Below are 55,228 nucleotides of genomic sequence, written 5' to 3'. Positions count from 1 at the left end.
TTGGCGCGAGCCCGGAATCCGTTCATCTACTCACTCTGCGCACCAATGGATTCCGGGGTTCGCGCTACGCGCGCCCCGGAATGACGAGCTCAGTTATGACGCGCCCGCCTCAATTCTCGCTCGTCGCTTCCTTCAGCACCTTCTGCAAGGTGTCGCCCTGCATCCGCGTGATGTCGTCCTGGTATTTGAGTAGCGCGCCCAGCGTGTCGCCGACCACTTGCGGGGTCAGCGAGCGGGCGTCGAGCTCCGACAGCGCGGTGGCCCAGTCGATGGTCTCGGCGACGCCGGGCGACTTGTAGAAATCCTGATTGCGCAGCGCCTGGACGAAGCGCACGACCTGCTGCGACAATTTTGCGGAGATGCCCGGCACGCGCGATTTGACGATCGCGAGCTCGCGATCGGCGTCGGGATAATCGACCCAGTGATAGAGACAACGCCGCTTCAGCGCGTCGTGGATCTCGCGGGTGCGGTTGGAGGTGATGATGACGATTGGCGGGCTTGGCGCCTTGACGGTGCCGAATTCGGGGATCGTCACCTGGAAGTCGCTGAGGATTTCGAGCAGATACGCCTCGAACGCCTCGTCGGCGCGGTCGAGCTCGTCGATCAGCAGCACCGGCGGCCCGGCCACGTCGGGCTCCAGCGCCTGCAGCAGCGGTCGCTTGATCATGTAGCGATCGGCGAAGATGTCGGACGACAATTGATCGCGATCGGTGTCGCCGGCGGCCTCGGCCATCCGGATCGCGATCATCTGCGCGGCGCTATTCCACTCGTAGACCGCGGAGGAGACGTCGAGGCCTTCGTAACACTGCAGGCGGATCAGCTTCCGCCCCAGCGCCGCCGACAGCACTTTTGCGATCTCGGTCTTACCGACGCCGGCCTCGCCTTCCAGAAAGAGCGGCCGGCCCATGCGCAGCGACAGATAGGTCACCGTGGCCAGCGATCGCTCGGCGAGATAGCCGCGCGACGTCAGGAGTTCGAGCATCGAATCGACCGATGCCGGCAATACAACTGAAGTGTTGGCACCGGGCGTATTGGCCGCTGAGGTCATGAAAAAGCCAGTCTCGCTACGCCCTCACCGGGGACAAGTTTGGGCCGAGGCGTGAGGATCACTCACTCCTTGGCGTTGGCGGCGTCGAGGGCGCGCCGCGTCAGCACGCCGATGAGGTGCGCGCGGTATTCGGCGCTGCCATGGATGTCGCTGTTGAGGCCGTCCGCCGGCACCTCGATGCCGTCAAGCGCCTTCGCGGCGAAGCGCTTCTTCAAGGCTTCCTCGAACGCGGTGACACGAAACACGCCTTCGGAGCCGGCGCCGGTGACCGCGACCCGCACGTCGGAGGGACGCCGCGCCACGAACACGCCGACCAGCGCGTAACGCGAGGCCTGGTTGCGGAACTTGATATAGGCCGCCTTCTTCGGCAGCGGGAACATCACCTTGGTGATGATCTCGTCGGCCTCGAGTGCCGTCGTGAACAGGCCCTGGAAATACTCCTCTGCCTTGAGGCGGCGCTTGTTGGTGACGATGGTCGCGCCGAGCGCAAGCACGGCAGCCGGATAGTCCGCGGTCGGATCGTTGTTGGCGAGCGAGCCGCCGATCGTGCCCTTGTGGCGCACGGCGGGATCGCCGATTCCGCCGGCCAGGTTCGCGAGCGCCGGGATCGCCTCGCCGACGATGGCGGAGCTTGCGACCTCGGCATGCCTGGCGGTGGCACCGATCACGAGCGCGCGGCCCTTCATCTCAATCGTGTTGAGACCATCGATGTGAGAGAGGTCAACCAGATGCGGCGGGCTGGCCAGGCGCTGTTTCATGACGGGAATCAGCGTGTGGCCGCCGGCGATCACCTTGGCGTCTTCGTTCTTCACCAGGAGGTTGGAGGCCTGCCGAACGGTCCCGGGGCGATGGTATTTGAAATCGTACATCTGAATGTCCTGATCGCAGAGTGCGCGCGCGGTTTAAGCGAGATCGGATTTCGCCATCGCCTTGGCGCCGGCGGAGATCGAGGTGACGATGTTCTGGTAGCCGGTGCAGCGGCAGAGATTGCCTTCCAGCTCCTCGCGGATGGTGTGGTCGTCGAGCTCGTTGCCCTTGCGATGGACGATGTCGATCGCGGTCATGATCATGCCGGGCGTGCAGAAGCCGCACTGCAGGCCATGGTGTTCGCGGAAGGCCTCCTGCATCGGATGCAGCGGCGCGCCGTCGGCGGCCAACCCCTCGATCGTCTTGACCTCGTGGCCGTCGGCCATCACGGCGAGCGTGGTGCAGGACTTCACGGCCTTGCCGTCCAGATGCACGACGCAGGCGCCGCACTGCGAAGTGTCGCAGCCGACATGGGTGCCGGTGAGCCGCAGATTCTCGCGCAGGAACTGCACCAGCAGGGTGCGGGGATCGACATTGGCCGTGACAGGATTGCCGTTCACGATGAGGGAGATTTTTGCCATAAGCACTCTCTATCAGCGCCCCGACGGGTCCCGTCGAAGCGGTTCTTATAATTATTCCAACCCATCATATGGGCCATTATGCCCCGGGGCAACATCACCGGGAATGCAAGGTGCCATGACAAAACGCGATATGCCGAAAGTCGCAATGCTTGAGGTATTGGCCTTCAGCCCTGTACCGCCTTGGCGAAGTTCGCGAAAAATTCGTCGGCCAGTTTCTTGGCGGCGCCATTGATCAGGCGCTGGCCGAGCTGCGCCAACTTGCCGCCGATCTGCGCCTCGACCTCGTAGGACAAAAGCGTGCCGCCGTCCTTCTCCGCAAGCTTGACCACGGCGCCACCCTTGGCGAAGCCGGCCACCCCGCCCTCGCCTTCGCCGGAGATCTTGTAGCCGTTCGGCGGGTCGAGATCGGACAGCGTGACCTTGCCCTTGAAGCGCGCCGACACCGGACCGACCTTCATTTTCGCCGTTGCGCGAAAGCCGCCATCGTCGGTCTTCTCCAGCTCCTCGCAGCCGGGGATGCAGGCCTTCAGCACCTCGGCATCGTTGAGCTTGGCCCACACGGCCTCGCGCGGCGCCGCAAGCTGGACTTCGCCGTTCATCGTCATGGCCATTGGGTGCCTCCCGGGATATCGAACTTGGATCGCGCAACTAATAAGGCTGCTCAAGTACCGCAGGGAGGCGGCAAAAGAAAGGGTGGCCCTCGGTCACGTGCAATGCATATTCGCAACTGCAAAAAGCTTGCGCCGCCGGTTTGGGATTGGCACAGGCGGGCCATGGTGGTTAGGTCCCGCACAATATGAGCACATCCCTCTCCCCCCTGCTCGCGCCGATGCTGTCGAGCGTGGCCATGCGCGCGGTCTGCGACGACCGGTCGACCCTCCAGAATATGCTCGATTTCGAGGCAGCCCTGGCCCGAGCCGAGGCGGCAACGGGTGTGATTCCCGCGTCAGCGGTGGGCCCGATCGAAGCCGCGTGCAAGGCCGATACCTTCGACACGGCTGCGCTGGCGGAGGCCGCGACACGATCCGGCAATCTCGCGATCCCCCTGGTCAAGATGCTGACCGCCAATGTCGGCAAGGCCGACGCCGAGGCCGCCCGCTACGTGCATTGGGGCGCGACCAGCCAGGACGTCATCGACACCGCGACCATGCTCACGCTTCGCGCCGGCATCGATGCGTTGGACGCCGATCTCAGCCGCGCCATCAAGGGCTTTGCCGCGCTGGCACGAGCCCACCGCAACACGGCAATGGTGGCGCGAACCTGGCTCCAGCACGCGCTGCCGATGCCGTTCGGGCTGAAGGCCGCCGAATACGCCGCAAGCCTTGCCCGCGCCCGCTGCCGCCTCAGGCGGCTGCGCCGCGAAGGCCTCGCGCTGCAATTCGGCGGTGCGGCCGGCACGCTAGCCGCGCTCGGCGACAAGGGGCTCGCGGTCGCCGAGCGATTGGCGCAGGAGCTCAACCTGCCGCTGCCAGAAGCCCCCTGGCACACCCACCGCGACCGCATCGCGGAAGCCGCGTCGAGCTTTGCGATTCTCGCCGGAAGCTGCGGCAAGATCGCGCGCGACATCTCGCTGCTGATGCAGACCGACGTGGCCGAGGCGTTCGAGCCTGCCGGCGAAGGCCGCGGCGGCTCCTCGACCATGCCGCACAAGCGCAACCCTGTGGCCGCAGCAAGCGCCCTGGGCTGCGCAACCATGGCACCCCAGCTCGCCGCGACGATTTTTGCCGCACAGGTGCAGGACCATGAGCGCAGCGCCGGCCCGTGGCACGCGGAATGGCCGACGCTGCCGCAATTGATGCTGGTCACCTCCGGTGCCCTCGCGGCGATCGTCGATATCGCCGAAGGCCTCGATGTCGATGCGGCGCGCATGCGCAGCAATCTCGATGCGACGCACGGCCTGATCATGGCGGAAGCGGTCACCTTTGCGCTAGCCGAGACGATCGGCAAGAGCGATGCGCATCATCTCGTTGAAGCCGCGAGCAAGCGCGCGGTCGCCGAGAAGAAGCATCTGCGGGAAGTGTTGTTGGTTGATTCGCAGGTCACCGCGCATCTTACGGCACAGAAAATTGCGGCGTTGTTCGAGCCGATGGCCTATCAAGGCGCTTCCCAAGCCCTGATCGACCGCCTGCTCGACAGCCTCGAACGCGAATGAAGCAGTCCTGAGCGCAAATAAAACGGAGACGCCCGCATGCCCATGATCGATGCCGACGGTTGCCTGATCAACGTCTCCGTCGAGGGCCGCGACGGCGGGCCGACGCTGATGCTCTCGAACTCGCTCGGCTGCACGCTGCAGATGTGGGAGCCGCAGATGAAGGCACTGACGCAGATATTCCGCGTCATCCGCTACGACCGCCGCGGACACGGCAAGTCCAACGTTCCGCCAGGCCCCTATACGATGGAGCGCTTCGGCCGCGACGTGCTGGCGATCCTCGACGACCTCAATATCGAGAAAGTGCACTGGTGCGGCCTGTCGATGGGCGGCATGGTCGGACAATGGCTGGGCGCGAATGCGCCGGAGCGCTTCGGCAAGCTCATCCTCGCCAACACCTCCTGCTACTATGCCGAGCCGACCAAATGGCTGGAGCGCATCGACGCCGTGAAGAAGGGCGGCATCGCCGCCGTCGCCGATGCCGTTATTGCCGGCTGGCTCACCCAGGATTTCCGCGAGCGCGCGCCCGACATCACCGCCAGGATGAAGGCGATGCTACTGGCCTCGCCGGTCGAAGGCTATCTCGCCTGCTGCGAGGCGCTGTCGACGCTCGACCAGCGCGCGCTGCTGCCGAAGATCAAGAGCCCGACGCTGGTGATCGCCGGCCGCCACGACATGGCGACGCCGATTTCGGCGGCTGAATTGATCCGCTCAAACATTCGCGGCGCGAGCATGACCATCATCGACGCCGCCCACATTTCCAATGTCGAGCAGCCGCACGCGTTCACCGACGCTGTGGTGGGCTTTTTGACGCAACGTTAGTCGCAACCGTCATTGCAAGCGCAGCGAAGCAATCCAGAAATCCCTCCGCGGTGACAGACTGGATTGCTTCGTCGCTTCGCTCCTCGCAATGACGAAGGAGGAGAACAGCATGGACGACCAGAAGCGCCGCGATGCCGGCATGAACGTGCGCCGAAAAGTGCTGGGCAATGCCTGGGTCGACAAGTCGATCGCGGGTCGCAATGCATTCAACACCGATTTCCAGGACATGATCACCCGCTACGCCTGGGGCGAGATCTGGACGCGGCCGCATTTCGACGAGCGCACGCGGCGGGTGCTGGTGATCGGCACCATGGTTGCGCTTGGCCAATGGGACGAATTTCGCCTGCATGTGCGCGCGGCCCTCGCCGAGGGCGGCTTCACGCCCGACGACATCAAGGAAATCCTGCTGCAGCAGGCGATCTATTGCGGCGTGCCGGCGGCGAACCACGCCGTCAAGGAAGCCTCAGCGATTGTGCAGGAGCTCGGCCTGCTCAAGACCTAGCGGCGGGGTGGCCTCGACGGCCTTCTGAACGATCTTGGGCGCCGCCGCGGGCCGTTCGATCACCACCACGATGGCGGCACCGAGCAGGAGCAGGAGCTCGGTGGCGTGCAGCCGCAGCGCGGCCATCTCGCCGACCTTCGAAGCCATGATCATGCTCGCAAACGAGATCAGGCTGCCGATCGCAAGCGCGATGCCAAGGGCTTCGTCGCTGCCGCCGTTGTTGCGGACGCGGGGGATGCAGAGCAGCGCAAGGTAGATCGCAAAGAACGCCACCACCGTCAGCCGCCCCAGTGCCAGCAGCCAGGCGGCGCGCACGGTGTCCATCCCCGCCATGTGGAGATGGTCGCTGAGGAAAAGAGCCACTGCGACGCTCGGCCGCTCATAAAGGCCGTGAACCGGCGCCACCATGATGTTGAAGGCAACGAGGGTCCAGGCCGGGATGAAATAGGTCGCCAGAAGTGCGCCGTTGACCGAACCGATCCGCCAGTTTCCGAACATGCCGCTTCCCGCTTCGCTTGGCCCGCGCCTTCGATGGAAGGCCTTGCCGGGAGCTAACTCGCATCAGACTGTGGCGGCAATTTAAACCCTTTGTTTACCTTAACTGCTCCCGACAGGCATCCGATTGGGCGCCAGAGGAACCGGTTCCGCCCCTTGCGGGGGAACCGGAGCGCCCAAATGATCTCTGTAAAAGCCTTGATGCGGAGGCGGGGCCGGTTGCAGCCGCCAGTTCCCTCCTGTTACAAAACGAGAATGCTTAAGGGCTGCCGGGGCCCGAGAAGAAACCAGCACACTCTCTCGAAGAGCTCCCTTTGAGCCGCGTCAGATTTGGGTACGGCAGCCTATGGATTATTTCGCCCAGCAGCTCATCAACGGCCTCGTGCTCGGCTCGATCTACGGGCTGATCGCGATCGGCTACACGATGGTCTACGGCATCGTCGGGATGATCAACTTCGCCCATGGCGACGTCTTCATGATCGGCGGCTTCATCGCCCTGATCACCTTCCTTCTCCTGGTCTCGACCGGCCTGACTGCGGTCCCGGTGATCCTTTTGATCGTGATCCTGGTCTCGATGGCGATCACCGCCCTGTATGGCTGGACCATCGAGCGCATTGCCTACCGTCCGCTGCGCCACTCCTTCCGCCTCGCGCCGATGCTGTCGGCGATCGGCATGTCGTTCGTGCTGACCAACTATTCGCAGGTGGCGCAAGGCGCGCGGGTGAAGCCAGTGCCGCCGGTGATCACCGGCGGCTACACGCTGCACGAGAGCGCCGATGGCTTCGTCATCCAGCTCTCCAACATCCAGATCGTGGTGGTCATCACCACCATCGTGCTGCTGGCGATCTTCACCTGGCTGGTGTCGCGCACCCGGCTCGGGCGCGATATGCGCGCTTGCGAGCAGGACCAGACCATGGCGGCGCTGCTCGGCGTCAACGTCGACCGCACCATCTCCATGACCTTCGTGATCGGCGCTGCGCTGGCCGCGGTGGCCGGCCTGATGTACCTGCTCTATTACGGGCTGGTCGATTTCTTCATGGGCTTCGTCGCCGGCATCAAGGCGTTCACCGCGGCCGTACTCGGCGGCATCGGCTCGCTGCCCGGCGCCATGCTCGGGGGGCTCGCGATCGGGCTGATCGAGACGTTCTGGTCGGCCTATTTCTCGGTCGAGTACAAGGACGTCGCCGCGTTCTCGATCCTGATCGTCGTGCTGATCTTCATGCCGACCGGCCTGCTCGGCCGCCCCGAAGTCGAAAAAGTCTGACGGTCGCGCGCGTGAAAACTCCCTCGATCAATACGGCCAAGACTGCATCGGGCATCCCCGCTCTCCTGAAGACCGCCTGCTTCAACGCACTGATCGCGCTGGTGCTGTTCTCGCTGATGGTCGGCGTCCGCACCGAAGCCGGCTCCGACGGCCAGCTCACCTATTGGACGCGCTTCGGCGAGGTCGCCTCCCTCGTCGCCGCGGTATTCGGCGGCTCGATCGTGCTCGAGCTGCTCAAGCAATGGATCGGTCCGACCGGCGCCGAGAAGCTGGTGCCGCCGGCGGTGCGGAGCGGAATGTCGTTCCTCGGCCGCTATCTCGCACCGGCGCTCCTGATCTTCACGCTGCTGGTGCCCGTGATCTTCCATGACCAGCGCTACATCCTCGATCTCGCCATTCTCGTGCTCACCTATGTGATGCTTGGGTGGGGGTTGAACGTCGTGGTCGGCCTCGCCGGCCTGCTCGATCTCGGCTACGTCGCCTTCTATGCGGTCGGCGCCTATTCCTACGCGTTGCTTGCGACCAATTTCGGCTGGTCATTCTGGATCTGCCTGCCGCTAGCGGGCGTCCTCGCCGCATTCTGGGGCGTGCTGCTCGGCTTCCCCGTGCTGCGCCTGCGCGGCGACTACCTCGCGATCGTGACGCTCGCCTTCGGCGAGATCATCCGCCTCGTCATCATCAATTGGCAGGATCTGACCGGCGGGCCCAACGGCGTCTCCAGCATTCCCCGCCCCTCCTTCTTCGGCATCCCGCTCGACAATAGCGACAACGGGCTCGCCGCCAGGCTCGGCATCGAATATTCGCCGACCCACCGCATCGTCTTCCTGTTCTACCTGATCCTGGCGCTCGCGCTGCTCACCAACTGGGTGACGATCCGGCTGCGCCGCCTGCCGATCGGCCGTGCCTGGGAAGCCCTGCGCGAGGATGAGGTCGCCTGCCGCGCGCTCGGCATCAACACCACGACCACCAAGCTCACTGCATTCGCGACCGGTGCGATGTTCGGCGGCTTTGCCGGCGCGTTCTTCGCGACCCGCCAAGGCTTCATCAGCCCGGAATCCTTCACCTTCCAGGAATCGGCGCTGGTGCTCGCCATCGTCGTGCTTGGCGGCATGGGCTCGCAGCTTGGCGTCGCGCTCGCAGCGCTCGCCATGATCGGTGGTTTCGAGCTGTTCCGGAGCCTCGAGAGCTATCGCATGCTGGTGTTCGGCATGGCCATGGTGCTGATCATGATCTGGCGGCCGCGCGGCCTGATCGGCCATCGCGCGCCGACCGTGTATCTGACCAAGGCCCACGCGATCTCATCCGACCTCGTCAAGGAGGGGCACGGATGAGCCGCGACCAGATTCTCGAGGTTGACCGGCTCACCATGCGCTTCGGCGGCATCGTCGCGGTGCAGGACCTGTCGTTTGCTGCCGAGCGGAAGAAGATCACCGCGCTGATCGGACCCAACGGTGCCGGTAAGACGACGGTCTTCAACTGCATCACCGGGTTCTACAAGCCGAGCGGCGGCGTCATCCGCCTCAGCCATGACGACGGCAAGGTGATCGCGCTGGAGCGGCTGAACGATTTCCGCATCGCCAAGCAGGCCAAGGTCGCCCGCACCTTCCAGAACATCCGCCTGTTTCCCGGCATGACCGCACTGGAAAACCTGATGGTGGCGCAGCACAACACGCTGATGCGCGCCTCCGGCTTCACCTTGCTCGGGCTCATTGGCGCGCCCGTCTATCGCGACGCCGAGAAGCGCGCGATCGATCTCGCCACCGACTGGCTCAAGCGGGTCAATTTGCTCGATCGCGCCGACGATGCCGCCGGTAACTTTGCCTATGGCGACCAGCGACGACTCGAGATCGCACGCGCGATGTGCACCGAGCCCGCGCTCTTGTGCCTGGACGAACCCGCCGCCGGCCTCAATGCGCGCGAGAGTGCCGCCCTGAGCGAGCTGCTGCTGTCGATCCGCAACGAACTCGGCACCTCGATCCTGCTGATCGAGCACGACATGTCTGTGGTGATGGAGATCTCCGACCACATCGTGGTGATGGACCACGGTGTGAAGATCTCTGAAGGCTCCCCGCGCGAGGTTCGCGACGATCCGAAGGTGATCGCCGCTTATCTCGGCACCGATGAGGAAGAGGCGGCGGCCGTGATGGAGAGCGGGTCGTGACAGCGCCCACTGCCCTGCTCGCGATCCGCAGCCTTCGCGCCGCCTACGGCAAGATCGAGGCGCTGAAGGGCGTCGACCTCGAGATCAATGCCGGCGAGATCGTGGCGCTGATCGGCGCCAACGGTGCCGGCAAGTCGACGCTGATGATGACGATATTCGGCAAGCCGCGCGCTCGCGCCGGCCAGATCCTGTACGAAGGCCGCGACATCACCGAAGTGCCCACCCACGAGATCGCGCATTTGCGCATCGCGCAATCGCCGGAAGGCCGCCGCATCTTCCCGCGCATGAGCGTGGCGGAAAATCTCCAGATGGGGGCGGACGCCACCGAATGCACTGACGCCGAACGCGAGGCGACGCTACAACGCGTGTTCACGCTGTTTCCGCGGCTGAAGGAACGCTACGCCCAGCGTGGCGGAACCCTGTCCGGCGGCGAGCAGCAGATGCTGGCCATCGGTCGCGCCTTGATGAGCCGTCCTCGCCTGCTCCTGCTCGACGAGCCCTCGCTCGGTCTGGCGCCGCTGATCGCGCGCCAGATTTTCGATGCGATCCGCACTCTGAACCGGCAGGACGGCCTGACCGTGCTGATCGTCGAGCAGAACGCCAACCACGCGCTCAAGCTCGCCCATCGCGGCTATGTCATGGTCAATGGCCTGATCACGCTGGCCGGGACCGGTGCCGAGTTGTTGCAGCGCCCCGAGATTCGCGCCGCCTACCTGGAAGGCGGCCGGCACGGCTGAGGCGGCCCAAGACGAGCCCGTGCGGCCGAATTTGGCGATATCTCTGCCAATGCCCGTATTTTGCCGGTGACTTCTCCTCGAATTCATTCAAGAATGGCGCCGGTTTGAACCGGGCATGCCCGGTAACTTCCACAGGCGACCACCCTCGAGGTATCTCATGAAATCACTGAAGCTCATCGGTCTGGCATTCGGCGCATCGATCGCGCTGTCGAGCGCGGCATTCGCGCAGGATCTCACCGTCGCAGTCGCAGGTCCGATGACCGGCGGCGAGTCCGCCTTTGGCCGCCAGATGAAGAACGGCGCCGAGATGGCCGTAACCGACATCAACGCCGCCGGCGGCGTCAACGGCAAGAAGCTCGCGCTGTCCATCGAGGACGACGCCTGCGATCCGAAGCAGGCACGCTCGGTCGCCGAGAAGATCGCCGGCGCGAAAATCCCGTTCGTGGCCGGGCATTATTGCTCGTCGTCGTCGATCCCCGCGTCGGAAGCCTATGCCGACGGCAACGTGCTCCAGATTACTCCCGCCTCCACCAATCCGAAGTTCACCGATAGCGGACTGTGGAACGTGGCGCGCGTCTGCGGCCGCGACGATCAGCAGGGCCTGGTCGCCGCCCAGTACATCGCCAAGAACTACAAGGGCAAGAATATCGCCATCCTCAACGACAAGACCACCTACGGCAAGGGTCTTGCGGACGAGACCAAGAAGGCGCTCAACAAGGCCGGCGTCACCGAGAAGATGTACGAGTCCTACAACAAGGGCGACAAGGACTTCAACGCGATCGTCTCGCGGCTGAAGCGCGACAACATCGATCTCGTCTATGTCGGGGGCTACCATCAGGAGAGCGGCCTGATCCTGCGCCAGATGCGCGACCAGGGCCTCAAGACGGTGCTGATGGCCGGCGACGCGCTCGCCGACAAGGAATACGCCTCCATCACCGGCCCGGCCGGCGAAGGCACGCTGTTCACCTTCGGCCCCGATCCGCGCAACAAGCCGACCGCGAAGAAGATCGTCGAGGCCTTCAAGGCCAAGAACATCGACCCCGAGGGCTACACGCTCTACACCTACGCGGCGATGCAGGTCTGGTCGCAGGCGGCCAAGAAGGCCGGCACCACCGATGCCAAGAAGGTCATGGCGGCCATCAAGGCCGGCAAGTGGGACACCGTGATCGGTCCGATCGAGTATGACTCCAAGGGCGATATCAAGCAGCTCGACTACGTCGTCTACAAATGGGACGCCAAGGGCGGCTACGCCGCGATCAGCGGCAACGGCACCTAAGCACGCTTGCCGAGGCCTGAAGGCCTCCTCCAATCGTCATCGCGCCCCGGCTTGCCCGGGGCGTTTCTTCCTGCGTCAGGGTCAGACGGCTGCGGGGAGCGCGCCGTCCACCGCGGCTTTGGCCTTCCGCAGTGCCTGAAGAAGATCGTTCGGCCGAAACGGCTTTTGCAGGCAGACCACGTTGGCGAGGTGGGGCGATTGTTCCATGAAGTCCAGCGCCGTCATCCCCGACACGGCAACGACCGGCAGGCCGGGTGCAAGCTCGCGCAGGGTCGAGATGACCTCGACGCCGCTGGTATCGCCGAGGAAAATGTCCACGATTGCCGCGTCGAAGCAGGCTTCGGTGAAGGCTTTCACCCCGGCTGCGCCGCTATCGGCCTCGACGACGTCGTAACGGTTGACGCGCAGCACGATCGCGACCATCGCCCGGACGTCCTTCTGGTCGTCGATGATGAGAACGCGGGGCATAGGGAACAACTCCCGGATCCTGAATTCAAAATGCTTGATTCAAACCTGGAACCCGTAGCGGCGGGAGAGCATTATGGCACCGTCCAGTAAAGCGCATCTTACCCGATCCCCCGTGCGCGCTCCCTATTAAATTAAGTAAGCTGTAACCTTCGGTTGAGTCGCGACCGGTTTTGTCATGATGCGTGCCCAGAACCCGCTACCATGGACGGAAATTCATTGGGCCAAATGAGATTGGCAAAGATGCTCAAAACCGATCTGCGAGAGCTGCACGTGTCCGCGCCGACCGATCGGAACACATTCCTTTCGACGCTGCCGGCCACCCCGAAAGACCGCGCCGCAGCATTGGCGATCGTGGGCGTCTCCTCGATCCTGTTCGCAATGGCCGTGCCCTTCGCAGGTATCTCGCTGCTGCCCGTGCCAGCCTTTGTCGCGAGCTATCAATCCGCCCTCGTGGTCGCGGACATCGTCACCGCGGTCCTGCTGTTGTCGCAGTTTGCGGTGCTCAGGACCCGCGCGCTGCTCGTGCTCGCGACGGGCTATCTGTTCACCGCCGCCGCGGCCGTGGTCCATGCCCTCACCTTCCCCGGACTTTTTTCGCCGACCGGGCTGCTGGGAGCCAACCAGCAGACCACGGTCTGGCTCTACATGATCTGGCACGGCGGCTTCCCGCTCTGCGTGCTGGCCTACGCCTGGCTGAAGGAGGCCGACGGCGGCGCCCAGATGGGCTCGGCAAGCAAGGCGATCTACGCCAGCGTGGTCGGCGTCGTCGCGGTCATGATCGTTTTGACCTCGATCGTCACTGCCCAGCACGACCTGCTTCCGGTCCTGCTGCGCGATGGCCGTTACACGCAGATCATGATCGGCGTGGTGTCCTTTGTCTGGTCCTTGAGCTTCGCCGCGCTGGTCTCGCTGTGGTTCCGCCGTCCGCATTCGGTCATCGACGTCTGGCTCATGGTTGTGATGTGCGCGTGGCTGTTCGACATCGCGCTGTCGGCGATCGTCAACGTCGAGCGCTTCGATCTCGGCTTCTACGGCGGTCGTGTCTACGGCCTCTGCGCGGCGACCTTCGTGCTTGCGGTGCTCCTGATCGAAAATGTCCGCCTCCAGGCGCATACGCTGGGTCTCGTCGGCAGGCTGCGCCAGCAGTCGGCGTTGGATCGCGACTACTACGGCAAGCGCCTTGCCCTGTACGGCGCCGTCGTCGAATCCGCCAATGATGCCATCATCACGAAGACGCTCGACGGTGTCATCACGGGCTGGAACAAGGCCGCCGAACATCTGTTCGGCTATGCCGCCGCGGAGGCCGTCGGCCAGCCGATCGACATCATCGTGCCGGAGGACCGCAAGGCTGAGGTCAGGGGTATCCTGAACCGGGTCGGCGGCAACGAAACGATCGCCCAGCACGAGACGGTCCGCATCCGCAAGGACGGCCGGCGCGTCGACGTTGTCCTCAATGTTTCTCCGCTCAAATCAGCCAGCGGAGAGATCATCGGCGCCTCCAAGATCGCCCACGACATCACGGAAGAGAAGCAGGCACGAGAAAAACTGCGCCGTGAGGTCGAGGAGCGGCAGCGGATATTCGAGACCTCACAGGACCTGATCCTGGTCACCGACGGTTTTGGCAATTTCATCCAGGTCAGCCCGAGCGTGAAGACCATTCTCGGCCTGAGTCCGGAGGACATGATCGGGCACAGCGCCACCGAGTTCATTCATCCCGATGACCTCCAGAAGACGCGCGACGAGATGCGCGCGGCGCGGCGTGGCGCGGTCAAGCGCAGCTTCGAGGCGCGCTACTACCACTACGACGGTCACGAGGTCACCCTGAACTGGATGGGCACATGGTCCGAGCCGGTCAAGCGCCATTTCTTCATCGGCCGCGATCTCACCGAGAAGCAGGCCGCCGAGGCGCAGTTCAGGCACGTCCAGAAGATGGATTCCATCGGTCAATTGACCGGCGGTGTCGCGCACGACTTCAACAATGTGCTGACCGTCATCACCGGCACGATCGGTATTCTGGCGGACGCGGTCGCTGACCGTCCCGAGCTCGCCGCCATCACCAAGCTGATCGACGACGCCGCCGAGCGCGGCGCGCAACTGACCAAGCATCTGCTCGCCTTCGCCCGCAAGCAGCCGCTCCAGCCGCGCGAAATCGACGTCAACGCATTGACGCTCGAGGCCGCAAAGCTCCTGCATCCCACGCTCGGCGAGCAGATCACCATCATGCCGCAACTCACCGAGGATGCGTGGCCGGCACTGATCGACCCGGGCCAGCTTTCCACCGCGATCCTCAATCTCGCGCTGAATGCGCGCGATGCGATGCCCGACGGCGGCACGCTGGTGCTGGAGACGCGCAACATCTTCCTCGACGACGGTTATGCCAGCATGAATCCCGACGTGGTGGCTGGCAATTACGTCATGATCGCCGTCAGCGACACCGGCTCCGGAATCCCGCCGGAGTTGATCGACCGGGTGTTCGATCCCTTCTTCACCACCAAGGAGGTCGGCAAGGGCACCGGCCTCGGGCTCAGCATGGTGTTCGGCTTCGTCAAGCAGTCCGGCGGACACATCAAGATCTACAGCGAGGAAGGCCACGGCACGAGCGTGAAGATCTACCTGCCGCGCTCGAGCGGCGTGCAGGAGACCGAATTCGAGGCGCTCCAGAACGCGCCCGTCACCGGCGGTCACGAAAAAATCCTGATCGTCGAGGACGACGCGCTGGTGCGCCAATATGTCGTGACCCAGATCAAGAGCCTCGGCTATACCGCCCTCGAAGCCGCCAACGCGGCCGAGGCCCTCGTCATCATCGACGCCGACAAGGACATCGACCTGCTGTTCACGGACGTCATCATGCCCGGCAACATGAACGGCCGCCAGCTCGCCGATGAGGCGGCTCGCCGCCGCCCCGACCTGAAGACGCTGTTCACCTCGGGCTACACCGAGAACGCCATCGTCCATCACGGGCGGCTCGATTCCGGCGTGCTGCTGTTGGCAAAGCCCTACCGCAAGTCCGAGCTCGCCAAGATGCTGAGGACCGCGCTCGCGGGTTGAGCCTGCGGCATCCCTGCGATATCGCTGAAGCGGACGCCTTTCAGCCTGCGGAGCCGCCTTGAAAAACCTTCTCACCGATATCGCCGGCGTCCGCGTCGGCCATGCCGAGGACGCGAAAATCGCCACTGGCACGACCGCGATCATCTTCGACGCCCCCGCGGTTGCGGCCATCGATGTTCGCGGCGGCGGACCCGGCACGCGCGAAGACGCGTTGCTCGACCTCGCCAGCACCGTCGATCGCGTTGACGCCATTGCGCTGTCCGGCGGCTCAGCCTTTGGAATCGACGCCGGCGGCGGCATCCAGGCCTGGCTCGCCGAACAAGGCCGTGGCTTGCGGATTCGCGAGGCAGTGATTCCGATCGTCCCGGGCGCAATCGTTTTCGACCTGCTCAACGGTGGCGACAAGGCCTGGGGACGCTTCGCGCCCTATCGCGATCTCGGCTACGCCGCAGCGTTGGCCGCCAGCGACGATTTCGCACTCGGCAGCGTCGGCGCCGGCCTCGGTGCCACCACCGCGACCTTCAAGGGTGGACTGGGGTCGGCCTCCGCGGTCCTGGCCAATGGCATCAAGGTCGCCGCGATCATGGTCGTCAACGCGGTCGGCAGCACAACTGTTGGCGAAGGGCCCTGGTTCTGGGCTGCGCCGTTCGAGGAGAACGGCGAGTTCGGCGGGCGCGGGCTGCCGTCCGTGTTCACGCCGGACATGCTGGCGATGCGCATCAAGGGCGGACCGGCCGCGAGCGCACGTGAGAACACCACGATCGGCCTCGTCGTTACCGATGCCATGCTGACCAAGGCCCAGGCCAAGCGGCTTGCGATGATCGCGCATACCGGGTTCGCCCGCGCGATCTATCCGGTGCATGCCCCGACCGACGGCGACGTGCTGTTCGCCGCCGCAACGGGCGAGAAGCCGATCGAGCCGCTGGTCGGCCTCACCGAGCTCGGAACGATCGCCGCCAACGTGGTCGCACGCGCGATCGCTCGCGGCGTCTACAATGCGACGGCCCTGCCGTTTGCCGGCGCAATGCCGGCGTGGAAGGATCGGTTCGGCTAGAGCATGATCGGAAAAGTGCGAAGCGGTTTTCCGGAAAGATCATGCTCAAACAAGAACCTAAAGCGCGATCACGATTCAGAATCTCATCGCGCTTTAGAAACGAAACGGCGGACAGCGCGTTACCCTGGCGGGCCAAGGTGCACCGCCATGCCGTCTTCCGTGATCCGGTTTTTCCGTTATGCGCCCGAGACGCGCGAACTGAAGGTGACTTTCGTCAGCGGACGGCTCTATGTCTACGAGGACGTCCCGCCCGAGGTCGCCGCGGCGTTCAGGAACGCGCGCTCAAAGGGTACGTTCTTCAACCAGGAAATTCGTGACCGGTATGCCTATCGTGACATCACGCACGAATATGCCGGCTAACCGTGAGCACGGCTACACTGTCATCGACGTCGATGACCCCGATGATCCCGCCGAAGCCTGCGCCTGGCGCTGCATCATCTGCCCGAACCAATCATAGGGCGAATTGCGCCCGCCCGCCCCGTTCGAAGAGCTGGAGGCGCCCGGGACCGTCGTCGACATCTTGAAGCCGTCGGCGTAGGTGACGGTGGTGGTGGTCGAACCGTCGGCGCCGGTCGTCGAAGTCGAGGTCGAGCCGCCGCTGGACGGCGAGGAGGAATCCGAGCCGCTGCCGGAGGCATCGCCGGCACCCTGCGCGTGATGGTGGCCGTGGTGGCCGCTCTTCAGCGCCTTCGACATCTCATCGAGGTTGACGCTGCCGTCGGTATTCGAATCCAGCTTCGAGAAAACGTCGTCGGCCTGCGCGAGGTTGGTGCCACCAGCGCCGAGCGCATTCTCGAATTCCGACTTGGTGATCTTGCCGTCGCCATCGCCATCGATCTGCGAGAACAGATCCTTCAGGGCGGCATCGCGGCGCGTCGAGGACGAGGATGTCGAGGTCGACGAGGTCGAGTTGGCGGCGCTGCCAGTGCCGTCCGTCGACTGGCTCTGCGCTGCGAACAGCGCGTTCATCGTCTCCGGCGAGATCTGCGGTGTTTTGCCCGCATTGACCGACGAGGTCGCGCCGGTCGTGCTGTTGCTGCCGCTGTCGATCGCGAACGGATTGGTCGGAGGCTTTTGCGAGGACCCCGTCTTCTGCGTCGACGAGGACGATTTCGAATTTGTCAGCGACTGGATCGCGTCGAGCGCGCTCGATACGGCCCCAAGAGCGAACAACATTGCACAACTCCAACCGATGCGGCATGCCGCGGCCAATGTTCTGTTCAGGTCAAGTCAGCAAACGCCGTGCCAGCGCAAAAAGCTCAATGAAATCCGCTTTCACCACACTTTGCACGGCCCGGGAACACCGGCAATTCATGCCGGTCGCGGCAGAAATTTCCGCCCACAGGAAGCACGCCGCCCCTGCATTGCCCGGCTGAGGGGCCCATGTTAGGCGAGTCCATCTTTCACGGCCGCCACGGGAAACCGCCATGACCCAAGCCTTCGTCCCCCGCCCCCTGGCAATCGCGCCCTCGATACTGGCCTCGGATTTCTCCAGGCTCGGCGAGGAGGTGCGCGCCGTGGACGCCGCCGGAGCCGACTGGATCCATCTCGACGTCATGGACGGGCACTTCGTTCCCAACATCTCGTATGGCCCCGACGTCATCAAGGCGATGCGCCCGCACACCAAGAAGATCTTCGACGTGCATCTGATGATCTCGCCCTGTGACCCCTATCTGGAGGCCTTCGCGAAAGCCGGCTGCGACCACATCACCGTGCATGCCGAGGCCGGTCCCCATCTGCACCGCTCGCTTCAGGCGATCCGCGCACTCGGCAAGAAGGCCGGCGTTTCGCTCAATCCGGGCACGCCGATCAGCACGCTCGAATACGTCCTGGACCTGGTCGACCTCGTGCTGGTGATGTCGGTCAATCCCGGCTTCGGCGGCCAGGCCTTCATCCCCTCCGCGATCGGCAAGATCCGCGACATCCGCGCCATGACAGCGGGCCGTCCGATCGACATCGAGGTCGATGGCGGCGTCGGGGCCGACGTCGCAGGTCCCCTGGCTGCAGCCGGGGCCAACGCCTTCGTCGCCGGCACGTCCGTATTCAGGGGCGGCACGCAGGACGCCTACAAGACCAACATCGCCGCAATACGCAACGCCGCCGCGGGTGCACGCGGCGAGGCGATCTGAGGGCCCGCTCGGCTCCGCCGACTGCGGCTTCTACGGGTGTTGCGGCGCGCAATGCCTAAATTTGCAACCTTGATCCGTACTCCTCCGGGCTTCCCTGATTCGCGCAAATCACCGCTAGTGATTCTTGCCTGTTTCGCGGGAGCACATCATGACGACGACCCTGGTTTGGACTGGCGTGGCGTTGTGGCTTGGTTTTTGTGCGTTTGTTGTGTTTGGTCCATCGGCCGGACCGGTGAAGGTCTCGCTACGCTCGGCCCGCATCGCTCGTCGCGACTGGTATCGGGCCTGACCCCATGCAGATCGCGCTTGTGAAACGTCAACCGAAGCGCCGGTGCCGCATCCCGCGGCGCCCGCATCCTGATCTCGATTTTTTCTTCGGTCGACTCGAACGCACCGAAGGCGAGATGCGCGACGACACCGGGCCCGAGACGGACCTGGATCACCCGCTCCGGTCACCGCGCCGGCATTGAATTCTTTTCTGGACCAAACTCATGAAGCCGCATTGCCCGAACTGCCTGAAGGAAATGACCAAGGCATCCGCGTCGCGTAACCTGTTCAACTGCGAGCCCTGCCGCGAGATCATCCAGTTCTTCGGCGGCAGCGCGGATCACGGCGAGCCCGGCCCGCAATTCTCCTGGCCGATCCGTCGCAAGCGCTCCGTCCACACCGCTCACGCGGCCTGAACCTCCAGGATCCAGAGCGCGGCCCTATCCGGCCTCCTCGCCCGCATCCGCAGCCATTCGCGGCGGCCGGACCACGGTGACGGTGCAGGCCGCTTCCGAGGCCACCTTGGCCGAGACGCTGCCGAGCAGCGTGCGCCTGAACGAGCCCTGCCGCGCACCGATGATGATGTGGTCGACGTGGTTGACCTCGCAAAACTCCAGGATCGCCGCGGCGGGGTCGACGGCTTCCAGCACGTGAGCCGACAGCCGGCTTTCATCCAGCTTGAGCGGCGTGGCCCAGTGTCTGAGCGCCACCAAGCGGTCGATATGCTTATTGGAGCCCTGCTCATCCAGCGTCCTGTCGATCGCGATGCGGTTGAGCTTCAGCACGTTGAGACAGGCGAGCCGCGCCGACGGCAGCGTGGCGAGAATACGCTCGGTCGTGACGCGCAACGCTTCGTTCAGCTCGGGGGCGCCTTCCACCGTGTCGAGCGCGACCGCGAGGATCGGGCTTGATGCGATCTGGGCTGCGACATCCGATTTCGCGCGCGGCTGCATGACGCCCTGGTTGAAGCGGCGCCGCCAAGCGACGCTTAACGGATCGCGCTTCATCCGCTCCGAGCGTGTGGTGAGTCTGACCTGGTCCGGATGGGTGAGATCGAAGGCGAGCTGGGACGCGGTCGGATAGCGCCGCACCGGCTCGATCTCGAGGCATCGCAGCACCACCTCCTGGAGCCAGGGCGGATAGTCGGCGCGAAGCGAGCGCGGCGGGTGCGGATCGCGCCACAGCCGGCGCCGCATCGCGCGCAGCGTCTCGCCCTCGCCGAACGGCCGCTCGCCGGTCGTGAAGAAATAGAGCAGCACGCCAAGCGAGAACAGATCGCTGCGCGGATCGTCGCGCACCCCTGACAACCGTTCCGGCGCCATATAGGGCGCAGTGCCGTAAGGCAGGCGGAATTCCTCCTGCAACAGGTCCGGCAGATGGTTGTGATGCGACAGGCCATAGTCGATCAGCACCGCCTCGCCGCTCTCGCGGAACATGATGCTGCTCGGCTTGATGTCGTGATGGATCACGTTCTGCCGGTGCAGATCCGCGAGCCCCGTCGCGATCCTGGCGACGAGCTGCCGCGCCTCGTCATATGGCAGCGGCAGGTCGGGCAGCCGCTTGTAGAGTGTGGTCCCGGAGATGCGCTCGATCACGACATAGGCTTGGTGGGCGAAGTCGCCGGTGCCGAAACATGAGGGCACGTGCGGCCCGGCCAGCCGCGGCAGGATCATCATCTCCATCTCGAAGGAGACGATCGCCGCGGGGTCTTCGCCCTCCGACACCCGCGGAATCTTCATCAGCAGCGGCACGTCGAGGCCGGGACGGGTGACCGTCCACAGCGTCGCCATGCCGCCGGCATGGACGCATTCGCCGATCGTGTAGCCGTCGATCTCTGCGCCTGATTTGACGAGGGGTTTCGGCATCGGCCTCTAGCGCCCCTGCGACAGCCGGTCGGCGAGCCAATGCGGCAGGCCGTTCTCGCGGATCCGGTTCGCGGCCGTCTCGACATCGTAGGGCGCGCGGCAATAGGTGATCTGGCACGAGACGGTGTCGAACAGCACGAAAGCCGCGGATGGATCGCTATCGCGGGGTTGGCCGACCGAGCCAAGCACCGCAAGCCATTGCCGCCCGCGCAGCAGCGGTACGGAGACGTCGGTCTTGGGCACGAGCCCCGACATCTTCGCCGTCACCGACATCGAATAGATCGCCGGGCGGTGGATGTGGCCGCAGAACGTGACATGAGCCGGCGTCGCGATCAGGCTTTTGGCGGCGTCGGCGGTCGATCGGACATAGTGCCAGCTTCGGGGGCTCGAGGCTTCCGAATGCACGAACAGGCGATCGCCGTCCTCCACCAGCATCGGCAATTCCGCCAGGAACCGCCGCTGCGCGGTGTCGAGCCGGCCGCGGGTCCATTCGATCGCGATTTGCGCCTCGGCATTCATGGTCTCGGCCGAGGAATTCACCGCCTGGTCATGATTGCCGCGCACGGCGACGGCGCCTTGGGCAACGAGCTCCATCGCGGTATCCACCACCCATTCCGGATCGGCGCCATAGCCGACGAAGTCGCCAAGCAGGATCAAGCGCTCGGCGCCACGCGCCCGCGCGACTTTCAGGCACGCCTCGAACGCCTGCCGGTTGCCGTGGATATCCGAGAAGACAGCGAGAAGCACGCACCCTCCACCCTCGAACCTTATTGGGAGCCGATAAGGCCAAATTGAGGGAGGTCAAGAACATGCGCCAGCGGAGCGCAGTTTGCCAGCACTGCCCTGTCGCGATGGTGAAGAGCCTATTGCTCGTCCTTCGGCGGCATCCGGGGCGGCGGCAACGGCGTGAACACGGCGCCCTGCGCGCCGGCCGGGGGTGCCAGGAATTCGCCGGTCGAGGAATCGCCTCCGCTCGTCTCCATGATGGTCTTAGGCGTCACATATTCCCTGACCATGTCGATGAGGCTGCCATCGCCGCCGCCAAAATCGGCGGCCCGGCCGCCTTGCGGATGTCCCAGCGCGATCTCGTTCTCCGCCGCATGGGTCTTGTCGGCCAGCCTGTCATTGTAGGGCACACGAAAGGCGCGCGGGATGCCGCTCGGCCGATTGTCCTCGTCGAGCTGCTCGACCCAGAGATAGATCGAGCCGGGATCGCCCTCCAGCGAATGCGGCTCGACGATGCGGGCCTTCAGCAGCTTGAAGGAGGCCGGCAGCCGGTCGGCGCTGGCCCAGCCGAGCAGCCCGCGCATTTCCGTGAAGCTGACGACATAGAAGGCGCTGGTCACGACCACGGCAACGGCCTTGATTGACCAGTGCAGCCGCGCATAGACGAGCACGACCAGCAGCAGCGCGCCGATGACGGCGTAGGCTATCGATAGCGTGAGGATGACCGTCTGCAGGCTAGTCACGGCGCACCCTCACAGCGTTCCTGCTCACGCCGGTGTTCGGGTCGAGATCGGCGCCGTTGCGCCAGCCGCTGCGGAAGGTCTCCAGCAGCGATTTCGGCCGCTGGTCCACATTGACGACCTTGCCTTCGGCGTCGAGCCGGAACCGCACCGCGGTCTTCTCGTCGCCGGTGTGATCGACCGTGAACTTGTTATCGAAGATCACCTGCGCCGTCGGATTGAGTTTTTGCACCTTCACATTGGCCGTCACGGGCTCGCCGGTCGTGGCGACGAAATGTGAGACATTGACGGTGTATTCGCCGGGAACGATGCCCCGCACCGTGACGATCTCCTCGCGGATCGGCGAGGCAATCTTCTTGCCGTTGACCATGATGAAGTCGTTGGCTCCGCCGCGATCGTCGCGGTCGAGCGTGAGGAAGCCGGCCTCGCGGTGGCGATACCAGGCGATATTGCCCACGGGATCCTGCACGAACAGGTCGAGATCGTCGGGGTGGCTGTCCGGCCAGTCCAGCGTGATCATGAACTCTGCCTTGGAATCGATCTTGCCGTCCTTGGCGTCCGGCGAGACCGCGAGCAGCGCCAGGAAGAACAGGAAAGCGATCACCTGGAGCGCTTTGAACAGCATCACGCCCAGGGGATCGAACGGCTCCTCGCGCGGATAGAGACCGAAATCATCCATCATGTCGCGATTCCAGCGCCCTTGATTCCAGAACCCTTGCGCTCCAGCACCGGCGTCACATAGGTCTCGGTCAGCACCACCGCATCCGAGAATACCTTCTGGGTCGCGGCATCCAGCATGTAATACTGGATGCGGACCAGGATCGAACCGACCAGGCCCGCCAGCGTCGTGTACATCGCGACCGCCATGCCGTCGCTCATCAGCCCCATCGAGGATCGCATCGCGACCTTGTCGGCGGCATCCAGCCCCGCGATCGGCGCCAGCATGATGATGAAGCCGACGATGGTGCCGAGCAGGCCGAGCTTCATCAGCGTGTCCGAGACGAAGGCGCCGAAGCCGTTGGAACCGCGCAGGCGGTCGGCGAGCGTTCGCAGCAACAGCGTCTGGTCGACAGGCCGGTAGTCCTGCGCCGCGGCCTTGGTCACGAGGCTCTCGATGTGGTCCCGCACCAGCCCGCGTGCCAGCTCGGCTGCGCCGGCGTCGAGCGCCCTGCCGCCCTCGGGCGCCGCAAGCACCGCGCGGCAGCGCCGGGCCGCCGCGCCCTCGCGGGCAATGGCCCGCGTGCGCAGGAAGCAATGACCGCAGGTGAGGACATAGAGCAGCGCGATCAAGCTGGAAATGTAGGTCCGGTCCGAGGTCAGCATCAGACGGATCAGGCCGAACCGCCACAACAGCACGACGGCGAAGATCGAAAGCCCGGTGAAGATCATCCAGAACAGGAGCGCGCTACGCTCGGATGGGTCGGCAGCAGGCCCCGCGATCGGCCCAATCGTCATCGAACTCATGCTGCACCGCTCCTGGCCGTGAATTCCGCCCATTAGATCAAAGCCGCCGCGCCCGGTCCAAAGAGCCATGCCCAATCCGGCTTGGGAAATTTGCCCGAGATTCAATCTTGCCGTGCCTCGCAATTGGCAAGGCGCGGCGGCGTTGTTAGGCTGACCTTACCAAACTTTGGGGTGATCGCATGCGCCTTGTGCTTCAGCTTGTCGCCCGTCTGTTTCTCATCGTCGCCCTCTGCCTTGGCGCGGCGACCATCTGGGCCACGTTCGACGCCTATCGCAGCGTCGACCGGGCGACTGCGGCCTCGGCGCAGCGGGTCGCCCAAGCGCTTCAGGCTCTGTACTGGCACGAATTCTTGTTGCGTAGCAGCAGAACACGCGAGCAACTTCTGCCGGTTCCGGAGTGGCGCACGCTGGAGACGATGAAGCTGATCTCACCCGGCGTCTGCGTCGAATTCCAACCGGCCATCGCCTTCGAAAAGCCGCTCTGCGGCCAGAGTGAGGGGCTGGGCAAGACGCCGCCGCGCTGGTTCGCGTCGATCGTGCCGACCTTCCTCGGCAGCCATGCCGAAGTGATACGGCCGGTCAGTCCCCGCGCGGCGACCGCCGGAGCGGTGGTTGCGACGCCGGATGAAGCGGCCGCCATCTCGCTCGCCTGGGAATACATCCTCAACGTGATCGACGTCGCGCTTTTGATGGCGGCAGCGATCGCGCTCCTGGCCTCGCTCGCGATTGCACATGCGCTGGCGCCGGCGCGCACGATCGTGACCGCCCTGCAGCGCATGGCGCGCGGTCAGTATCGCACGAAACTGCCGCGCTTCCGCTCGATGGAGCTGGCGATGATCGGCAGCGCCGTCGGCGAGCTCGGCGCGCGGCTGGAGGAGGCGACCGAACAGCGCGCGGCGCTGACGCGGCGCCTGATCGAGATCCGCGACGACGAACGCCGCGCGCTCGCCCGCGAGCTGCACGACGAGTTCGGACAAAATCTCTCGGCCATCCTCGCCTTCGCCAACACCATCGAGACGGCGAGCACGAAGGCAGACAAGCACAGCGACATCGTGCAGGACGCGCGGATGATCTCGCAGGCCACGCATCATCTGATGGCCTCGCTGCGCGACGCGCTGAAGCGCCTGCGCAATCCCCTGCCCGCCGAGCTTGGGCTGGAGGCGAGCCTCGTGAATTTGGTGGATAGCTGGCGCTCGCAGAGCGCGGCGCGGCCGACGATCCAGCTCGATCTCAAGGGCGACCTCACCGACATCAGCGGCCCGGCCGCCACCACCGCCTATCGCGTCGCGCAGGAATGCCTGACCAACGCGTTGCGCCACGGCACGGCACGCGAGATTTCTCTGCACGTCGAGCGGCGCACGGGCGACGACGATGCGTTGCTGATCCGCGTCGAGGACGATGGCGGCGGCAACGCGGCACGCGTTGCGCAGTCGACCGGCTTCGGCCTCACCGGCATCCGCGAGCGCGTCGCAGCGGCCGGCGGATCATTCTCGATCCTGCCCGCCCGCGGCGGACTCAGCGTCGCCGCCACCATCCCGCTCGCCGCGTGAGGCCGGGATGAACGAGATTACGGCAACAGGCATCTCCGTGCTGCTGGTCGACGACCATCCGATCGTGCGGCAAGGCTATCGGCGCGTGCTGGAAAGCCAGGGCGATCTGCATGTCGTGGCGGAAGCCGACAACGCCGCGGATGCCTACGGCGCCTTCAAGGCGCGCGATCCCGACGTGGTCTTGCTGGATATCTCGATGCCCGGCGCGAGCGGGCTGGAAGCCATCCGCAACATCCGCGCGCGCAGCCCGCGGGCGCGGATCCTCGTGTTCACCATGCACAACGAGGCCGTGCTGGTGAAGGCAGCCTTCCATGCCGGCGCCAGCGGCTTCGTCACCAAGAGCAGCGAGCCGTCCGCGGTCGTCGCCGCGATCCGCAGCGTTGCGCGCGGCGAGCGCGCCATGAGCGACGACATCGCGCACATCCTGGCCGAGGACAGCCTGTCAGCGGGCTCGGCGCTGGACCAATTGGGAGAACGCGAGATCGAGATACTGCGCCAGTTCGCCGGCGGCGCCACGACCGAACAGATCGCAACGCATCTCAATCTCAGCGTCAAGACGGTGCAGAACTATCACTATCTGATCAAGACCAAGACCGGCGCACGCACGGATGCGCAGCTGGTGCGGCTGGCAGCCAATTGTGGGCTGACAAAGATCTAGAGGGTGGCGGCGTGCCGTTTGCTGCGACCAGAATATCTGGTTCCCGACTGGCCACACCCAGCGAAGGTCTCCAAGTCTCTCTCAGATTGTGCTAGGCTCCACCACAGGCACAGCGTCAAGCGGCCAGCGGATCTGTGTCCGGCTCCGATCTTCCGTCGAGAGCCAGTTTGGACGGCTCTCGGAGCCGCCCTCGTTCCCGTTGTATGTCTTGCACGACAACAGGAGACGCTTCCATGAACATCAGGGACAGCCTTCTTGCCGCACTGATCGCCTCCAGCGTTTACGCGACCGGACTTACGGGAAGCGCGGCAGCTGATGCGAAAGACCAGATCACCATTCTCTATGACGCCTTCGGCACAGATGAGGCGATGACAAAGGACTGGGGTTTCTCCGCCCTTGTCGAAATCGCGGGAAAACGCATCCTGTTCGATACGGGTAACGATCCCGAAATCTTCGCGGCGAACGTGAAGGCCAAGGGAGTTGATCTCTCGGACCTCGACTTTGTCGTTCTGTCGCACCGCCACTCCGATCATATGGCGGGCTTGTCCTACCTCCTGAGCATCAATCCGACCGTCAAGATCTACGCGCCAAAGGAAGGATTTGGCATCTACGGCTCGTCTCTGCCGTCCGGCTTCTACCGCAAGGACGAGGCCTTGCCGCCGGAGATGCGGTACTATGCAGGCAAGCCGCCCGCGGTGATGAAGTTCGGCACGGCATGGGCCCATGCGAACTTCGAACTGATCGATCAGACCACCGAGATCGCTCCCGGTATCACACTTATCTCGCTGATTTCCGATGCACCGGGCACGAGAGAACTCAAAGAGCTGTCCTTGGCTGTCAACACGGCCGACGGCATGGTCCTTCTGGTCGGTTGCTCGCACCCCGGGATCGAGCGCATCGTCGAAGCGGCGACGGGTATCAATCCCAGGATTCATCTCGTCGCGGGAGGATTTCATCTGGTCGTCGCACCTGACGAAGCTATCGCGAAAGTCGTTACCGCCCTCAAGGACAGGTTCAAGGTGGACAGCGTAGCCCCGGGACATTGCACCGGTGAGCCGACTTTTGCCGCGCTCAAGAAGGCTTTCGGCGACAACTATCTCTACGCAGGCCTCGGCACGTCGATTCCGGTTGCAACGGTTGCGGGCGTGAATGTCAGACGCGGGGAAGGTCCGACGCTTGACGACCTTGCGACCTATCGCAAACTCGCGGGGCGCGAAGACCCGTTCGGCATATTGCGCTTGCGCAGCTCGCATTTGGCACCCGCGCTTTAGGGCGCTGGCGCGCGGCTCGCATCTTTAGATCATGTGTGGCCGGGTAGGATTGGAACTGACGCCGTCGCGCCGTGGTTAGTAGCGGAGTGAGGGAGTTGCGCCATGAGTAAGGCTATCCGCGAAGCCATCCATCATCCCCCGATCATCACTGTCGGCGAGCTCATCGATGAACTCTGCCGTCTGCCAGACACAGCGACGATCCAATTCCACTGCCCCATTCTCGAACAGGAACTTGCATTCTACCGCCTTCGAAAACGGTCGAAGGACGTGGTCGAAATCGAAGTCAATACCTATCCGGAAAGCCCGTCGTTCGTGCCCTCGGCCAACGCCGCCTTGCGTGCGCGAAAAAAGACCCATCATCCGCGCTCGCTCGGCAATGGCAGCGTTGCCCATAAGGTCTGAGATAGAACCGCGACAGGTCACGTCAGGTGTCACGGCTTCGGAACGCGTGAAGGAAGTTGGCTTACGCCTTCAGCCCGCGTAGCGCGGGCGTCGCATCGACACGCGCCGAGAGATCGGCGTCCTTCTCGTCGGCGTGGGCCGGATGGTGGAAGCGGACGGTCGCATCAAAGATGGCGCGCGCGGTAGACTTGACGTCGGTCGAGCTCCGTACCCCGCGCCGAAGTTCCTCCGGCCGCAATGAAATCCAACCCAAAGCAAATCTCCGCCATCAACTCCGAGCAGATTCAACGTCAAGCGCGGCCACAGCGCGTCTCGCAAAGACTCCGCTGCTTTCAGGCCCCGCGACTGAAATGAAATCGGAGTGAAGCGACATGCACCACCTGCCAAACGACACTATCGCAGTCACCCTGCCGGACTTCGGTCAATCCATGACCGTGCTCGGAGATCCCGGGTTGGCAACCGATGACTGGGGCGGAAACGATGCGCTGACGGCAGCCATATCGAGTCTCAACTCGAACGTGACGCTCGTTGGGGAAGACCTGGCGGCCATGCATGGCAATTCTCACGGAGGAAACGACAGTCTCGTGGTGAGCGTGGATGGCGGCTGGGATAATGCCGTTGCCGTTGGCGATGCCCAATCCATGGCGGACAACACTCAGGGCGGTAACGACACCCTCAATGTCGATGCCCACAACTCGCTCTACACCAATGTTTATCTCTATGGCGATGTCCAAGGTGACATGTCGGGCAACGCGGGAGGCGGAAATGACACACTGACGGCGTCGACCGGATGGAGATCGTTCGGATCGCTCAGCGGGGACGCTGGTGGCGCCATGGGCGGCAATGCGCACGGCGGGAATGATACGCTGAGCGCGACGGACTATGGGATAAATGGCGGCGGCGACGCACTCAGCGGCGATGCCACTGGCGCCATGACCGACAACGCGGTCGGCGGAAACGACATCCTGACCTTTGCGGCGAGCAGCGACGCCCAGCTCGGAGGAGGAAGCCTGTCGGGCGATTCCGGAACGTCCATGTCCGACAATGCCCAGGGCGGGAACGATATCCTCACCGCCGTCGTCGATGGCGAGCGAGCTGCTTTCAGCACGACCTTGTACGGCGACGCTCCCACAATGTCGGGCAATGCTCACGGCGGGAACGACAGCCTCACCGGGGGATCGAGCCCCGATCGCCTGGCGGGCGATGCGATGAGCTACGCTCCTTCCTCACCCGGCTCGATCACCGGAGGCACGGATACCCTTAACGGTGGCGGCGGCAATGATCTCCTGTGGGGCGGCCCGAACAACGACACGTTCGTCTTCAACACGGGCTCCGGCCAGGACATCATCAACGACTTCAATCAAGGCAACCAGGCTGTCGGCAGCACCACCACCGAACACGACGTGATCAACCTGCATGACTACGGCTTCGCAGACTGGGCAGCCGTCTCCAGCCTCATCGGCGACAATAGCGCCGGCGATGCCGTGATCCACCTCACCGCCAACGATACGATCACGTTGGACGGCGTGCACACGGCGGCCCTTCACCCAACGGACTTCGTCATCTGACGGCTCACAGCCAAGCAGGATGATGGGATGGTGGTCACGAGAGAATCGTCGAGGCCAGGCCCGTCATCCTGCCGATCGCCAAAGGCATGAGCAGGAGCGGATCAAGCCCCAAGCTGCGATACGCGTTGGCTTCGCAACCTCACGCCGCCTTCAGCCCGCGCAACACCAGCGCGAGCGTCGCATCGACACGCGCCGAAAGATCGGCGTCCTTCCATTCGTCGGCGTGGGCCGGATGGTGGAAGCGGACGGTGGCATCGAAAATGGCGCGCGCGGTGGCCTTGACGTCGTCCACCTCGAACACGCCCTGCTTCACGCCGTCGGTCAGGATCGCCGCGATCTGGTCGATCATGGTGTCCTTGTGACACTTGACGGCTGCACAGGCCTCGCGCGCCAGGGTCAGATAGGTCTCGAACATCTCGGGATCGTCGAGCACGCGCGAACGCTTGGCGGCGAACAGGGTGCGCAGCCAGCGGTCGAGTCGCGCCGGGGCCGGGCCCTGCTCTTCGGCAAGCTGGCGTAATGGCGCGTCGATGCGGTCCAGCCAGCGTTTGGCGACAGCCTCGCGCAGCGAGGCCTTGCTCGGGAAATGGCGGTAGACGCTGCCGTGGCTCACATCGAGCGCACGGGCCACGTCGACCACTGTGGCCTTGGCGAGTCCGTAACGCCGCAGCACGTCCTCGGTGACTTCGAGGATCCGCTCCGGCGTCAAGACAACGGCTTCGTTCATGCCAGCACCATGTTCCCGTTGAGGGCTCAGTTACCCGGCGACGGAGCTGCTTCCGAAGCGCCCGTACCGGTCGTTTCGGAAAGCTCTCGCCTTAATGAGGCAGTTTTGCAGCCTGCGCCGCGATCTGGCGCGCCACCAGTAAATTGAGCCAATGCCCAATCGTCCCGGTCAAATTGATGATTTCGGTCGTCATTGTCGTAAGTCTCCAATCAATTGGCGGTCCCGATTGTTCAATTGCGACCCTCAATCCCCCATTTGTTTGGGACGTCGGGCTCCCGGGATGCCGCCAGACGCCCAATCGGAGCGTCCGAGTACGGATATACACGTCTCGCTGACAGATTTCAATATCTGTCAGTCAATGATCCGTGATTGACAGTTAATATCTGCGGGCCTCCCCCTTGAGGCGGGCGCCCATCGCCCCGCCGCCGATGGTCCTGTCCAGCCCAATCATCCCCCGCTACGTTGCCGGCGCGGTTTGTTTCGCCCTCCCCGCTCTGCTAGATCACGGCGTAAAAAGCATTTTGGCAGGTCGCCCCCTTCTGGGTCGCCCGCCCACCTTCCTGGAGCAGTCCAATGATCCCCCGCTATACCCGCCCGGAAATGGCCTCGATCTGGGAGCCGCAGACCCGGTTCAAGATCTGGTTCGAGATCGAGGCGCATGCGGCGGACGCGCTTGCCGAGCTCGGCACGATTCCCAAGGAGGCCGCCAAAACGGTCTGGGCCAAGGCCAAGGACGCCACTTTCGACGTCGCCCGCATCGACGAGATCGAGCGCGAGACCAAGCACGACGTCATCGCCTTCCTCACCCACCTTGCCGAGATCGTTGGCCCCGAGGCGCGCTTCGTGCATCAGGGCATGACCTCCTCCGACGTGCTCGACACCTGCCTCAACGTCCAGCTCACCCGCGCCGCCGACCTGCTGCTCGCCGACCTCGACAAGGTGCTGGCGGCGCTGAAGAAGCGCGCCCTCGAGCACAAGATGACGCCGACCATCGGCCGCAGTCACGGCATCCACGCAGAACCCGTGACCTTCGGCCTCAAGCTCGCCTATGCCTATGCGGAATTCTCGCGCGCTAGGGAGCGCCTGATCGCGGCGCGGAAGGAAGTCGCGACCTGCGCCATCTCCGGCGCTGTCGGCACTTTTGCCCAGATCGATCCGCGCGTCGAACAGCATGTTGCGAAGGCCATGGGCCTCGTCCCCGAGCCGATCTCGACGCAGGTGATCCCCCGCGACCGCCACGCGATGTATTTCTCGACGCTCGGCGTGATCGCTTCCTCGGTCGAGCGTTTCGCGGTGGAGATTCGCCACATGCAGCGCACCGAAGTGCTGGAAGCCGAGGAGTTCTTCTCCGAAGGGCAGAAGGGTTCGTCCGCGATGCCGCACAAGCGCAATCCGGTGCTCTCGGAAAACCTCACCGGCTTGTCACGCATGGTGCGCGCCTATGTGACGCCGGCGCTGGAAAACGTCGTGCTCTGGCACGAGCGCGACATCTCGCACTCCTCTGCCGAGCGCATGATGGGCCCCGACGCGACGGTGACGCTGGACTTCGCGCTGGTCCGCCTCGCCGGCCTGATCGACAAGCTGCTGGTGTACCCCGCCAACATGCAGAAGAACCTCGACCGCCTCGGCGGCCTGGTGCATTCGCAGCGCGTTCTGCTGGCGCTGACGCAGAAGGGCGCAAGCCGCGAGGACGCCTACAAGCTCGTGCAGCGCAACGCCATGCCGGTCTGGCGCGGCGAAGGCGACTTCCTCCAGCTTCTGAAGAAGGACGCAGAGGTGAAGAAGTATCTCACCGACGCCGAGATCGAGGAGCAGTTCGACCTCGGCTATCACTTCAAGCACGTCGACACGATCTTCAAGCGCGTGTTCGGCGAAAGCTGAACGTCATTCGTAGCCCGGGTGAGCGCAGCGACACCCGGGACTTCTCTCACAAAGATCCCGGATTTCGCTTCGCTCATCCGGGCTACAAATCAAGGCGGACCTTCCCCATGCCCATCGTCAACCGCGTTGCCGCCCTCTCCGACGAAATGGCCGCCTGGCGCCATGACTTCCACGAGAACCCGGAGCTGCAATACGACGTCCACCGCACCGCCGGCATCGTCGCCGACCGCTTGCGCGAGTTCGGCTGCGACGAGGTGGTGACGGGCATCGGCCGCACCGGCGTCGTCGGCGTGATCCGCGGCCGCAAGTCCGCCTCGGGCAAGACCATTGGCCTGCGCGCCGACATGGATGCACTGCCGATCATGGAGACGTCGGGCGTCGCCTACGCCTCCAAGGTCCCCGGCAAGATGCACGCCTGCGGCCATGACGGCCACACCGCCATGCTGCTCGGCGCCGCCAAATATCTCGCCGAGACGCGCAATTTCGACGGCACGGCCGTGGTGATCTTCCAGCCGGCGGAAGAAGGCGGCGGCGGCGGCAAGGCGATGGTCGAGGACGGGCTGATGACGCGCTGGAACATCCAGGAGGTCTATGGCATGCACAACATGCCGGGCCTACCAGAAGGACATTTCGCGACCACGCCCGGCGCGATGCTCGCCTCCTCCGACAACATCCAGATCACGGTCCACGGCAAGGGCGGCCACGCCGGCGCGGGTCCGCACAAGTCCATCGACAGCGTGCTGATCGGCGCACAGATCGTCAACGCGCTGCAATCGATCGTCGCGCGCAACGTCGATCCGCTGAAATCCGCCGTCATCTCGATCACGCAATTCCACTCCGGCACGGCCTTCAACATCATCCCGGAGATCGCCGAACTCGGCGGCACCGTGCGCACGCTCGATCCTGAAGTGCGCGATCTCGTCGAGCGCCGCATCGGCGAAGTCGCCGACAGCGTGGCACGCGCCTATGGCGGCTCGGCCGAGACGAAATACACGCGGATGTATCCGGTGACGATGAACCATGCGCGCGAGGCCGGCCTTGCCGCCGACGTCGCCCGCGACATCGTCGGCGCCGACCGCGTCAACGACAAGTTCATTCCCATGATGGGCGCTGAAGACTTTTCCTTCATGCTGGAAGCGCGCCCCGGCGCGATGATCCTGGTCGGCATGGGCGACGGCAACGAGTGCCACCACCCCAGCTACATCTTCAACGACAACATTCTGGGCCATGGCGCGTCCTATTGGGCGCGACTCGTCGAAACGCGGATGCCGGCGGGGTAGGTCAGGCAGCGGCGGTGGGAAGGCCCGGTTTTGTCAGTTGCAAATCTCGCCGGTAATCTTCGTGACTCCGTTGCCTGGACCGGGCACAAAACTAAGGCGGCAACCCTTTGCGACTGGTCTGCAGCCTGCTTGGCCGCAGACGATCTGACCGGATGCTTGCGACTTCGGTGTCGCAGATTCCGCCTGTTTCCGGTCCTGATCGCTCCTCTTTGCGTCCTCGCGCGTCGCGACCGGCTTCTTCTCCGGCACCTTCTCGCATTCGTTGTCGTCACCGACGCGATAACCGGCCCGGCAGGTGATCTTCACGCATTGATCGCCGTCGGCCTTGGAGCCGAAATTGCAAATGAGCGGGCAGACCCGTCCGGGCTTCGCTTTCAGGGCGTCGAGTGCGTCGACGCTTGCAAGCTTGGCGTCGAACTGGGTGCCGGCATATTTGTTGAACAGTGTCAGCGAGCGCTGCGAGGCTGAATTCCAGTCGCCGTCCGCAGCCGAGGCAAAGCAGCCGACGCGGCGCAATTCGCTCTGCACGGATTTTGTCAGATCAGCCGCCGACAATGTGGATGCCGGCGCCGGCGCAAGAGCTGCAACTTTTTGCTCGACCTCAGGCATCTGCCGATCGGCCGTCGGCTTTGCCGCCTGCTCCGCCTTCTCGGCGGCCTGCTTGGCGGCAAGTTCGGCCTTGGCCTTCTCCGCCGCCTGCTTCTCGGCCTGTGCTTTTGCCGCGGCAGCTTCGGCCAGCTTGCGCTGGTGCTCCGCCGCGTCCGCTCTTGCTTGCTCGATCTGCTTCTGCTTCTCCGCCGCGATCCGCGCCTCTTCGGCCGCTTTGGCCGCCGCGGCCGCCTTGTCCTGCTCGGCCTTCTGAGCGCGTTCGGCAATAAGCCTTGCCTTCTGCTGCTCGGCCGCATTCGCTTTCTGCTCGGCTGACGCGCGCGTCTCTTCAGCGGCGATCTTGTTCATCTGGCCCTTAGCCAGGTTGGCATAGAAACCGTCGTGATATTGCGCCAGGAAGGCTTCCCAACCGTCGCGCGTGGCAAGCTGCAGCGCGAGCTCGTAATCCCTGCGAATAGAATCCTGCGGACTGGCCTGCGGCCCGGTCGCGGCCGGTTTGATTGCCACCAGCGGTACATCGTCGCCGCCGAGCGAGCCGTAGACATAGGGCTCCTGCTTGTAGCCGGTGCTCTTGAGCACGTCGTCGCGCACGAATCCGAACGCCTTGCGCAGGTCGAGGCCCGGCTTCGGAAGGTGCTCGACCAAAGCGACGGCGAACGGGCTGTTTCTGGAATCGCCGTCGGACGCGGTCGAACCGGCCTTCGCGGCGAACGCAATCATGGTGTTGGGGCTGGTCGGCTCGACCTTGGCAAGCCCCCTTCCGATCGCGCGCGAGGCCAGCGTCCGCTTCATGGTCTTGGAAAACGGATTGTCGCGGCAGGCATCCAGGATGATCAGGCGCAGCTGCTTGGCCGGCTCCACCGCGAACAGCGCGCGCTCCACCGGGATGGTCTCGTCGAGCACGTCGCCATCGGTCTCCAGCGTCGCGTCAACCGGAATAAGATAGTTGGTGCCTTCCAGCTCGATGCCATGGCCGGCGTAGTAAATGACCGCCATGTCGGCATCGCGCGTCCTGCCGGCAAACTCACGCAACATGCGCCGCATCTCGCTGGCACTGAGATCCAGCCTGACATCAACGGAATCAAAGCCCGCCTTCTTGAACATGCCGCCGACCAGAGTGGCATCGTTGACGGGATTGCCGAGCTTGGGCGCGCTCTTGTAAGTGGAATTGCCAATGACAAGCGCGACCCGCCGGTCCGCATGGGCCGGTCCGCAGGCGAGGCCAATGGCCAAAATCAACAAAGCAAATATCCGAAACGGAATCACTTGCGTCCCCCCGGATGCAATTCCACGAGACTATTCGGACCATGTCTCAATTGCCAACGCTTCCTATGTGATATTTGTCACATAGGGGCTCTATCGGGCGTATGGATAATGCGGCGAAGCGTCGCCCTGCTTTCGCAGCTGACGGCCGAAGCCGTCTGTTGAGCCCGTTACATTTGCACCACCTCGTGGCGCATCACGAACGGTGCAAGCAGTGCGTGCACCTCGCTCGCAACCGCTTCGTACCGATCCGCCGGCAGGCCCGCCAGCGTCACAGTGGCGATCGAACCGTGGCTGCCGTGAGCGCCGACCCTGACCTTGCAGTCGATGCCGCGCTCAGTGAGCGGTGTCAGCACCTTGGTGAACACGCGCTGGGCTGCGTCCCAGCGCAGCTGCGGCTTGAACACCTTGCCGACGCCCGTCACCGGCATTGGATCGATCGGGATGACCTGCACCGGGACAGCCGCGCGCTCCGGCGTGCGCTCGCGCACCCATGTCTCCAGCTCGCCCGGTTCGACGGTCGCGCCCGGCTTCAGCTGCACATAGCCCACCGGCAGCTCGCCGGCATAGGCGTCGGGCTGGCCGACCACGGCGGCGAAGCCGACGGCGGGATGCCGGAACATGATCTCCTCGATCGGCGCCGGATCGATGTTGTGGCCGCCGCGGATCACGAGATCCTTGGCGCGGCCGGTGATCCAGAGATAGCCGTCGGCATCGAGCCGGCCAAGATCGCCGGAATTGACCCAGACTTCATCGACGAAGGCACCCTTGTTGTGCTCGTCGTTGAGATAGCCGCCGAACACGCCTGGGCCGGCCATGATGACGACGCCAATCTCGTCCGGCGCGCAGTCGCGGATCAGCTTGCCCTCGCCATCGAGCTGGACGATGCGGACGCGCGCGTAGGGCATGGGAAGGCCGACCGAACCGAGCCGGATCGGCCGCGACCGATAGGCCAGCGTGTGAACGCTCGATGTCTCGGTCATGCCGTAGACCTCGACGACCGGCAGCTTGAGCTTGTCCTGGATTGCAGACCCGACCGCGACCGGGATCGCGGAGCCGCCGCCGGCTGCATATTTCAGGCTGGAGATGTCCGCATTGCCAGGCGGCACAGCGAGCGTCGCGGCGAGTACCGTCGGGACGCTCGACAGCGCCTCCGGCTTGAAGCGCTCGACCAGCCCCCAGATGTTCTTCACGGAATTCGGATTGCGCCATCCGCTAGGCGACAGCACGACCAGCGAACCGCCGGCCGACAGCGTCGTCAGCACCTGCGTCAGCGAGCCCCCGACGTGAAACAGCGGCATGCCGAACAGCATGTTGGCGCCCGGCTTCGACTTCAGCAGCAGATTGAGCGCCCAGGCCTGATAGACTTGGTTGGTATGGGTGTGCCGCACCAGCTTTGGCGTGCCGGTGGTGCCGCCGGTGTGGAAATAGGCGGCGACGTCGCTGCCCAAAATCTTTCGTCCGCTGATCAGGCGGTCCGAAGGCTGCTGCTTGATCAGGTCGCTGAAAGCAAAGACTCCCTTCCCCGGGTCACCGCCACCGAACACCTGTACGATCGCCTTGAGATGCTTGAGTTGCGGCCTGATCTGCTCGACTTTCTGCCAGATGTCGGTGCCCGGCATCGGCCCGAGCGCCACCAGGACTTTTGTGTTCGCCGCTTCCAGAATCTCCGCAATTTGGTGCGGCTCCAGCAGCGGGTTGACGGGATTGGCGATGCCGGCGGCCTCCGCGCCGAACAGCGTTACGAAGGCGTCGGGCACCAGCGGCAGCATGAAGCTGACGACGTCGCCCTTCTCGACGCCCAGCGCGTGAAACATGTTGGCGGCCTGCGTGACGCGCGCGATGAGGTCGCGGTATGCGACCACGACCGGCGTGTCGGCCGGATCGGCATTTTGCAGGAACTGGATTGCCGGCCCGTCGGGGTTACGGCCCGCACCCAGTCTGATGGCGTCGTAAGTGCTCTCGGCCGCGACGCGATCGACGTAGGGGACCTGCTCGAAGGCTCGAACCTCGGCGTCCGTCGCCAGGTCCGGATAGTCGCTGCCGATGAGCCGATCGAGCGCGTGGATGCCCGCCATGAAATTCCGTCCTCCCTCAGATGCATGTCCCCGCGCCCTGTCTTTTGACTTTGGGGTTTGGCGGGCCTCGACCGATTGGCCGGCCGAGCAGGGCCAGAATGATGGATGATTTGGCGTTCGTCCATGACCTACCGTCGGCGACAATGGGCTCTGGCAAAGGCCTTTGAACCTGCGCGCCCGATCCGGGGACCAAGAACTGGCATCGGACTCACATGCCGGCTTCCTTGCCAGCCCCGTTGCCAGCGCCCTGCCGCAAGACTTGAGGTGATCATGACTACGCCCCCGCGGGATTGCGCCACCCGGCTGTTCATCACGTTCGCCGTCACCACGGGGATCTTGACATCGGTGATCATGACATCGGTGATGGCCCTGCCCCGCGCGGCGCTCGCGGAGGATGGCCAGCTCGACAAGATGCGCGCCAAGATCTCGGCCTTCATCAGCGACAAGATGGAGAAGCTTGGCGGGTCACGCATCGTCTACAAGGTGGACACCGATGGTCTGCGCGAGAGCGTCGTCACGGATTTGCGCGACGACGTCTACAAGAACCTGCGCGAGGGCAAGATCGCCTTCTCCGGTCTTGCGATCCGCGACGGCGGCGTCGAGTTGAAGATTGCCGACGTCAAGGGCCGCGAGCAACTCGCGCGCAAGCTCGGGTCAGCGGCGGAAGGATTGCCGTCGCATGCACTCGCCGTGACCGACGGCGGCGACGGACTGGTCAGGCTCGCGCCGACCAATGCGGCATCCGCCGCGCGGTTGCACGAACTCGTCGAAGATGCCATCGCCATGATCGAGCAGCGTCTGAAGGAGGCCGGCGTCCAGCTCGCCAGCGTCCAGCCCGATGGCACCGACCGCATCCGAATCTTCCTGCCCGGCGTGATGGAGCCCGAGCGCGTCACCGCAGTCTTCGCCCGAAGGGTCAAGGTCGGCTTCCGCCTGATCGACCTCTCGATGCCGCCGGAGCAGGCGCAATCCGGCACGCCGCCGACAGGCACGGAAGTCCTGCCCGGCTTCAAGGACAAGAGCCTTTATCTGGTCGTCAAGGACAGCGTGCTCGACGGCGACGACATCAGCTATGCGGGCCCGGGATTTGCGAGCGCCACGAAAGAGCCGATCGCCTCGTTCCGCTTCAACGGCCGCGGCACGCGGCGCTTTGCCCACATCACCGAGGAGAATATCGCAAAGCCGTTCGCCATCGTGCTCGACGGCAAGGTGATCTCCGCCCCCATAATCCGCGAGCCCATCACCGGCGGCTCTGGCCAGATCTCCGGCAATTTCACCCTGGAGGAAGCAAACAGCGTCGCCATGCTGCTGCGCGCCGGTTCGCTGCCGGGGCACCTCGGCCTGGTCGAGCAGCAGGTCGTGCCGCCCGCCAAGCCCTGAGGCGGGGGATCGCCCCACGCCCAGGCCTGGTCCCGCCCCGCCCCGTCGGCCGCCGAGGTCCACCACGCCTAGGCTCGTAGCCGGTGGCCCCCGAATCGCGGGCGCGCCACGGTCATACGCACCGCCAAACAGGCAATTGCCGAAACGCCCGATCAGGCTAAAATTTGCCTCTTGCGGCACGGCGGCCGAAAGCCTCATTCAAGCGGTCGTCGTTCGATTTCGGCTATAGGTGTCGAGAATACGACCGTGACTGAAGGCCTTACCCGGGGATAGTACCATGCCGTCCGGCAGCGCAGACATTTCGTCGATCCTCGACCGCATTCTCGAGGCGGCGACGGATAACCTCAGGATCGCGAAGATCCTGGTCCAGATGGGCCTCGATCCAAACAATGTCACCTATGACTCGATCTTCAATCGGATGCTGGAGATCTTCGTCCAGAACATCACGCTGGCTAATATGTTCGCCGCGGTCGGGGCCGGCTTCTTCGTCGCCACGCTCCTGATGCGGACCATGGTGCCGCTGCGCGTCGCCAACATGGTCGGCTGCGCGTTCTTCGCCGTCTTCGGCGCGCTCTCCGCCAACGTCTCGACCTTCCTGCTCTATCTCCTGCTGCTACCGATCAACGCCTTGCGCCTGCGGCAGATGCTCAAGCTCGTCAAGAAGGCGCGCCATGCGGCCGAAGGCGACATGTCGATCGAATGGCTCAAGCCGTTCATGACCGAACGCAAATATCGCCGCGGCGACACGCTGTTCAAACTCGGCGATCCAGCCAAGGAGATGCTCCTCACGGTCACCGGCAAATTCCTGGTCAAGGAGATCAATATCGAGATCATGCCGGGCGCGCTGATGGGCGAGCTCGGCTTCCTCACGCCGGGCAACCGGCGCACCGGAACGATTGAATGCATCGAAGACGGGCAGGTGCTGACGATTACCTATGACCGGTTGCTCGAGATCTACTTCCAGGATCCGCAGTTCGGCTACTACTTCCTGGTGCTGACCAGCCAGCGGCTACTGCAGAACATCGATCGCTTGCAGAAGCAGCTGGCGTCGGAGCGGACGGCGACCACGAACAGGATCGCTTGATAGCCTGCACGCCGCCGTTCAGTCCAAGAGCAACGCCATGCCCGGATCGCCCTTCTCCATCGCACGCCGGTAGCCCGCCCGCGCGCTGATGCGGCCGAGATATTTGACCACGTCCGGACAGCGCTGGAGGTCATAGGGCTGGAAGTAGCGCATCGTGGTGAGCGAGAACACCGTCATGATGTCGGCGGTCGTGAAGGCGCTGCCCGCAAGATATTCGGCCTCGCGAAGCCTTGCGTCGAGAAGATCGTAGGCCCGATCGAGACGCCCCTTCATCGCGAGCAGGGTCGGATTGTCCTTGGCGAGATCAAGCCGGCTCAGGATCATCATCCTCCCCATGCCGGGTTGCAGGGTGCCATTGGCGAAATGAAGCCAATACAGAAATTGCGCGAAGGCGGGATCAGTGGGACCGAGCACGAGTCGGCCGTCGCCATATTTTGCCACGATGTAGTCGACGACGGCGCCGGATTCCGCCAGCACCAGCTCACCGTCGGTGATCACCGGCGCCGCCCCGATCGGATGCAGCGCCTTGTACTCGGCCGGAGCCAGCATGGTGACGGGATCGCGCGTATAGCGCTTCAGCTCGTAGGGAATCCCCAGCTCCTCGCACAGCCAGACGATACGCTCGGATTGCGATTTGCCGAGATGATGGACGGTGAGCATGAGGCTTCCTGCGAGTTGCGGGTTTGATCAGACTTGGCGCCGCATCATACTCCGTCATTGCGATGTCGAAGCAATGTCATTCCATAACCGTCACCCTGAGGTGGCCGCTTCTTCAGCGGCCCTCGAAGGGCGACGGCCCGGCTGCATCCGGCCGCTCATCCTTCGAGGCTCCGATTGCGATGCATGCGCATCGCAATCTTCGCACCTCAGGATGACGGATCGAACAGAAGCACGAAGCCGCCCTACCCCGCCTCGTCCGTCACCATCCGCGCCACGACGCGGTCGCGGCGGATGAAATGGTGCCACAGGGCGGCGATCACGTGAACCGCGATCAAGGCGAGCAGCACATAGGCAAAGAGGATGTGGCGGTCTTCATAGGCGCCCGCCGCCGCGCGGTCGGGAGCGGTGAATTGCGGCACGTGGAACAGGCCGAAGAAATCCGAATAATCAGGTGCGTGCGCACCGGAATGCGCCCAGCCGAGCATGGTGACGACGATGACGGCGAGGTAGAGCGCACCGTGGCTGACATAGGCCGCGACCTTCTGCCAGCGCGAGGCCTCGGCCGGCATGGTCGGCGTCGGGTTGACGAGGCGCCACACCAGGCGCAGCACCGTGAGCAGCAGGATCACGTAGCCGATATCGGCGTGGATCGAGCGGTAGAAGAAACGGTCGGGACGCGCCGGGATGTGGTTCATCCACCACCCGAAGCCGATCATGCCGAGGATGGTCAGCGCCAGACTCCAGTGCAGCCATCGGGAAATGCTGCCCCAGCCGTGACTGGTATTTCTGATCATCTCGGCTCTCCGGAGTTTTGCGGGCCTGTCCCTATCCGCACCGCAGTACGGCAGCTGATAGCGGGACCATGCGGCAATCGCGAAATTGAATCGTTCCAAATTGGCCCTCAGCGCACCTGCCGCAAAACCGCCCCAAAAACCGAATGGTAACCATGTCGGGCTAGAGTGATCACGTGACCAATTCTCCGACGATTCTGGTGTTCGATTCCGGCCTTGGCGGGCTCACGGTCCTGCGTGAGGTCGTGGCCGCGCGCTCCGACGCGCATTATGTCTACGTCGCGGACGACGCCTTCTTCCCATACGGCCACCACAGCGAGGACGAGATCATCGCCCGCGTGGTGCCGCTGATGGGGGAATTGGTCGGCACGCACGATCCTGACCTCGTCGTCATCGCCTGCAACACGGCGTCCACCCTGGTCCTATCGCATCTGCGCGCCGCTTATTCCCTGCCCTTTGTCGGCACTGTGCCGGCGATCAAGCCGGCCTGCGCGCAGTCGAGGAGCCGGCGCGTGTCGGTGCTCGGCACCAAGGGCACGGTGAAGCGCGAATACACCAAGGCGCTAATCCGCGATTTCGCGCAGGGTTGCGAGGTGACACTGGTCGGCTCGCCCGAGCTGGCCGCGCTGGCTGAAGCCGAGCTCAGCGGCTCTCCCGTCAGCGACGACGCCATCCTCGCCGAGCTCGCCCCGTGTTTCGTCGGCGATGCCGGAGACGCAGGCGCACGCACCGACACCGTGGTGCTAGCCTGCACGCATTATCCACTGCTGCTCGACCGGCTGAAAAAGCTCGCGCCCTGGCCGGTCGACTGGATCGATCCGGCGCCCGCGATCGCCCGCCGCGTCTCGGATCTGCTCGGCCCGCACACCGGTGACATCGCGCAATCCGGCGCCGAGATGATCTTCACCTCGAACCGCGTGCATGGCCTTTCGGCCATGCTGACGCCGTTCTTCGGCGGCCGCATTCCGGCCTGACCTTGCGCCTCGACAGCGCGCTGCTAGGCTCCGCCGTCGTCGTTTCCTGCAGGTTCTTTCCCATGTCCGTCCCGACCACGCCGCTCAACCGTCTCCGCCAGCTCTGGCGCGAGGGTCGTCCCGCCTTCGGCGCCATCGCGACGATCCCGAGCGTGCAGACCGTGCAGATCATGGCGCGCTCACTCGACTGGATCATCGTCGATCTCGAGCATGGGCCGATTGGACTGACCGAAGCTCATGCGATGATCGCGGCCACCACCGGCACACCTTGCACACCGCTGGTGCGGATCGCGGCTAACGAGCCATGGCTTGCGAAGGCACCGATGGACATCGGCGCCTTCGGCATCAATTTCCCGATGATCACCAATCGCGCGGAGGCTGAGAAAGCGGTGCGCAGCGTGCGCTATCCGCCCCGCGGCGATCGGCTCTGGGGTCCGTTCCATGCGCCATTCCGCTGGGGCCAGTCGATGCCGGACTACATGGCCAGTGCCGACGACGAGATGATCTGCATGATCACCATCGAGCACGTCGACGCCGTCAACCGCATCGACGAGATCATGGCCACGCCCGGCATCGACGTCGCCGTGATCGGCCCCGGCGATCTCGCCACCTCCATCAACAAGCGCGGACAGATGGACGATCCGGAATTGCTGGAGCTGGTGGCGCGGGCCGAGGCCGGCATCCTCAGAAGCGGCGTGCCGATCGGCGGCGTGGCGCGTACCGCAGACCAGGCCAACGCCCTGGTCGATCGCGGCTACCGTGCGATCGCACTCGGTTTCGACTGGTCGCTGTTCCAGCGCGGCATCATGGCGGCGTTCGAGGGGATCAAGCGCTGACGGCGAAGCCGATTGCCACCTTGCCGGGAACAGCGGCGCTGCTAGGCTCAGTCGTTCCAGGGAGGAAAAACCATGCTCAAAAAGACTTTGCTCGCTGTCGCCTTCACCGGCCTCGCTGTTGCGGCCTTCGCCCAGCAGCCCGGCATCAAGCGCACCCCGCTCCAGAAGGTCGAATTTCCGGATGGCTACAACACCGTCACCGCCATCGCGGAAGTCCCGGCGGGCGGCTCGGCCGGACGCCATACCCATCCGGGCATTGAGACCGGCTACGTGCTCGAAGGTGAACTCAATCTCCTCATCGACGGGCAGCCGGAAAAGACGCTGAAAGCCGGCGATTCCTACCAGATCCCGGCAGGCGTCGTGCATGACGCCAAAGCCCACGGCGATAAGGCTATGAAGGTGCTTGGGGTTTACGTCGTCGACAAGACCAAGCCGCTGGCCTCGCCGGCGCCCTGATGCGGCGAACCGACCGGCCCTGAGCTCGTTGGTTCGTGCTAGAGCAGGCGGCGAGCGGGACCCCCGCTCGCTGCACAAACTTTAATCAGGGGAAACCAAAGAGCGATGCGCGGGACTCCCAAGACCATTTCGCTGCCGCGTCGCCTGATTATCGACCTCATGCACGCCTCGATGGGCGTGCCCTTCGTGTCGCTTTCACGTTCGCTCGATATCGGCCCCCTGCTGGAGGCTCGCGCGGGCGCGATGGCGCCAGCCGGCTGGGCGGCCATGTTCGTCAAGGCTTTTGCCCTCGTCGCCAGGGACGAGCCGGTCCTGCGTACCGTCTATGCCAAATGGCCCTGGCCGTCGCTCTACGAGCTGCCGACGAGCGTGGCGTCGGTGGCCATTGCCCGGGTCGAGGGCGGCGAGGAATGCGTGATCCCGCAGCGAATCGCGGCTCCCGAGGCCATGACGCTGGCTGCGGTCGACGCCGAGATCCGGCGCGCCAAGACCGCCCCGATCGACGAAATTCCCATGTTCCGCAAGATCATGCGGGCCACCCGCCTGCCGCTGCCGCTGCGGCGGCTGTCCTGGGCGATGGGGCTGAACTTCGGCCGGCAGCGCGGCAACTGGTTCGGCAGCTTCGCGGTGAGCTCGGTGGCCGCCTATGGCGGCGGCGAGCTTCACCCCATCACACCGGGGCCTTTCATCGTCAGCTATGGGGTGGTCGGGCCTGATCAGACCATCCATGTCGTAATCCGCTGGGATCACCGGGTCACCGATGGCGCCCCAATCGCCCGGGTCCTGACCCGGCTGGAACAGGTCCTGAACACTGAAATCGCTGCCGAATTGCAGGCGGCGGGCCCCAAGCCGATCCGGGCGGTCGGGACGTGATTTCAGGCATTCGCATTGACAGCGAGCCCCAAATCCCCCTAAAAGCCGCTTGCTCGCGGGCCGATTTCGGCCCGCGAAGCGTTTCGCGACCCGCGGTCCCGTCCCTTAAGCTTTGGGGATCGGACCTGTCAGTGCCGGGCTAGCCCGTCACACAGGAGGGCGCGTTTCCTCAAACCATGTACCTGAAGAGGACGCGATGACTAAGCGCAGTGAGGCGAAGTACAAACTCGATCGCCGTATGGGCCAGAACATCTGGGGCCGCCCGAAGAGCCCCGTGAACCGCCGCGAATACGGCCCCGGCCAGCATGGCCAACGTCGCAAGGGCAAGCTCTCCGACTTCGGCGTGCAGCTGCGCGCCAAGCAGAAGCTGAAGGGCTATTACGCCAACATCTCCGAGCGTCAGTTCCACAGCATCTACGTCGAGGCCAGCCGCCTCAAGGGTGACACCGGCGAGAACCTGATCGGCCTGCTCGAGCGCCGTCTCGACGCGGTTGTGTACCGCGCCAAGTTCGTCTCCACGATCTTCGCCGCGCGCCAGTTCATCAACCACGGCCACGTCAAGGTGAACGGCCGCAAGGTCAACATCTCGAGCTATCTGGTCAAGATCGGCGACGTGATCGAGGTCAAGGAAGCCTCGAAGCAGCTCGCCCACGTCCTCGAAGCCAGCCAGCTCTCCGAGCGTGACACCCCCGACTATCTCGAAGTCGACCACGGCAAGATGACCGCGAAATACATTCGCATCCCCCACCTCTCCGACGTGCCGTTCCCGGTGCAGATGGAGCCGCATCTGGTCGTCGAATTCTATTCGCGCTAAGATCTGAATATCGAAAGGCCCCGGTTCGCCGGGGCCTTTTTGCTTAAGAGCCACACTTCATTGGCCGTTTGCCTTCAGGAGGCGTCGCATGCTCTACACCCCTCCCCCGATCGACCCCAAAGCGCCGCCGGTGCGCATCAATCTGCTCTCGGACACGCAGACCAAGCCGACACCTGCGATGCGCGAGGCGATGGCGCGGGCGGAGGTCGGCGACGAGCAGGTCGGCGACGATCCGACCGTGAACGCGCTGTGCGAGCGCGTCGCCGAGTTGCTCGGCAAGGAAGCCGCCGTGTACATGCCGTCAGGCACGATGTGCAACGTCACCGCGACGCTGGTGCATTGCCGCCCCGGCGACGAGATCCTCGCCCATGAGAGCGCCCACATCATCGCGCGCGAGGGCGGCGCGCATGCCGCGATCGGCGGCTTTCAAGTCACGCAATTGAAGGGACCCGACGGCCAGTTCACGCCGGAGACCTTTCGCAGAGCGCTGCATCCGCGCACGCGCTACCAGCCGCCACAGACGGTGGTCAGCGTCGAGCAGACCGCCAATATCGGCGGCGGCACGATCTGGAAGAAGGCTGCGCTCGACGAGATCGTCGCGATCGCGAAACAACATGGCCTCGTCACCCACATGGACGGCGCGCGCCTGCTCAACGCCACTGTCGCGAGCGGCATCTCGCCGCGCGACATGACCGCGGGCTGGGATTCGGCCTGGATCGACTTCTCGAAGGGCTTGGGCGCGCCGATCGGCGGCGTGCTGGCGGGCTCGCGCGCCTTCATCGATGCGGTCTGGCAGTGGAAGCAGCGGCTCGGCGGCTCGATGCGACAGGCCGGAATCTGTGCCGCGGCCTGCATCTACGCGCTCGACCATCACGTCGAGCGGCTTGCCGACGATCACGCCAATGCGCGCGCGCTCGCCCGCGGTCTGTCGCAGATCGCAGGAATCGAGGTGCAGGAGCCCGAGACCAACCTGGTGTTCTTCAAGCCCGATGGTGCCGGCATTCCCGGCGACAAGATGGTCGCGGCGCTACGCCAGCGCGGCGTGACGCTTGCAATGATGGACGGTCGCATCCGCGCCTGCACCCATCTCGACGTCAACGCGAGTCAGATCGAGGAGACGATCGGCTACGTGCGCGAAATCGTGCGCGGAGCGTAAGTCCCGTAGCCCGGGTGAGCGCAGCGATACCCGGGACTTCACGCGCAGGGATCCGGGATGTCGCTGCGCTCATCCGGGCTACAAACAGATCGGCGATTCACCGCCCCATCGCCTGATAGATCAGCGTCTTCAGCGCCAGCTGAATCCGGCCGCGCTGCGTCGGGGTCTGCACCATGAAGATCCCGAACAGATCGTCCGCGGGATCGATGAAGAAGAACGTGCCCCCGACGCCGTCCCAGCGATATTCGCCGAGCGGCCACGCCGTTCCAGAGGGTACCGAGGTGCGCACGGCGAAGCCGAGACCAAAGCCGGAAGATCCGCCCGGATAATAGTTCTGGTCGCGCGCGATCTTCGCATCCGGCCCGATATGATCCGAGGCCATCAGCGCGATGGTCTCTGGCTTCAGATAGCGCCGGCCGTCATAGGTGCCGCCACTCAGCAGCATCTGTGCGAAGCGGGCATAGTCGCCAATCGTGCCGACCATGCCGCCGCCGCCCGATTCCCATCTCGTGGGCCGCTTGATGTCGCGGACCTGCGTTGTCGGATTGATGTTGCGATCCCCAGGCATCGGCTCGGCGATGCGCGGGAATTTGGCGGAATCGGCGATGAAGAACGCGGTCTCGGTCATCCCAAGCGGATCGAGCAGCCGCTCCTTCTCGAACTGGAGCAGCGTCTTTCCGGAGATCACCTCAATGACGCGGCCGAGCACGTCGGTGGAAAAGCCGTAGTCCCACACCGTGCCCGGCTGCTCGACCAGCGGCAGCGCGGCGATCTTCGCGACGAAGTCGGCGTTGGTGAGTTCGCTGTTGAAGAGATTGGCGTCCGCGTAGAGCTCGCGCACCGCGCCGCCGCCTTGATAGCCGTAAGGCAGCCCCGAGGTGTGACGCATCAGGTCCTTGATCGTGACCGGGCGATTCACCGGCTCCAGCACCAGCGCAACCTTGCCGTCCTCGGCCTTCCTCTCGACGCCAACCTTCATCCCGCCAAAGGCCGGAATGTACTTTGCGACGGGATCGTCGAGCGTAAGCCTGCCCTCCTCGACCAGCATCATCGCCATGACTGAGGTGACCGGCTTCGACATCGAGTAGAGGCGGAAGATCGTATCCGCGCTCATCGATAACTCGGTCGCGACGTCGCGGACGCCGAAATTCTGGTAATAGACCGGCTTGCCGTGCTGCTGAAGCAGCAGAATGGCGCCGGGAATCTTGCCGGTAGCGACCTCGTTGCGGATGTAGTCGGAAACCTTCGCCAGCCCCGCGGGCGAGAGCGTGCGGACCGCAGGTCTCTCGGAGCCTGCCTTCGCAACGATGCTGCCGGCGAGAAGCACGAGCGCCGCGATCAATGCGCGGCGCCCGAACATGTCAATTCTCCATCGCTTCATAAACCAGCTGCTTCAATGTTCGCTGCACGCGCTGGCGCTCGGTCGGGGTCTGTTCCAGCAGCACGAAGAACATGTCCTGCTTGGGGTCGATCACGAAATAGCAGCCGGAGGCGCCGTCCCATTTCAATTCGCCGAGATCGCCGGGCGGCGGCGGTTTTGCGTTGCCGGGGTCGGTGCGGACCGCAAGTCCGAGACCGAAACCAAAACCGTCGCCGGGGAAATAGAAATAATCGCGATCGACGCCCGACTTGGGTCCGATCTGGTCGGTCACCATCAGCTTGAACGTCTCGGGCTTGAGAATCGTCTTGCCGTCGAAATTGCCGCCGTTGAGCAGCATCTGCGTAAAGCGCTCATAATCCGCCATGGTCGTAACCATACCGCCACTGGCAAACTGGATTTTCTTGACGACAGTCGGATCGTTGATCCGTCCGACCCGGAAATCGCTGTCGTTCGGCACCGGCTGCGCCAGCAGCTTCTGCTTCTCAGGATCGGTGACGAAGAAGCCGGTGTCGACCATGCCGAGCGGGTCCAGCAGCTTCTCCCGTTCGATCTCGATGAGCGGCTTGCCGGCCGCGACTTCCATGACCCGCGCCAGGATGTCGGTGGAATGGCCGTATTGCCACAGCGCGCCCGGCTGGTTGTGCAGCGGAAGTTTTGCGATTCGCTCGGCGAACTCGGCGAGATCGAAATCGCCGGCATAGATGTTGGCCTCACGATAGGCCTTGCGGACCAGGCTGTCGCCGTAGAAGCCGTAGGTGACGCCCGAGGTGTGCGTCATCAAATCGTGCACCGTCATCGGCCGGTTCGGCGGCACGAGCTCGAGCGACTTGGTGCCGTCCTCGGTCTTCTTCTCGACGCCGACTTTCACATTGGCGAAGGACGGAATGTATTTCGAGACTGGATCGTCGAGCTTGATCGTACCTTCCTCGATCAACTTCACTGCGACGACGGACGTGATCGCCTTGCTCATCGAGAACAGGCGGAAGATCGTCTTGTCGGTGATCGGCGCCTTGCTGACCGCGTCCTGCACGCCGAAGACTTCGTGGTAGACGGGCTTGCCATGTTGCTTGATGAGGACGTTTGCCCCGGCGATCTTGCCGGTCGCAACCTCGTTCTTGAAGAACTCGGTGATCCTCGCGAGCTTGTCCGGATTAAAATGCGCGCCGACCGGAATCTCGTAGGTGCCCTCCGCCCGCGCGAACGACATCGTACCCAATGACACAAGCGCGGCGCAGACCAGCGCACGCAGTCCAGACTGTGAAATCATATCCCCTCCCCGGAACATGGCCCGGCAGAGTGTACCGACCGCGTCGTCAGGCACAAGGGCCGCCATACCGCGCCAAAACGTCCGCGTGCAGAACCGCGCTCTTTTCCGAGAAACAACAAAATATGACGTCGACGACCAGCGGCGCGGCCGGCAGGGCTTCAATGGTCGCATGGACTGCAATCTTCGCGGCCTGGTCGGCCGGAAAGCCGTAAACCCCGGTCGAAATCGCGGAGAACGCCACGGAGGTCAGCTGATTGGCCTCACAGAGCTCAAGCGCACGGCGATAGCAGGCGCCCAGCGCCTCTGCCTCACCGCGAGTGCCGCCGTGCCAGACCGGGCCGACCGCATGGATCACATGGCGCGCAGGAAGAAGGTAGCCCTTCGTGATCTTGGCATCGCCGGTCGGGCATCCTCCGAGCCTCCGGCACTCGGCCAGAAGCTCGGGACCGGCCGCCCGATGGATCGCGCCATCGACGCCGCCCCCACCCAGGAGCGACGTGTCGGCCGCGTTGACGATGGCGTCAACGCTCAGCGTGGTGATGTCAGCTACGATGACCTTGAGCTCCGCGCCGCCGATCCGGCGCGTCAGCTGGGTCACGTATCAGGCCGCGACAGCGACGCCCTTTTCGGAGAAGAGCTGCTGCAATTCACCGGCCTGGAACATCTCGCGGACAATGTCGCAGCCGCCCACGAACTCGCCCTTCACGTAGAGCTGCGGAATGGTCGGCCAGTTCGAAAAGTCCTTGATGCCGTTGCGCAGTTCGGCGGATTCGAGAACGTTGAGGCCCTTATAGCCGACGCCGATGTGGTCGAGGATCTGGACGACCTGGCCGGAGAACCCGCACTGCGGAAATTGCGGTGTGCCCTTCATGAACAGAACCACGTCGTTCGACTTCACTTCGTTGGCGATGAATTCCTCGATGCTCATATCCGTGTCCTTCTGGGGCGCGAGCCCTCAATAATCCCTTCGGGCCGGCTCGGCCGATCTAACCCGATACCTCCCATATATGTAGCCCAAACCGTTGTGCATCCAAAGTAAAATGGCGGCGACGGGGTCCGCTGGCCGGCCCGGACCATAGGCTGATGACATTAATATCATCGTCGAAAAGCACTTTTATCCCGTAACGGGCGCCCTATCTAGGACGAACCCAGGTTTTGGAACCGGGCAACGCCAACAACGTTCTCTTGTCCTGTCTGGAGAAAAACGTGACGAAACCAGCCTCCGCTACGGCCAGTCCGCCGCTTTCGTCACCGCCGGCCGACCCGAGCAACCTCGCCTGGCGGCTTGAGGATGCCTTTCTCACGGTCCGCAACGAGACCGAGCGCCGCGCCGCGCCGCTCTCGCCGGAGGACCAGCAGATCCAATCCATGCCGGATGCGAGCCCCGCAAAATGGCACCGGGCCCACACCACCTGGTTCTGGGAGCAATTTCTGCTCGGCGAGCATTGCCCCGGCTACCGGCCCTTTCACCCTGACTTCGCCTTCCTGTTCAATTCCTATTACGTCAGCGCAGGGCCCCGTCATGCCCGGAATCACCGCGGCGACATCACCCGTCCCAGTGCAAGCGAGGTCGGCGCCTATCGCAGTTATGTGGATGCTGCGGTCGTGAAGTTCTTCCGGGAGGCCGGCGAGGACAAGCTCCGTGCCCTCGCCCCATTGGTCGAGGTCGGGCTCAATCACGAGCAGCAGCATCAGGAATTGATGTTCACCGACATCCTGCACGCCTTTGCGCAGAACCCGGTCTATCCCGCCTACGATCCGGACTGGCACTTTCCATCCGCAACGCGCGCCGGCAATGCCTGGCTGACGCTCAACGAGGGCATCCATACCGTCGGCCATGTCGAGGACAGCTTTCATTTCGACAACGAGAAGCCGGCCCACCGCGCCCTCGTCGGCCCGGTCGAGATCGCACGCAATCTCGTCACCAATGGCGAATGGCTGGCCTTCATGCGCGATGGTGGCTACGCGAACGCAACACTGTGGTTGATGGACGGCTTTGCCGCCGCCAACAAGGACGACTGGCAGGCCCCGGGCCATTGGCGCGAGGTCGACGGCCAATGGCAGGTCATGACGCTGGCCGGCCTCAAGCCGGTCGACCCCGACGCACCGGTCTGCCATGTCAGCTATTACGAGGCCGACGCCTTCGCGCGCTGGGCCGGAAAGCATCTGCCGACCGAGATGGAGTGGGAGGTCGCGGCCCGCGCGGGCCAGCTCAACGATGCCTTCGGCATCGTCTGGCAGTGGACCCGCAGCTCGTATTCGCCCTACCCCGGCTATCGCGCGATCGAAGGCGCGCTCGGCGAATACAACGGCAAGTTCATGGTTAACCAGCTGGTGCTGCGCGGCTCTTCGCTTGCAACCCCGGAGGGGCACAGCCGTATCAGTTATCGCAACTTCTTTTATCCGCACCACCGCTGGCAGTTCACGGGACTGCGGCTCGCCGACTACGAGTAAAATTCTCATCCGACGACAAAATGCGCGCCGGACAGCGCGTTCAGGAGAGTACCATGAATGTGCACGCCAGCGCTTTGGCCGAAGCCCATCTTCCCGACGAGCAGACCACTGCCTTCGCGCGCGAGGCCATTGAGGACCTCTCGCAGCAGCCGAAAAAGCTGTCGCCGAAATATTTCTATGATGCGGCCGGATCGGAATTGTTCGAGGCAATCACGCGCCTGCCCGAATATTACCCGACGCGCACGGAGCTTGCGATCCTGAAGGAGCGCGGCAGCGAGATCGCGAAAATCATCCCGGAGCACGCGGCCCTTGTCGAATTCGGCGCAGGCGCGACCACAAAGGTCCGCCTGCTGCTCAACCACTGCAAATTCGCGGCCTATGTGCCCGTCGACATCTCCGGCGACTTCCTGACGGCGCAGGCGAACGGCCTGAAGCGGGATTTTCCGTCACTCGGCATCTACCCGGTGGCGGCCGACTTCACCACACCGTTCGAGCTGCCCAAGGCGGTGGCGACCATGCCCAAGGTCGGGTTCTTCCCGGGCTCGACCATCGGCAATTTCGAGCCCCATGAAGCGCAGGCCTTCCTGAAGAGCGCGCGCGCTATTCTGGGCCGGGGTGCGCAGATGATCATCGGCGCCGACCTCGAGAAGGAGGAGCGCCTGCTCCACGACGCCTATAACGATGCCGCCGGCGTCACCGCGCGCTTCAACCTCAATGTGCTGGTGCGGATCAACCGCGAACTCGGCGGCAATTTCGACCTCTCCGCCTTCACCCATCGCGCGATCTACAATCGCGAACGGCACCGCATCGAGATGCACCTGTTCAGCAAGAAGAGCCAGACCGTGCGCCTGCTCGGCACCAGCTTTTCGTTCCGCGCGGGCGAGAGCATTCACACCGAGAACAGCTACAAATACAGCATCGAGCGCTTCGCCGCGCTGGCGCAGGGCGCAGGCTGGCGGGTGCGCGAGAGCTGGACGGATGCGGCGAAGATGTTCTCGGTGCACGCGCTAGAGGCGGCGGAGTAGAAATTCCTCCGTTTCCTGCGGCGCATCCTTCGAGACGCCCGCCTTAGGCGGGCACCTCAGGATGAGGACGGTATCCGTGGCAGCAGTTTCGACGGGCACCGGCGCTGATTAGCCTCATCCTGAGGAGACCGCGGAGCGGTCGTCTCGAAGGACGAGGCGTTCAGTCAGGCGCTCGCGGCCCGTGCTCAATGCTGCTCGGCTTCTTCCGGCGTCGATCCCAGCGAGACCGATTCCCACACCGCAACAACGATCATGATCACCGTCGCGGCGACCGACAGCCATAGCGGGGACAGTTCGGCGGCGAACCACGACAGCGCCGCGAGCGCGATGATGCCAATCCCGTGCGAGAGCTGGAGGAAGCCGCGGATCGCGTGCTTGAACAGGATGGTGCCGACCAGGAACAGCAAGGGACCGCCGATCGTGCTGACGATAGTCCTGATATCGGAATGCCCGACCGGATGCTTCAGCACCAGCTCGTCCGAGACCGCGGTCAGGATGATGCCGGCGACGATCGGCATGTGGAGATAGGTGTAGGCGAGCCGCGCCAACCGGCCGGATTCCTCGGATTTCGAGATGCGCTCGGCGCCGGCCTCGGCACCCCTGTGGAAATAGACCCACCACATCGCGATGCTGCCGACCAGCGCGGAGACGAAGGCCAGCATGTTGTCCGCGGTCCAGGCCAGCTCGGCGAAGGTCGCGCCGTTGACGACGACGGCCTCGCCGAGCGCGATGATGACGAAGAGCGAGCAGCGCTCGGCCATGTGGCCGCCTTCGACAGCCCAGGCCTCGACCGACGAGAAGCCCAGCTTGGGGACCCAGAAGCGCACCGCCGGCGAGATGTATTCGATCGTCAGCGCCACGATCCAGAACCATAGCCGCGCCTCGTCATGGGCGAGGCCGCCGAGAATCCAGAAGATCGCGGAGACCGAGAGCCACGTCAGGATGCGGATCGCATTGTGCCGGACCGCAGTTCGATGGTGCGGCGTTGCAAACATCCAGAAGGCGGTGCGCCCGACCTGCATCGTTGCGTAGGCGATCGCAAACCACAGGCCGCGCCCCTCGAAGGCGGTCGGGATCGTCGTCGACAGCACGAGGCCGCCCAGCATCATCAGGAAGATCAGGATCCGGACCGGCGTCAGCTCGGGATCGAGCCAGTTGGTGACCCAGGCGGTGTAGACCCACACCCACCATACCGCGAGGAACAGCACCGCGACGTGCACGGCACCGAGCGGCGTGAAATGGTGCAGCAGCGTGTGCGAGACCTGCGTGATCGCGAAAACGAAGACCAGGTCGAAGAACAGCTCGGCATTGGTGACGCGGCTGTGCTGGTTTGGCAGGATGACGCGAAACATCGCGCCGCGCGGATTGTCCGCAGCCATCGTCATCCCCCCGTCACGATCAGATCAAGCGCCCGGCACACCGGTTTGCAGCGCCAGCGCATGCAGCACGCCGCCCATCTGGCCGCGGAGGGACTGATAGACGATCTGGTGCTGCTGGACGCGGGACTTGCCGCGGAAGGTCTCCGAGATCACGGTCGCGGCATAGTGATCGCCGTCCCCGGCGAGGTCACGGATGGTCACTTCGGCATCGGGGATCGCCGCCTTGATCATCGCCTCGATATCGTGGGCGTCCATAGGCATTCGGGTCGTGCTCCTGTCTCGGCTGCAATCAGCCTTGTCGTCGAATCGTTGCCGGGGTCCGGGTCTACAAAGCCAACTTGCCGGCGGGGCCAAACTTAGCGTGAACGGCCTTCTACGTCACGCCTTCCGGCACTATATCGGTGATCCGATCTGGATAAAGCCACGACAAAGTGCCGCGCGCGGCAGAGTGATCGAAAAAGGCGTGAAATCATGAAACTTCCAGGGCCCGACCACCCCATCACCATCACCCCGAATCCCCGGCGCGTCCGCGTCACGGCCGGCGGCATTGTGATCGCCGAGACCACCAAGGCGCTGACGCTGAAAGAGGCGAAATATCCGGCGGTTCAATATGTGCCGCGACAGGACGCCAACATGGCGTTGCTGGAGCGCACCGACCGCGTCACCCATTGCCCCTACAAGGGCGATGCCAGCTATTACAGCGTCAAGGCCGACGGCCAGACGCTGGACAACGCGATCTGGACCTATGAGGCGCCCTTCCCCGCGATGACCGAGATTTCCGGTCACCTCGCCTTCTATCCGGACAAGGTGAAGATCGAGGAAGTGGGGTAAGCCCCGTGTTGGTCATTCCGGGGCGATGCGTCAGCATCGAACCCGGAATCTCGAGATTCCGGGTCTGGTGCTAACGCACCATCCCGGAATGACGAAGGAAGCTACGCCCTGAATATCGTGAGTCCCAGGATCAGCAGCACCAGGAAAATCACGACGAACACGTAGAACAGGAAGCGGGCGATGTCGGCGGAAGCGGCCGAGATGCCGGTGAAGCCGAGCACGCCGGCCACGATCGAGACGAGTAAGAATATCAGCGCCCATTTCAGGATCGTCATCGCCAGCTCCGAAATTGTACCGCCTGCCGCGGTCCTCAAGCCTTTTTGACGAACGCTAACTTCGTCGCAGGGAACTGGTTCCTAGCGTCTCAAACGACCCTTGCTGAATTCGGTTCCCGGCGGCAAAGTCCGGCCGGGACGGAAAGCGCGACCGGGGCGGCCACCATGACGATGTCACACTCAGCGACGATCGGCGCAGAGGCGCACGCGGCGCCGAGGAGCAAGGCGCGCAATTTGTCGCTGGATCGCGCCCGCACCTTCCTCACGCTGGTAGTGCTGCTGCACCACGCCGTCATTCCCTACACCTATTTCGGGCACACCGATCCGGCGTCCTGGGCCGGTTTCGACATCGTCGTGTTGGCCACCGACAGCTTCTTCATGGCGATGTTCTTCTTTCTGTCAGGACTATTCACCTGGCCTGGCATCGCCCGCAAGGCGCCGTCCGTTTTTCTCAGCGATCGCCTGTTGCGGCTCGGGCTGCCGTTCGCGATCGCGGCGTTCACCGTCATCCCGCTCGCCTATTACGCAATCGCGCTGCGGCACGATCCCGGGCTGAGCTTTACGGCATTCTGGTGGAAGACGATCACGGTTGGCCCGTGGCCGAGCGGCCCGATCTGGTTCGTGTGGGTGCTGCTGGCGTTCGACCTGACCGCGAGCCTGCTCTACCGGGTCTCCGCGCATCTGGTCGATCCGGTCAATCGC

Annotated in this window: 58 protein-coding genes and 1 pseudogene (1 of these 59 running past the window's edge); 34 read left to right on the top strand and 25 right to left on the bottom strand. The window is 64.2% G+C overall.

The window, feature by feature from the left end; translation table 11 throughout:
- Positions 1 to 109: 109 nt before the first annotated feature.
- The 4 genes from AC0L2F_RS13105 to AC0L2F_RS13090 form a co-directional block, all read right to left on the bottom strand.
- The gene (locus AC0L2F_RS13105; protein WP_007612006.1) at positions 110 to 1,048 is read right to left on the bottom strand and encodes an AAA family ATPase; all 939 of its coding nucleotides are present in this window, start codon (positions 1,046 to 1,048) and stop codon (positions 110 to 112) included.
- 62 nt (positions 1,049 to 1,110) lie between these two features.
- Complete coding sequence (locus AC0L2F_RS13100; RefSeq protein WP_473248624.1) at positions 1,111 to 1,917, bottom strand: FAD binding domain-containing protein; 807 nt, start codon at positions 1,915 to 1,917, stop codon at positions 1,111 to 1,113.
- A gap of 33 nt (positions 1,918 to 1,950) precedes the next feature.
- Positions 1,951 to 2,436, bottom strand: coding sequence for a (2Fe-2S)-binding protein (locus tag AC0L2F_RS13095; protein WP_007602418.1), 486 nt, complete (start codon positions 2,434 to 2,436; stop codon positions 1,951 to 1,953).
- A 164-nt stretch (positions 2,437 to 2,600) separates the two neighbouring features.
- The gene (locus tag AC0L2F_RS13090) at positions 2,601 to 3,047 is read right to left on the bottom strand and encodes an SRPBCC family protein (RefSeq protein ID WP_018455582.1); all 447 of its coding nucleotides are present in this window, start codon (positions 3,045 to 3,047) and stop codon (positions 2,601 to 2,603) included.
- A gap of 185 nt (positions 3,048 to 3,232) precedes the next feature.
- Between AC0L2F_RS13090 and AC0L2F_RS13085 the strand changes: the two genes are divergently transcribed.
- The 3 genes from AC0L2F_RS13085 to AC0L2F_RS13075 all read left to right on the top strand — a co-directional run bounded on the left by AC0L2F_RS13085 (position 3,233) and on the right by AC0L2F_RS13075 (position 5,909).
- Positions 3,233 to 4,588: a 3-carboxy-cis,cis-muconate cycloisomerase gene (locus AC0L2F_RS13085; protein WP_473248622.1), complete on the top strand. Its 1,356-nt coding sequence runs from the start codon at positions 3,233 to 3,235 to the stop codon at positions 4,586 to 4,588.
- Positions 4,589 to 4,624: 36 nt separating this feature from the next.
- Entirely contained in the window at positions 4,625 to 5,407 is a 783-nt protein-coding gene (pcaD, locus tag AC0L2F_RS13080) for a 3-oxoadipate enol-lactonase (RefSeq protein ID WP_473248620.1), read from the top strand.
- A gap of 109 nt (positions 5,408 to 5,516) precedes the next feature.
- The gene (locus AC0L2F_RS13075; RefSeq protein ID WP_027567707.1) at positions 5,517 to 5,909 is read left to right on the top strand and encodes a carboxymuconolactone decarboxylase family protein; all 393 of its coding nucleotides are present in this window, start codon (positions 5,517 to 5,519) and stop codon (positions 5,907 to 5,909) included.
- Here AC0L2F_RS13075 and AC0L2F_RS13070 read toward each other — a convergent pair.
- Positions 5,871 to 6,407 (bottom strand): hypothetical protein, encoded by a 537-nt coding sequence (locus AC0L2F_RS13070; protein ID WP_473248618.1) that lies wholly within the window; start codon positions 6,405 to 6,407, stop codon positions 5,871 to 5,873. The genes AC0L2F_RS13075 and AC0L2F_RS13070 overlap by 39 nt on opposite strands.
- A gap of 343 nt (positions 6,408 to 6,750) precedes the next feature.
- Between AC0L2F_RS13070 and AC0L2F_RS13065 the strand changes: the two genes are divergently transcribed.
- The 5 genes from AC0L2F_RS13065 to AC0L2F_RS13045 all read left to right on the top strand — a co-directional run bounded on the left by AC0L2F_RS13065 (position 6,751) and on the right by AC0L2F_RS13045 (position 11,842).
- Complete coding sequence (locus AC0L2F_RS13065; protein WP_018455577.1) at positions 6,751 to 7,668, top strand: ABC transporter permease subunit; 918 nt, start codon at positions 6,751 to 6,753, stop codon at positions 7,666 to 7,668.
- Between the two features lie 11 nt (positions 7,669 to 7,679).
- On the top strand, positions 7,680 to 8,999 hold the full coding sequence (gene livM, locus AC0L2F_RS13060; protein ID WP_063995797.1) for a high-affinity branched-chain amino acid ABC transporter permease LivM: 1,320 nt from the start codon (positions 7,680 to 7,682) through the stop codon (positions 8,997 to 8,999).
- Positions 8,996 to 9,829 carry an ABC transporter ATP-binding protein gene (locus AC0L2F_RS13055; protein WP_007612034.1) on the top strand — a complete coding sequence of 278 codons (834 nt, stop codon included), beginning with the start codon at positions 8,996 to 8,998 and terminating at the stop codon, positions 9,827 to 9,829. Before livM ends, AC0L2F_RS13055 begins: the two co-directional genes overlap by 4 nt.
- A complete protein-coding gene (locus tag AC0L2F_RS13050) occupies positions 9,826 to 10,566 on the top strand; it encodes an ABC transporter ATP-binding protein (RefSeq protein ID WP_007612035.1) in 741 nt (246 codons plus the stop codon). The genes AC0L2F_RS13055 and AC0L2F_RS13050 overlap by 4 nt, the downstream gene beginning before the upstream one ends.
- Positions 10,567 to 10,723: 157 nt before the next feature.
- The gene (locus tag AC0L2F_RS13045; RefSeq protein ID WP_007612036.1) at positions 10,724 to 11,842 is read left to right on the top strand and encodes a branched-chain amino acid ABC transporter substrate-binding protein; all 1,119 of its coding nucleotides are present in this window, start codon (positions 10,724 to 10,726) and stop codon (positions 11,840 to 11,842) included.
- Positions 11,843 to 11,923: 81 nt separating this feature from the next.
- On the opposite strand, the gene AC0L2F_RS13040 is transcribed toward AC0L2F_RS13045, so the two are convergent.
- Positions 11,924 to 12,310: a response regulator gene (locus AC0L2F_RS13040; RefSeq protein WP_063995795.1), complete on the bottom strand. Its 387-nt coding sequence runs from the start codon at positions 12,308 to 12,310 to the stop codon at positions 11,924 to 11,926.
- 240 nt (positions 12,311 to 12,550) lie between these two features.
- On the opposite strand from AC0L2F_RS13040, the gene AC0L2F_RS13035 reads away from it, so the two are divergent.
- From AC0L2F_RS13035 to AC0L2F_RS13025, 3 genes are all read left to right on the top strand, one after another.
- A complete protein-coding gene (locus AC0L2F_RS13035) occupies positions 12,551 to 15,358 on the top strand; it encodes a PAS domain S-box protein (RefSeq protein WP_473248616.1) in 2,808 nt (935 codons plus the stop codon).
- Positions 15,359 to 15,416: 58 nt separating this feature from the next.
- On the top strand, positions 15,417 to 16,412 hold the full coding sequence (locus tag AC0L2F_RS13030) for a P1 family peptidase (protein ID WP_473248615.1): 996 nt from the start codon (positions 15,417 to 15,419) through the stop codon (positions 16,410 to 16,412).
- A 147-nt stretch (positions 16,413 to 16,559) separates the two neighbouring features.
- A complete protein-coding gene (locus AC0L2F_RS13025; protein ID WP_473248613.1) occupies positions 16,560 to 16,772 on the top strand; it encodes a KTSC domain-containing protein in 213 nt (70 codons plus the stop codon).
- Between the two features lie 12 nt (positions 16,773 to 16,784).
- On the opposite strand, the gene AC0L2F_RS13020 is transcribed toward AC0L2F_RS13025, so the two are convergent.
- Positions 16,785 to 17,588 carry an EF-hand domain-containing protein gene (locus AC0L2F_RS13020; protein WP_473248611.1) on the bottom strand — a complete coding sequence of 268 codons (804 nt, stop codon included), beginning with the start codon at positions 17,586 to 17,588 and terminating at the stop codon, positions 16,785 to 16,787.
- Positions 17,589 to 17,839: 251 nt separating this feature from the next.
- On the opposite strand from AC0L2F_RS13020, the gene rpe reads away from it, so the two are divergent.
- The 4 genes from rpe to AC0L2F_RS13000 all read left to right on the top strand — a co-directional run bounded on the left by rpe (position 17,840) and on the right by AC0L2F_RS13000 (position 19,224).
- Complete coding sequence (gene rpe / locus AC0L2F_RS13015) at positions 17,840 to 18,541, top strand: ribulose-phosphate 3-epimerase (protein ID WP_473248610.1); 702 nt, start codon at positions 17,840 to 17,842, stop codon at positions 18,539 to 18,541.
- 148 nt (positions 18,542 to 18,689) lie between these two features.
- Positions 18,690 to 18,830 carry a hypothetical protein gene (locus tag AC0L2F_RS13010; RefSeq protein WP_007612044.1) on the top strand — a complete coding sequence of 47 codons (141 nt, stop codon included), beginning with the start codon at positions 18,690 to 18,692 and terminating at the stop codon, positions 18,828 to 18,830.
- A gap of 4 nt (positions 18,831 to 18,834) precedes the next feature.
- Positions 18,835 to 19,011 (top strand): hypothetical protein, encoded by a 177-nt coding sequence (locus AC0L2F_RS13005; protein WP_198034867.1) that lies wholly within the window; start codon positions 18,835 to 18,837, stop codon positions 19,009 to 19,011.
- Between the two features lie 21 nt (positions 19,012 to 19,032).
- Positions 19,033 to 19,224 (top strand): hypothetical protein, encoded by a 192-nt coding sequence (locus AC0L2F_RS13000; protein ID WP_007602380.1) that lies wholly within the window; start codon positions 19,033 to 19,035, stop codon positions 19,222 to 19,224.
- Between the two features lie 24 nt (positions 19,225 to 19,248).
- On the opposite strand, the gene AC0L2F_RS12995 is transcribed toward AC0L2F_RS13000, so the two are convergent.
- The 5 genes from AC0L2F_RS12995 to AC0L2F_RS12975 all read right to left on the bottom strand — a co-directional run bounded on the left by AC0L2F_RS12995 (position 19,249) and on the right by AC0L2F_RS12975 (position 23,603).
- Entirely contained in the window at positions 19,249 to 20,673 is a 1,425-nt protein-coding gene (locus tag AC0L2F_RS12995; RefSeq protein ID WP_473248609.1) for a protein kinase domain-containing protein, read from the bottom strand.
- 6 nt (positions 20,674 to 20,679) lie between these two features.
- On the bottom strand, positions 20,680 to 21,420 hold the full coding sequence (locus tag AC0L2F_RS12990) for a metallophosphoesterase family protein (RefSeq protein ID WP_473248608.1): 741 nt from the start codon (positions 21,418 to 21,420) through the stop codon (positions 20,680 to 20,682).
- A gap of 116 nt (positions 21,421 to 21,536) precedes the next feature.
- On the bottom strand, positions 21,537 to 22,142 hold the full coding sequence (locus AC0L2F_RS12985) for a hypothetical protein (protein ID WP_473248606.1): 606 nt from the start codon (positions 22,140 to 22,142) through the stop codon (positions 21,537 to 21,539).
- Entirely contained in the window at positions 22,135 to 22,821 is a 687-nt protein-coding gene (locus tag AC0L2F_RS12980; RefSeq protein WP_063995787.1) for a hypothetical protein, read from the bottom strand. Before AC0L2F_RS12980 ends, AC0L2F_RS12985 begins: the two co-directional genes overlap by 8 nt.
- A complete protein-coding gene (locus AC0L2F_RS12975) occupies positions 22,818 to 23,603 on the bottom strand; it encodes a MotA/TolQ/ExbB proton channel family protein (RefSeq protein WP_473248605.1) in 786 nt (261 codons plus the stop codon). The genes AC0L2F_RS12980 and AC0L2F_RS12975 overlap by 4 nt, the downstream gene beginning before the upstream one ends.
- Positions 23,604 to 23,782: 179 nt before the next feature.
- Between AC0L2F_RS12975 and AC0L2F_RS12970 the strand changes: the two genes are divergently transcribed.
- From AC0L2F_RS12970 to AC0L2F_RS12955, 4 genes are all read left to right on the top strand, one after another.
- Positions 23,783 to 25,153: a sensor histidine kinase gene (locus tag AC0L2F_RS12970; RefSeq protein WP_473248604.1), complete on the top strand. Its 1,371-nt coding sequence runs from the start codon at positions 23,783 to 23,785 to the stop codon at positions 25,151 to 25,153.
- A gap of 7 nt (positions 25,154 to 25,160) precedes the next feature.
- Positions 25,161 to 25,811: a response regulator gene (locus AC0L2F_RS12965; RefSeq protein ID WP_473248603.1), complete on the top strand. Its 651-nt coding sequence runs from the start codon at positions 25,161 to 25,163 to the stop codon at positions 25,809 to 25,811.
- A gap of 167 nt (positions 25,812 to 25,978) precedes the next feature.
- The gene (locus AC0L2F_RS12960) at positions 25,979 to 27,082 is read left to right on the top strand and encodes an MBL fold metallo-hydrolase (RefSeq protein WP_473248602.1); all 1,104 of its coding nucleotides are present in this window, start codon (positions 25,979 to 25,981) and stop codon (positions 27,080 to 27,082) included.
- Positions 27,083 to 27,184: 102 nt separating this feature from the next.
- Positions 27,185 to 27,484: a hypothetical protein gene (locus AC0L2F_RS12955; protein ID WP_473248601.1), complete on the top strand. Its 300-nt coding sequence runs from the start codon at positions 27,185 to 27,187 to the stop codon at positions 27,482 to 27,484.
- 61 nt (positions 27,485 to 27,545) lie between these two features.
- Here the strand turns inward: AC0L2F_RS12955 and AC0L2F_RS12950 are convergent.
- A pseudogene (locus AC0L2F_RS12950) lies at positions 27,546 to 27,689 on the bottom strand (TetR/AcrR family transcriptional regulator); the annotation flags it as partial.
- Between the two features lie 166 nt (positions 27,690 to 27,855).
- Here AC0L2F_RS12950 and AC0L2F_RS12945 point away from each other — a divergent pair.
- The gene (locus AC0L2F_RS12945; protein WP_473248600.1) at positions 27,856 to 29,052 is read left to right on the top strand and encodes a calcium-binding protein; all 1,197 of its coding nucleotides are present in this window, start codon (positions 27,856 to 27,858) and stop codon (positions 29,050 to 29,052) included.
- A gap of 139 nt (positions 29,053 to 29,191) precedes the next feature.
- Here AC0L2F_RS12945 and AC0L2F_RS12940 read toward each other — a convergent pair whose 3' ends face one another.
- Complete coding sequence (locus AC0L2F_RS12940; protein ID WP_473248599.1) at positions 29,192 to 29,779, bottom strand: TetR/AcrR family transcriptional regulator; 588 nt, start codon at positions 29,777 to 29,779, stop codon at positions 29,192 to 29,194.
- 573 nt (positions 29,780 to 30,352) lie between these two features.
- On the opposite strand from AC0L2F_RS12940, the gene purB reads away from it, so the two are divergent.
- Complete coding sequence (gene purB, locus AC0L2F_RS12935; protein ID WP_473248598.1) at positions 30,353 to 31,660, top strand: adenylosuccinate lyase; 1,308 nt, start codon at positions 30,353 to 30,355, stop codon at positions 31,658 to 31,660.
- A 107-nt stretch (positions 31,661 to 31,767) separates the two neighbouring features.
- A complete protein-coding gene (locus tag AC0L2F_RS12930; protein ID WP_473248597.1) occupies positions 31,768 to 32,940 on the top strand; it encodes a M20 aminoacylase family protein in 1,173 nt (390 codons plus the stop codon).
- Between the two features lie 33 nt (positions 32,941 to 32,973).
- On the opposite strand, the gene AC0L2F_RS12925 is transcribed toward AC0L2F_RS12930, so the two are convergent.
- Entirely contained in the window at positions 32,974 to 34,788 is a 1,815-nt protein-coding gene (locus AC0L2F_RS12925; protein ID WP_473248596.1) for a caspase family protein, read from the bottom strand.
- A 194-nt stretch (positions 34,789 to 34,982) separates the two neighbouring features.
- Positions 34,983 to 36,890 carry an acyl-CoA synthetase gene (locus tag AC0L2F_RS12920; RefSeq protein WP_473248594.1) on the bottom strand — a complete coding sequence of 636 codons (1,908 nt, stop codon included), beginning with the start codon at positions 36,888 to 36,890 and terminating at the stop codon, positions 34,983 to 34,985.
- Between the two features lie 270 nt (positions 36,891 to 37,160).
- Between AC0L2F_RS12920 and AC0L2F_RS12915 the strand changes: the two genes are divergently transcribed.
- Together AC0L2F_RS12915 and AC0L2F_RS12910 are read left to right on the top strand one after the other, a co-directional pair.
- Positions 37,161 to 38,270: a SecDF P1 head subdomain-containing protein gene (locus AC0L2F_RS12915; protein WP_473248593.1), complete on the top strand. Its 1,110-nt coding sequence runs from the start codon at positions 37,161 to 37,163 to the stop codon at positions 38,268 to 38,270.
- A 277-nt stretch (positions 38,271 to 38,547) separates the two neighbouring features.
- Positions 38,548 to 39,354 (top strand): Crp/Fnr family transcriptional regulator, encoded by an 807-nt coding sequence (locus tag AC0L2F_RS12910; protein ID WP_007612089.1) that lies wholly within the window; start codon positions 38,548 to 38,550, stop codon positions 39,352 to 39,354.
- 18 nt (positions 39,355 to 39,372) lie between these two features.
- On the opposite strand, the gene AC0L2F_RS12905 is transcribed toward AC0L2F_RS12910, so the two are convergent.
- Together AC0L2F_RS12905 and AC0L2F_RS12900 are read right to left on the bottom strand one after the other, a co-directional pair.
- A complete protein-coding gene (locus AC0L2F_RS12905) occupies positions 39,373 to 40,014 on the bottom strand; it encodes a glutathione S-transferase family protein (protein ID WP_063995777.1) in 642 nt (213 codons plus the stop codon).
- Positions 40,015 to 40,256: 242 nt separating this feature from the next.
- Entirely contained in the window at positions 40,257 to 40,808 is a 552-nt protein-coding gene (locus AC0L2F_RS12900; RefSeq protein WP_473248591.1) for a cytochrome b, read from the bottom strand.
- Positions 40,809 to 40,981: 173 nt separating this feature from the next.
- On the opposite strand from AC0L2F_RS12900, the gene murI reads away from it, so the two are divergent.
- The 6 genes from murI to AC0L2F_RS12870 all read left to right on the top strand — a co-directional run bounded on the left by murI (position 40,982) and on the right by AC0L2F_RS12870 (position 45,914).
- Entirely contained in the window at positions 40,982 to 41,779 is a 798-nt protein-coding gene (gene murI / locus AC0L2F_RS12895; protein WP_473248590.1) for a glutamate racemase, read from the top strand.
- A gap of 62 nt (positions 41,780 to 41,841) precedes the next feature.
- Positions 41,842 to 42,615 carry an HpcH/HpaI aldolase family protein gene (locus AC0L2F_RS12890; protein WP_007612103.1) on the top strand — a complete coding sequence of 258 codons (774 nt, stop codon included), beginning with the start codon at positions 41,842 to 41,844 and terminating at the stop codon, positions 42,613 to 42,615.
- 72 nt (positions 42,616 to 42,687) lie between these two features.
- Entirely contained in the window at positions 42,688 to 43,071 is a 384-nt protein-coding gene (locus AC0L2F_RS12885; protein ID WP_473248589.1) for a cupin domain-containing protein, read from the top strand.
- 105 nt (positions 43,072 to 43,176) lie between these two features.
- Positions 43,177 to 43,944 (top strand): hypothetical protein, encoded by a 768-nt coding sequence (locus tag AC0L2F_RS12880; RefSeq protein WP_007612105.1) that lies wholly within the window; start codon positions 43,177 to 43,179, stop codon positions 43,942 to 43,944.
- 196 nt (positions 43,945 to 44,140) lie between these two features.
- On the top strand, positions 44,141 to 44,758 hold the full coding sequence (gene rpsD, locus AC0L2F_RS12875; protein WP_007612106.1) for a 30S ribosomal protein S4: 618 nt from the start codon (positions 44,141 to 44,143) through the stop codon (positions 44,756 to 44,758).
- Positions 44,759 to 44,846: 88 nt separating this feature from the next.
- Positions 44,847 to 45,914, top strand: a complete 1,068-nt coding sequence (locus AC0L2F_RS12870; protein WP_007612107.1) for a threonine aldolase family protein — start codon at positions 44,847 to 44,849, stop codon at positions 45,912 to 45,914.
- Positions 45,915 to 46,011: 97 nt separating this feature from the next.
- Here AC0L2F_RS12870 and AC0L2F_RS12865 read toward each other — a convergent pair whose 3' ends face one another.
- Genes AC0L2F_RS12865 through grxD form a run of 4 tightly spaced genes read right to left on the bottom strand, consistent with a single transcriptional unit; the run spans position 46,012 to position 49,490 of the window.
- On the bottom strand, positions 46,012 to 47,274 hold the full coding sequence (locus tag AC0L2F_RS12865; protein WP_473248588.1) for a serine hydrolase domain-containing protein: 1,263 nt from the start codon (positions 47,272 to 47,274) through the stop codon (positions 46,012 to 46,014).
- 1 nt (position 47,275) lies between these two features.
- Positions 47,276 to 48,562, bottom strand: a complete 1,287-nt coding sequence (locus AC0L2F_RS12860) for a serine hydrolase domain-containing protein (RefSeq protein WP_473248587.1) — start codon at positions 48,560 to 48,562, stop codon at positions 47,276 to 47,278.
- A gap of 46 nt (positions 48,563 to 48,608) precedes the next feature.
- Entirely contained in the window at positions 48,609 to 49,160 is a 552-nt protein-coding gene (locus AC0L2F_RS12855) for an O-acetyl-ADP-ribose deacetylase (RefSeq protein WP_063995770.1), read from the bottom strand.
- A 3-nt stretch (positions 49,161 to 49,163) separates the two neighbouring features.
- On the bottom strand, positions 49,164 to 49,490 hold the full coding sequence (gene grxD, locus AC0L2F_RS12850; RefSeq protein ID WP_063995769.1) for a Grx4 family monothiol glutaredoxin: 327 nt from the start codon (positions 49,488 to 49,490) through the stop codon (positions 49,164 to 49,166).
- A 227-nt stretch (positions 49,491 to 49,717) separates the two neighbouring features.
- On the opposite strand from grxD, the gene egtB reads away from it, so the two are divergent.
- Together egtB and egtD are read left to right on the top strand one after the other, a co-directional pair.
- Entirely contained in the window at positions 49,718 to 51,016 is a 1,299-nt protein-coding gene (gene egtB / locus AC0L2F_RS12845; RefSeq protein WP_473248586.1) for an ergothioneine biosynthesis protein EgtB, read from the top strand.
- A 53-nt stretch (positions 51,017 to 51,069) separates the two neighbouring features.
- Positions 51,070 to 52,041: an L-histidine N(alpha)-methyltransferase gene (egtD, locus tag AC0L2F_RS12840; RefSeq protein ID WP_473248585.1), complete on the top strand. Its 972-nt coding sequence runs from the start codon at positions 51,070 to 51,072 to the stop codon at positions 52,039 to 52,041.
- 185 nt (positions 52,042 to 52,226) lie between these two features.
- Here the strand turns inward: egtD and AC0L2F_RS12835 are convergent, their stop codons facing one another.
- Complete coding sequence (locus AC0L2F_RS12835; RefSeq protein ID WP_473248769.1) at positions 52,227 to 53,420, bottom strand: low temperature requirement protein A; 1,194 nt, start codon at positions 53,418 to 53,420, stop codon at positions 52,227 to 52,229.
- Positions 53,421 to 53,444: 24 nt separating this feature from the next.
- Positions 53,445 to 53,681 carry a BolA/IbaG family iron-sulfur metabolism protein gene (locus AC0L2F_RS12830; protein ID WP_007602284.1) on the bottom strand — a complete coding sequence of 79 codons (237 nt, stop codon included), beginning with the start codon at positions 53,679 to 53,681 and terminating at the stop codon, positions 53,445 to 53,447.
- A 210-nt stretch (positions 53,682 to 53,891) separates the two neighbouring features.
- On the opposite strand from AC0L2F_RS12830, the gene AC0L2F_RS12825 reads away from it, so the two are divergent.
- Positions 53,892 to 54,251, top strand: a complete 360-nt coding sequence (locus AC0L2F_RS12825) for a DUF427 domain-containing protein (protein WP_007612119.1) — start codon at positions 53,892 to 53,894, stop codon at positions 54,249 to 54,251.
- Between the two features lie 101 nt (positions 54,252 to 54,352).
- Here AC0L2F_RS12825 and AC0L2F_RS12820 read toward each other — a convergent pair whose 3' ends face one another.
- A complete protein-coding gene (locus AC0L2F_RS12820) occupies positions 54,353 to 54,526 on the bottom strand; it encodes a DUF1328 domain-containing protein (RefSeq protein WP_007612121.1) in 174 nt (57 codons plus the stop codon).
- Positions 54,527 to 54,697: 171 nt separating this feature from the next.
- Here AC0L2F_RS12820 and AC0L2F_RS12815 point away from each other — a divergent pair, with 171 nt between their 5' ends.
- Positions 54,698 to 55,228: the start of an acyltransferase family protein gene (locus AC0L2F_RS12815; RefSeq protein WP_473248768.1), read on the top strand. It continues 648 nt past the right edge of the window; only the first 531 of its 1,179 coding nucleotides appear in the window; the start codon lies at positions 54,698 to 54,700; its stop codon lies off the right edge, out of view.

This window comes from Bradyrhizobium sp. Ken64, assembly GCF_055807555.1.
Note: the sequence above shows the minus strand (reverse complement) of the source record. Positions and strands in the feature narration are given on the sequence as shown.

Bases quoted from the DNA above. Each gene is read 5' to 3' on its own strand.
- AC0L2F_RS13105 (WP_007612006.1), bottom strand. From the start codon at position 1,048: ATGACCTCAGCGGCCAATACGCCCGGTGCCAACACTTCAGTTGTATTG.
- AC0L2F_RS13100 (WP_473248624.1), bottom strand. From the start codon at position 1,917: ATGTACGATTTCAAATACCATCGCCCCGGGACCGTTCGGCAGGCCTCC.
- AC0L2F_RS13095 (WP_007602418.1), bottom strand. From the start codon at position 2,436: ATGGCAAAAATCTCCCTCATCGTGAACGGCAATCCTGTCACGGCCAAT.
- AC0L2F_RS13090 (WP_018455582.1), bottom strand. From the start codon at position 3,047: ATGGCCATGACGATGAACGGCGAAGTCCAGCTTGCGGCGCCGCGCGAG.
- AC0L2F_RS13085 (WP_473248622.1), top strand. From the start codon at position 3,233: ATGAGCACATCCCTCTCCCCCCTGCTCGCGCCGATGCTGTCGAGCGTG.
- pcaD (WP_473248620.1), top strand. From the start codon at position 4,625: ATGCCCATGATCGATGCCGACGGTTGCCTGATCAACGTCTCCGTCGAG.
- AC0L2F_RS13075 (WP_027567707.1), top strand. From the start codon at position 5,517: ATGGACGACCAGAAGCGCCGCGATGCCGGCATGAACGTGCGCCGAAAA.
- AC0L2F_RS13070 (WP_473248618.1), bottom strand. From the start codon at position 6,407: ATGTTCGGAAACTGGCGGATCGGTTCGGTCAACGGCGCACTTCTGGCG.
- AC0L2F_RS13065 (WP_018455577.1), top strand. From the start codon at position 6,751: ATGGATTATTTCGCCCAGCAGCTCATCAACGGCCTCGTGCTCGGCTCG.
- AC0L2F_RS13055 (WP_007612034.1), top strand. From the start codon at position 8,996: ATGAGCCGCGACCAGATTCTCGAGGTTGACCGGCTCACCATGCGCTTC.
- AC0L2F_RS13045 (WP_007612036.1), top strand. From the start codon at position 10,724: ATGAAATCACTGAAGCTCATCGGTCTGGCATTCGGCGCATCGATCGCG.
- AC0L2F_RS13040 (WP_063995795.1), bottom strand. From the start codon at position 12,310: ATGCCCCGCGTTCTCATCATCGACGACCAGAAGGACGTCCGGGCGATG.
- AC0L2F_RS13035 (WP_473248616.1), top strand. From the start codon at position 12,551: ATGCTCAAAACCGATCTGCGAGAGCTGCACGTGTCCGCGCCGACCGAT.
- AC0L2F_RS13025 (WP_473248613.1), top strand. From the start codon at position 16,560: ATGCCGTCTTCCGTGATCCGGTTTTTCCGTTATGCGCCCGAGACGCGC.
- AC0L2F_RS13020 (WP_473248611.1), bottom strand. From the start codon at position 17,588: ATGTTGTTCGCTCTTGGGGCCGTATCGAGCGCGCTCGACGCGATCCAG.
- rpe (WP_473248610.1), top strand. From the start codon at position 17,840: ATGACCCAAGCCTTCGTCCCCCGCCCCCTGGCAATCGCGCCCTCGATA.
- AC0L2F_RS13010 (WP_007612044.1), top strand. From the start codon at position 18,690: ATGACGACGACCCTGGTTTGGACTGGCGTGGCGTTGTGGCTTGGTTTT.
- AC0L2F_RS13005 (WP_198034867.1), top strand. From the start codon at position 18,835: ATGCAGATCGCGCTTGTGAAACGTCAACCGAAGCGCCGGTGCCGCATC.
- AC0L2F_RS13000 (WP_007602380.1), top strand. From the start codon at position 19,033: ATGAAGCCGCATTGCCCGAACTGCCTGAAGGAAATGACCAAGGCATCC.
- AC0L2F_RS12995 (WP_473248609.1), bottom strand. From the start codon at position 20,673: ATGCCGAAACCCCTCGTCAAATCAGGCGCAGAGATCGACGGCTACACG.
- AC0L2F_RS12980 (WP_063995787.1), bottom strand. From the start codon at position 22,821: ATGATGGATGATTTCGGTCTCTATCCGCGCGAGGAGCCGTTCGATCCC.
- AC0L2F_RS12975 (WP_473248605.1), bottom strand. From the start codon at position 23,603: ATGAGTTCGATGACGATTGGGCCGATCGCGGGGCCTGCTGCCGACCCA.
- AC0L2F_RS12970 (WP_473248604.1), top strand. From the start codon at position 23,783: ATGCGCCTTGTGCTTCAGCTTGTCGCCCGTCTGTTTCTCATCGTCGCC.
- AC0L2F_RS12965 (WP_473248603.1), top strand. From the start codon at position 25,161: ATGAACGAGATTACGGCAACAGGCATCTCCGTGCTGCTGGTCGACGAC.
- AC0L2F_RS12955 (WP_473248601.1), top strand. From the start codon at position 27,185: ATGAGTAAGGCTATCCGCGAAGCCATCCATCATCCCCCGATCATCACT.
- AC0L2F_RS12945 (WP_473248600.1), top strand. From the start codon at position 27,856: ATGCACCACCTGCCAAACGACACTATCGCAGTCACCCTGCCGGACTTC.
- AC0L2F_RS12940 (WP_473248599.1), bottom strand. From the start codon at position 29,779: ATGAACGAAGCCGTTGTCTTGACGCCGGAGCGGATCCTCGAAGTCACC.
- purB (WP_473248598.1), top strand. From the start codon at position 30,353: ATGATCCCCCGCTATACCCGCCCGGAAATGGCCTCGATCTGGGAGCCG.
- AC0L2F_RS12930 (WP_473248597.1), top strand. From the start codon at position 31,768: ATGCCCATCGTCAACCGCGTTGCCGCCCTCTCCGACGAAATGGCCGCC.
- AC0L2F_RS12920 (WP_473248594.1), bottom strand. From the start codon at position 36,890: ATGGCGGGCATCCACGCGCTCGATCGGCTCATCGGCAGCGACTATCCG.
- AC0L2F_RS12915 (WP_473248593.1), top strand. From the start codon at position 37,161: ATGACTACGCCCCCGCGGGATTGCGCCACCCGGCTGTTCATCACGTTC.
- AC0L2F_RS12910 (WP_007612089.1), top strand. From the start codon at position 38,548: ATGCCGTCCGGCAGCGCAGACATTTCGTCGATCCTCGACCGCATTCTC.
- AC0L2F_RS12905 (WP_063995777.1), bottom strand. From the start codon at position 40,014: ATGCTCACCGTCCATCATCTCGGCAAATCGCAATCCGAGCGTATCGTC.
- AC0L2F_RS12900 (WP_473248591.1), bottom strand. From the start codon at position 40,808: ATGATCAGAAATACCAGTCACGGCTGGGGCAGCATTTCCCGATGGCTG.
- AC0L2F_RS12890 (WP_007612103.1), top strand. From the start codon at position 41,842: ATGTCCGTCCCGACCACGCCGCTCAACCGTCTCCGCCAGCTCTGGCGC.
- AC0L2F_RS12885 (WP_473248589.1), top strand. From the start codon at position 42,688: ATGCTCAAAAAGACTTTGCTCGCTGTCGCCTTCACCGGCCTCGCTGTT.
- AC0L2F_RS12880 (WP_007612105.1), top strand. From the start codon at position 43,177: ATGCGCGGGACTCCCAAGACCATTTCGCTGCCGCGTCGCCTGATTATC.
- rpsD (WP_007612106.1), top strand. From the start codon at position 44,141: ATGACTAAGCGCAGTGAGGCGAAGTACAAACTCGATCGCCGTATGGGC.
- AC0L2F_RS12870 (WP_007612107.1), top strand. From the start codon at position 44,847: ATGCTCTACACCCCTCCCCCGATCGACCCCAAAGCGCCGCCGGTGCGC.
- AC0L2F_RS12865 (WP_473248588.1), bottom strand. From the start codon at position 47,274: ATGTTCGGGCGCCGCGCATTGATCGCGGCGCTCGTGCTTCTCGCCGGC.
- AC0L2F_RS12860 (WP_473248587.1), bottom strand. From the start codon at position 48,562: ATGATTTCACAGTCTGGACTGCGTGCGCTGGTCTGCGCCGCGCTTGTG.
- grxD (WP_063995769.1), bottom strand. From the start codon at position 49,490: ATGAGCATCGAGGAATTCATCGCCAACGAAGTGAAGTCGAACGACGTG.
- egtD (WP_473248585.1), top strand. From the start codon at position 51,070: ATGAATGTGCACGCCAGCGCTTTGGCCGAAGCCCATCTTCCCGACGAG.
- AC0L2F_RS12835 (WP_473248769.1), bottom strand. From the start codon at position 53,420: ATGGCTGCGGACAATCCGCGCGGCGCGATGTTTCGCGTCATCCTGCCA.
- AC0L2F_RS12830 (WP_007602284.1), bottom strand. From the start codon at position 53,681: ATGCCTATGGACGCCCACGATATCGAGGCGATGATCAAGGCGGCGATC.
- AC0L2F_RS12825 (WP_007612119.1), top strand. From the start codon at position 53,892: ATGAAACTTCCAGGGCCCGACCACCCCATCACCATCACCCCGAATCCC.
- AC0L2F_RS12820 (WP_007612121.1), bottom strand. From the start codon at position 54,526: ATGACGATCCTGAAATGGGCGCTGATATTCTTACTCGTCTCGATCGTG.